Origin of the sequence: Mycobacterium kyogaense (assembly GCF_036946525.1) — a bacterium.
Lineage (GTDB): Bacteria > Actinomycetota > Actinomycetes > Mycobacteriales > Mycobacteriaceae > Mycobacterium > Mycobacterium kyogaense_A.
On sequence record NZ_JAQIIY010000003.1, the window covers coordinates 115,344 to 173,014 of the forward strand.

The 57,671-nt window shown below is 65.9% G+C and carries 49 protein-coding genes, 1 tRNA gene, 3 rRNA genes and 1 pseudogene (2 of these 54 cut by a window edge); 33 read left to right on the forward strand and 21 right to left on the reverse strand.

The features are described 5' to 3' along the window. From PGN37_RS00785 to PGN37_RS00835, 11 genes are all read left to right on the forward strand, one after another. Positions 1-1,165, forward strand: partial view of a glycosyltransferase family 4 protein gene (locus PGN37_RS00785; RefSeq protein ID WP_335329113.1) — the 3' portion only. It extends 41 nt beyond the left edge of the window; only the last 1,165 of its 1,206 coding nucleotides appear in the window; the start codon falls outside the window, past its left edge; it ends in the stop codon at positions 1,163-1,165. Between the two features lie 262 nt (positions 1,166-1,427). Beyond that, a complete protein-coding gene (locus PGN37_RS00790) occupies positions 1,428-1,889 on the forward strand; it encodes an ATP synthase subunit I (protein ID WP_335329114.1) in 462 nt (153 codons plus the stop codon). 19 nt (positions 1,890-1,908) lie between these two features. Further along, positions 1,909-2,721 (forward strand): F0F1 ATP synthase subunit A, encoded by an 813-nt coding sequence (atpB, locus tag PGN37_RS00795; protein WP_335329115.1) that lies wholly within the window; start codon positions 1,909-1,911, stop codon positions 2,719-2,721. A gap of 70 nt (positions 2,722-2,791) precedes the next feature. Beyond that, positions 2,792-3,040: a F0F1 ATP synthase subunit C gene (locus PGN37_RS00800; RefSeq protein WP_046361386.1), complete on the forward strand. Its 249-nt coding sequence runs from the start codon at positions 2,792-2,794 to the stop codon at positions 3,038-3,040. 9 nt (positions 3,041-3,049) lie between these two features. Continuing rightward, complete coding sequence (locus tag PGN37_RS00805; protein WP_335329116.1) at positions 3,050-3,559, forward strand: F0F1 ATP synthase subunit B; 510 nt, start codon at positions 3,050-3,052, stop codon at positions 3,557-3,559. After that, entirely contained in the window at positions 3,559-4,896 is a 1,338-nt protein-coding gene (locus PGN37_RS00810) for a F0F1 ATP synthase subunit B/delta (protein ID WP_335329117.1), read from the forward strand. The genes PGN37_RS00805 and PGN37_RS00810 overlap by 1 nt, the downstream gene beginning before the upstream one ends. Before the next feature lie 49 nt (positions 4,897-4,945). After that, positions 4,946-6,586: a F0F1 ATP synthase subunit alpha gene (gene atpA, locus PGN37_RS00815; protein ID WP_335329118.1), complete on the forward strand. Its 1,641-nt coding sequence runs from the start codon at positions 4,946-4,948 to the stop codon at positions 6,584-6,586. A gap of 41 nt (positions 6,587-6,627) precedes the next feature. Beyond that, on the forward strand, positions 6,628-7,557 hold the full coding sequence (locus tag PGN37_RS00820) for a F0F1 ATP synthase subunit gamma (RefSeq protein WP_335329119.1): 930 nt from the start codon (positions 6,628-6,630) through the stop codon (positions 7,555-7,557). A 33-nt stretch (positions 7,558-7,590) separates the two neighbouring features. Beyond that, positions 7,591-9,042, forward strand: a complete 1,452-nt coding sequence (gene atpD / locus PGN37_RS00825) for a F0F1 ATP synthase subunit beta (RefSeq protein WP_048422046.1) — start codon at positions 7,591-7,593, stop codon at positions 9,040-9,042. 36 nt (positions 9,043-9,078) lie between these two features. Continuing rightward, positions 9,079-9,444, forward strand: coding sequence for a F0F1 ATP synthase subunit epsilon (locus tag PGN37_RS00830; protein ID WP_335329120.1), 366 nt, complete (start codon positions 9,079-9,081; stop codon positions 9,442-9,444). Positions 9,445-9,450: 6 nt separating this feature from the next. After that, positions 9,451-9,897: a DUF2550 domain-containing protein gene (locus tag PGN37_RS00835; protein ID WP_335329121.1), complete on the forward strand. Its 447-nt coding sequence runs from the start codon at positions 9,451-9,453 to the stop codon at positions 9,895-9,897. Here PGN37_RS00835 and PGN37_RS00840 read toward each other — a convergent pair. Beyond that, positions 9,891-10,466, reverse strand: a complete 576-nt coding sequence (locus PGN37_RS00840) for a cob(I)yrinic acid a,c-diamide adenosyltransferase (protein WP_335329122.1) — start codon at positions 10,464-10,466, stop codon at positions 9,891-9,893. The genes PGN37_RS00835 and PGN37_RS00840 overlap by 7 nt on opposite strands. 76 nt (positions 10,467-10,542) lie before the next feature. Between PGN37_RS00840 and murA the strand changes: the two genes are divergently transcribed. The 4 genes from murA (at position 10,543) to rrf (ending at position 17,438) form a co-directional block, all read left to right on the forward strand. After that, entirely contained in the window at positions 10,543-11,796 is a 1,254-nt protein-coding gene (gene murA, locus PGN37_RS00845; RefSeq protein ID WP_335329123.1) for a UDP-N-acetylglucosamine 1-carboxyvinyltransferase, read from the forward strand. 340 nt (positions 11,797-12,136) lie between these two features. Beyond that, a 16S ribosomal RNA gene (locus PGN37_RS00850) occupies positions 12,137-13,654 on the forward strand. Positions 13,655-14,077: 423 nt separating this feature from the next. Next, positions 14,078-17,203, forward strand: a 23S ribosomal RNA gene (locus PGN37_RS00855). Between the two features lie 122 nt (positions 17,204-17,325). Further along, a 5S ribosomal RNA gene (rrf, locus tag PGN37_RS00860) occupies positions 17,326-17,438 on the forward strand. Together the 16S, 23S and 5S rRNA genes form the textbook arrangement of a ribosomal RNA operon. A gap of 60 nt (positions 17,439-17,498) precedes the next feature. Here the strand turns inward: rrf and PGN37_RS00865 are convergent. The 7 genes from PGN37_RS00865 to PGN37_RS00895 form a co-directional block, all read right to left on the reverse strand. Further along, on the reverse strand, positions 17,499-18,002 hold the full coding sequence (locus PGN37_RS00865; protein ID WP_335329124.1) for a methylated-DNA--[protein]-cysteine S-methyltransferase: 504 nt from the start codon (positions 18,000-18,002) through the stop codon (positions 17,499-17,501). Continuing rightward, on the reverse strand, positions 18,002-19,486 hold the full coding sequence (locus tag PGN37_RS00870) for a DNA-3-methyladenine glycosylase 2 family protein (RefSeq protein ID WP_335329125.1): 1,485 nt from the start codon (positions 19,484-19,486) through the stop codon (positions 18,002-18,004). The genes PGN37_RS00865 and PGN37_RS00870 overlap by 1 nt, the downstream gene beginning before the upstream one ends. Positions 19,487-19,542: 56 nt before the next feature. Then, entirely contained in the window at positions 19,543-20,475 is a 933-nt protein-coding gene (locus PGN37_RS00875) for a LysR family transcriptional regulator (protein WP_335329126.1), read from the reverse strand. 55 nt (positions 20,476-20,530) lie between these two features. Further along, entirely contained in the window at positions 20,531-22,876 is a 2,346-nt protein-coding gene (locus PGN37_RS00880; RefSeq protein WP_335329127.1) for a CaiB/BaiF CoA-transferase family protein, read from the reverse strand. 5 nt (positions 22,877-22,881) lie between these two features. Beyond that, complete coding sequence (locus PGN37_RS00885) at positions 22,882-24,075, reverse strand: acyl-CoA dehydrogenase family protein (RefSeq protein ID WP_335329128.1); 1,194 nt, start codon at positions 24,073-24,075, stop codon at positions 22,882-22,884. A gap of 1 nt (position 24,076) precedes the next feature. Further along, positions 24,077-25,183, reverse strand: a complete 1,107-nt coding sequence (locus PGN37_RS00890; protein WP_335329129.1) for an acyl-CoA dehydrogenase family protein — start codon at positions 25,181-25,183, stop codon at positions 24,077-24,079. Between the two features lie 108 nt (positions 25,184-25,291). Then, positions 25,292-26,902 carry an adenylate/guanylate cyclase domain-containing protein gene (locus PGN37_RS00895; protein ID WP_335329130.1) on the reverse strand — a complete coding sequence of 537 codons (1,611 nt, stop codon included), beginning with the start codon at positions 26,900-26,902 and terminating at the stop codon, positions 25,292-25,294. Between the two features lie 45 nt (positions 26,903-26,947). On the opposite strand from PGN37_RS00895, the gene nucS reads away from it, so the two are divergent. Together nucS and PGN37_RS00905 are read left to right on the forward strand one after the other, a co-directional pair. Next, the gene (gene nucS / locus PGN37_RS00900; protein ID WP_335329131.1) at positions 26,948-27,619 is read left to right on the forward strand and encodes an endonuclease NucS; all 672 of its coding nucleotides are present in this window, start codon (positions 26,948-26,950) and stop codon (positions 27,617-27,619) included. Between the two features lie 16 nt (positions 27,620-27,635). Further along, positions 27,636-27,926: a hypothetical protein gene (locus PGN37_RS00905; protein ID WP_335329132.1), complete on the forward strand. Its 291-nt coding sequence runs from the start codon at positions 27,636-27,638 to the stop codon at positions 27,924-27,926. A gap of 14 nt (positions 27,927-27,940) precedes the next feature. Here the strand turns inward: PGN37_RS00905 and mce are convergent, their stop codons facing one another. After that, the gene (mce, locus tag PGN37_RS00910) at positions 27,941-28,414 is read right to left on the reverse strand and encodes a methylmalonyl-CoA epimerase (protein ID WP_335329133.1); all 474 of its coding nucleotides are present in this window, start codon (positions 28,412-28,414) and stop codon (positions 27,941-27,943) included. 93 nt (positions 28,415-28,507) lie between these two features. Here mce and PGN37_RS00915 point away from each other — a divergent pair, with 93 nt between their 5' ends. The 3 genes from PGN37_RS00915 to PGN37_RS00925 all read left to right on the forward strand — a co-directional run bounded on the left by PGN37_RS00915 (position 28,508) and on the right by PGN37_RS00925 (position 31,071). After that, positions 28,508-29,689 (forward strand): acetyl-CoA C-acetyltransferase, encoded by a 1,182-nt coding sequence (locus PGN37_RS00915; protein WP_335329134.1) that lies wholly within the window; start codon positions 28,508-28,510, stop codon positions 29,687-29,689. Positions 29,690-29,753: 64 nt separating this feature from the next. Further along, positions 29,754-30,140 (forward strand): DUF3817 domain-containing protein, encoded by a 387-nt coding sequence (locus PGN37_RS00920; protein ID WP_335329135.1) that lies wholly within the window; start codon positions 29,754-29,756, stop codon positions 30,138-30,140. A 25-nt stretch (positions 30,141-30,165) separates the two neighbouring features. Further along, positions 30,166-31,071, forward strand: a complete 906-nt coding sequence (locus PGN37_RS00925; protein ID WP_335329136.1) for a tetratricopeptide repeat protein — start codon at positions 30,166-30,168, stop codon at positions 31,069-31,071. Here PGN37_RS00925 and glgB read toward each other — a convergent pair. Both glgB and PGN37_RS00935 read right to left on the reverse strand, forming a co-directional pair. Beyond that, complete coding sequence (glgB, locus tag PGN37_RS00930; RefSeq protein WP_335329137.1) at positions 31,068-33,290, reverse strand: 1,4-alpha-glucan branching protein GlgB; 2,223 nt, start codon at positions 33,288-33,290, stop codon at positions 31,068-31,070. The two genes, PGN37_RS00925 and glgB, sit on opposite strands and share 4 nt — an antisense overlap. Before the next feature lie 4 nt (positions 33,291-33,294). Further along, positions 33,295-35,388, reverse strand: coding sequence for an alpha-1,4-glucan--maltose-1-phosphate maltosyltransferase (locus tag PGN37_RS00935; RefSeq protein WP_335329138.1), 2,094 nt, complete (start codon positions 35,386-35,388; stop codon positions 33,295-33,297). Between the two features lie 156 nt (positions 35,389-35,544). Here PGN37_RS00935 and PGN37_RS00940 point away from each other — a divergent pair, with 156 nt between their 5' ends. Beyond that, the gene (locus PGN37_RS00940) at positions 35,545-38,175 is read left to right on the forward strand and encodes a glycosyltransferase family 1 protein (RefSeq protein WP_335329139.1); all 2,631 of its coding nucleotides are present in this window, start codon (positions 35,545-35,547) and stop codon (positions 38,173-38,175) included. A 29-nt stretch (positions 38,176-38,204) separates the two neighbouring features. On the opposite strand, the gene PGN37_RS00945 is transcribed toward PGN37_RS00940, so the two are convergent. The 3 genes from PGN37_RS00945 to PGN37_RS00955 all read right to left on the reverse strand — a co-directional run bounded on the left by PGN37_RS00945 (position 38,205) and on the right by PGN37_RS00955 (position 43,074). Then, positions 38,205-39,641: a neutral zinc metallopeptidase gene (locus PGN37_RS00945; RefSeq protein WP_335329140.1), complete on the reverse strand. Its 1,437-nt coding sequence runs from the start codon at positions 39,639-39,641 to the stop codon at positions 38,205-38,207. Positions 39,642-39,723: 82 nt separating this feature from the next. After that, entirely contained in the window at positions 39,724-41,715 is a 1,992-nt protein-coding gene (locus PGN37_RS00950; RefSeq protein WP_335329141.1) for an ATP-dependent DNA helicase, read from the reverse strand. Positions 41,716-41,718: 3 nt separating this feature from the next. Then, positions 41,719-43,074, reverse strand: a complete 1,356-nt coding sequence (locus tag PGN37_RS00955) for a nicotinate phosphoribosyltransferase (RefSeq protein WP_335329142.1) — start codon at positions 43,072-43,074, stop codon at positions 41,719-41,721. Between the two features lie 53 nt (positions 43,075-43,127). Between PGN37_RS00955 and clpS the strand changes: the two genes are divergently transcribed. The 11 genes from clpS to rdgB all read left to right on the forward strand — a co-directional run bounded on the left by clpS (position 43,128) and on the right by rdgB (position 50,566). Continuing rightward, on the forward strand, positions 43,128-43,430 hold the full coding sequence (clpS, locus tag PGN37_RS00960; protein ID WP_335329143.1) for an ATP-dependent Clp protease adapter ClpS: 303 nt from the start codon (positions 43,128-43,130) through the stop codon (positions 43,428-43,430). Between the two features lie 7 nt (positions 43,431-43,437). Further along, entirely contained in the window at positions 43,438-44,022 is a 585-nt protein-coding gene (gene aosR / locus PGN37_RS00965) for an oxidative stress transcriptional regulator AosR (protein ID WP_335329144.1), read from the forward strand. Then, positions 44,022-45,044 (forward strand): P1 family peptidase, encoded by a 1,023-nt coding sequence (locus PGN37_RS00970; RefSeq protein ID WP_335329145.1) that lies wholly within the window; start codon positions 44,022-44,024, stop codon positions 45,042-45,044. The genes aosR and PGN37_RS00970 overlap by 1 nt, the downstream gene beginning before the upstream one ends. Before the next feature lie 10 nt (positions 45,045-45,054). Further along, a complete protein-coding gene (locus PGN37_RS00975; RefSeq protein ID WP_335329146.1) occupies positions 45,055-45,468 on the forward strand; it encodes a M67 family metallopeptidase in 414 nt (137 codons plus the stop codon). Positions 45,469-45,507: 39 nt separating this feature from the next. Continuing rightward, positions 45,508-45,780: a MoaD/ThiS family protein gene (locus PGN37_RS00980; protein WP_335329147.1), complete on the forward strand. Its 273-nt coding sequence runs from the start codon at positions 45,508-45,510 to the stop codon at positions 45,778-45,780. Continuing rightward, positions 45,777-46,739 (forward strand): PLP-dependent cysteine synthase family protein, encoded by a 963-nt coding sequence (locus PGN37_RS00985; RefSeq protein WP_335329219.1) that lies wholly within the window; start codon positions 45,777-45,779, stop codon positions 46,737-46,739. The genes PGN37_RS00980 and PGN37_RS00985 overlap by 4 nt, the downstream gene beginning before the upstream one ends. Further along, complete coding sequence (locus PGN37_RS00990) at positions 46,730-47,416, forward strand: rhomboid family intramembrane serine protease (RefSeq protein WP_335329148.1); 687 nt, start codon at positions 46,730-46,732, stop codon at positions 47,414-47,416. Before PGN37_RS00985 ends, PGN37_RS00990 begins: the two co-directional genes overlap by 10 nt. After that, complete coding sequence (gene murI, locus PGN37_RS00995) at positions 47,413-48,243, forward strand: glutamate racemase (protein WP_335329149.1); 831 nt, start codon at positions 47,413-47,415, stop codon at positions 48,241-48,243. Before PGN37_RS00990 ends, murI begins: the two co-directional genes overlap by 4 nt. A gap of 69 nt (positions 48,244-48,312) precedes the next feature. After that, positions 48,313-49,077, forward strand: a complete 765-nt coding sequence (locus PGN37_RS01000; RefSeq protein ID WP_335329150.1) for a cyclic nucleotide-degrading phosphodiesterase — start codon at positions 48,313-48,315, stop codon at positions 49,075-49,077. 101 nt (positions 49,078-49,178) lie between these two features. Then, positions 49,179-49,961 carry a ribonuclease PH gene (rph, locus tag PGN37_RS01005; protein ID WP_335329151.1) on the forward strand — a complete coding sequence of 261 codons (783 nt, stop codon included), beginning with the start codon at positions 49,179-49,181 and terminating at the stop codon, positions 49,959-49,961. After that, positions 49,958-50,566: an RdgB/HAM1 family non-canonical purine NTP pyrophosphatase gene (gene rdgB / locus PGN37_RS01010; RefSeq protein WP_335329220.1), complete on the forward strand. Its 609-nt coding sequence runs from the start codon at positions 49,958-49,960 to the stop codon at positions 50,564-50,566. Before rph ends, rdgB begins: the two co-directional genes overlap by 4 nt. Positions 50,567-50,570: 4 nt before the next feature. On the opposite strand, the gene PGN37_RS01015 is transcribed toward rdgB, so the two are convergent. From PGN37_RS01015 to PGN37_RS01025, 3 genes are read right to left on the reverse strand one after another with little or no spacing between them, the layout of a single operon-like run. Continuing rightward, positions 50,571-50,918, reverse strand: a complete 348-nt coding sequence (locus PGN37_RS01015) for a DUF3817 domain-containing protein (RefSeq protein WP_335329152.1) — start codon at positions 50,916-50,918, stop codon at positions 50,571-50,573. Continuing rightward, positions 50,915-51,295, reverse strand: coding sequence for a hypothetical protein (locus PGN37_RS01020; RefSeq protein WP_335329153.1), 381 nt, complete (start codon positions 51,293-51,295; stop codon positions 50,915-50,917). The genes PGN37_RS01015 and PGN37_RS01020 overlap by 4 nt, the downstream gene beginning before the upstream one ends. Beyond that, positions 51,276-51,833, reverse strand: coding sequence for a hypothetical protein (locus PGN37_RS01025; protein ID WP_335329221.1), 558 nt, complete (start codon positions 51,831-51,833; stop codon positions 51,276-51,278). The genes PGN37_RS01020 and PGN37_RS01025 overlap by 20 nt, the downstream gene beginning before the upstream one ends. A 301-nt stretch (positions 51,834-52,134) precedes the next feature. On the opposite strand from PGN37_RS01025, the gene PGN37_RS01035 reads away from it, so the two are divergent. Beyond that, a tRNA-Leu gene (locus tag PGN37_RS01035) sits at positions 52,135-52,220 on the forward strand. Positions 52,221-53,136: 916 nt separating this feature from the next. Here PGN37_RS01035 and PGN37_RS27240 read toward each other — a convergent pair. The 4 genes and pseudogenes from PGN37_RS27240 to PGN37_RS01055 form a co-directional block, all read right to left on the reverse strand. Beyond that, positions 53,137-54,033 (reverse strand): annotated as a pseudogene (locus tag PGN37_RS27240) (recombinase family protein); the annotation flags it as partial. Positions 54,034-54,190: 157 nt separating this feature from the next. After that, entirely contained in the window at positions 54,191-54,859 is a 669-nt protein-coding gene (locus PGN37_RS01045; protein WP_335329155.1) for a hypothetical protein, read from the reverse strand. A gap of 20 nt (positions 54,860-54,879) precedes the next feature. Beyond that, positions 54,880-55,725, reverse strand: a complete 846-nt coding sequence (locus PGN37_RS01050) for a replication-relaxation family protein (RefSeq protein WP_335329156.1) — start codon at positions 55,723-55,725, stop codon at positions 54,880-54,882. Between the two features lie 175 nt (positions 55,726-55,900). Then, on the reverse strand, positions 55,901-57,671 hold the 3' portion of the coding sequence (locus tag PGN37_RS01055) for a type IV secretory system conjugative DNA transfer family protein (RefSeq protein WP_335329157.1). 353 nt of this gene lie beyond the right edge of the window; only the last 1,771 of its 2,124 coding nucleotides appear in the window; the start codon falls outside the window, past its right edge; it ends in the stop codon at positions 55,901-55,903.

A 57,671-nucleotide genomic window follows, 5' to 3' on the forward strand; every position in this document is an offset into this window, starting at 1 on the left:
AGTGCCGCTGCGCGAGCTGGCACTGGTCGGCCTGACCGCGGCGATCATCACCTACCTCGCCACCGGGTGGGTGCGGGTGCTCGCCACCCGCTGGGGAGCGGTCGCCTACCCCCGCGAACGCGACGTGCACGTGCAGCCCGTACCGCGCATGGGCGGTCTGGCCATGTACGTCGGAGTGGTCTTCGCCGTCCTGCTCGCCTCCCAGCTGCCGGCGTTGACCCGCGGCTTCGTGTACTCCTCGGGCTTGCCTGCCGTCGTCGTCGCGGGCGGTCTGATCATGGTCGTCGGGCTGATCGACGACCGGTGGGGACTCGACGCGCTGACCAAGTTCGCGGGCCAGATCACCGCGGCGAGCGTGATGGTGACGATGGGCGTGGCGTGGAGCGTGCTCTACATCCCGATCGGCGGGGTCGGCACCATCGTGCTCGACCAGGTCGCCTCGATCCTTCTCACGCTCGCGCTGACCGTCGCGATCGTCAACGCGATGAACTTCGTCGACGGCCTCGACGGGCTGGCCGCCGGACTCGGGTTGATCACCGCGTCGGCGATCTGCATCTTCTCCGTCGGGCTGCTGCACGACCACGGCGGCGACGTGCTGTTCTATCCGCCCGCCGTGATCTCGGTGGTGCTGGCCGGGGCGTGCCTGGGCTTCCTGCCACACAACTTCCACAAGGCCCGGATCTTCATGGGGGATTCCGGCTCGATGCTCATCGGGTTGATGCTCGCGGCCGCCTCCACCACCGCGGCAGGACCCATCTCGCAGACGGCCTACGGCGCGCGCGACGTGTTCGCTCTGCTGTCGCCGTTCCTGCTCGTGGTCGCGGTGATGTTCGTGCCCGCGCTGGACATGCTGCTCGCGATCATCCGCAGGACCCGCGCGGGCCTGAGTCCGTTCAGCCCGGACAAGATGCACCTGCACCATCGCCTGCTCGAGATCGGGCACTCGCACCGACGGGTGGTCCTGCTCATCTACGTGTGGGTCGGCATCGTCGCCCTCGGCGCGGCGAGCACGATCTTCTTCGACCCGCGGTACACCGCCGCGGTCATGGCGGGTGCCATCGTGGTGGCCGGCGTGGTGACGCTGATTCCGTTGCTCAGACGGCGCGACACCGACGGTCAGGATGCCGTGGACACCCCGGCGCACGAGGTATACGACAAAAAGTAGTAGGCCTCCTTTTGTGGCTCTCACCATGTGTTAGGGTTCAGTTAGAACCCGAAAAAACCTCGCGGGTTGCCGGCCTCCGAACCATCGATTCCCAGATTTCTGGGTGTCGATCGGGGCGGACACACGACCGACAGATCGACCGATTCAGGAGCTACCTCTTGGGTGATTCCCGCGCGCCCGTCGCCCTCCGATACGCTACGGACGCTCACAGGATCAACGAGACGACGCTCACACGATATGACCGTGGGATTGAGGTGACACAGTGACGACGCCAGCGCAGGACGCGCCGTTGGTGTTCCCGTCCGTGGCTTTCCGGCCGATCCGGCTGTTCGTGATCTGCGCGGTCGTCTCCGGCCTCATCACGGTCGCCGCGGCACTGGTCGGATATCCCCTTTTCGGTGCCTTCTTCGCGATCGGCATGGCGCTGGGGCTGACCAACGCCCTGCTGGTCCGTCGCGCGGTCGAGTCGATCACCGCCGACGACCATCCGCTGAAGAAGAAGATGGCGCTCAATTCGGCATCGCGGCTGCTCGCGATCACCGCCGTCGGGCTGACCATCGCGTTCGTCTTTCGACCGATGGGCCTCGGCGTGCTGTTCGGTCTGGCACTGTTCCAGGTGGTTCTCGTGATGAGCACCTCCCTGCCCGTTCTCAAGAAGCTGCGCGCCGGTGATGCCGATGCCGCGGCGCCCGCTGCTGACACCTCGACGCCCACCGACGGATAGCTCAAGGACTGATTCGTAGATGACTCAAAGCGTTCTCGCCCTCGAGGTCGGTCACCACATCGAACAGAAGTGGTTCGGCCTGACGGTCAACGTCGACACCGTCTTGTCGACCGCAATTGCCGGCATCATCGTCATCGCGCTCGCGTTCTTCCTGCGCGCCAAGGTGACGTCGACCGGCGTGCCCGGCGGTGTCCAGTTGTTCTTCGAGGCGATCACCATCCAGATGCGCAACCAGGTGGAGAGCGCGATCGGGATGCGGATCGCGCCGTTCGTGCTCCCGCTGGCGGTGGCGCTGTTCTGCTTCATCCTGTTCGCCAACTGGTTGTCGGTGCTGCCGGTGCAGTACACCGACGCCGAGGGCGTCACCACCGAGCTGATCAAGCCGCCTGCCTCGGACATCAACTTCGTGCTCGCGCTGGCTCTGTTCGTCTTCCTCTGCTACCACGCCGCGGGCGTGTGGCGCCGGGGTGTCATCGGCCACCCCATCAAGGTCGCGAAGGGTCACGTCGCGTTCCTCGCGCCGATCAACATCGTGGAAGAGATCGCCAAGCCGATCTCGCTGTCGCTGCGACTCTTCGGCAACATCTTCGCCGGCGGCATCATGGTCGGCCTGATCGCGCTGTTCCCCGCCTGGATTCTGTGGCTGCCGAACGCCATCTGGAAGTCGTTCGACCTCTTCATCGGCCTCATCCAGGCATTCATCTTCGCCCTGTTGACGATCCTGTACTTCGGACAGTCGATGGAGCTCGATCACGGCGACCACGACGCCAAGCACGACGAGAACGACGACTCCGACCACGCCAAGAAAGGCGCGGCGGCCACCGCTCACTGAGACCGCAGTACCCGTAAGACCCAACAGAATCTGGCGACAACCGACAGCCAGTTATCAAGGAGGATAAGCAATGGATCCCACTATCGCTGCAGGTGCGCTCATCGGCGGTGGTCTGATCATGGCCGGCGGCGCGATCGGCGCAGGCATCGGTGACGGCATCGCCGGTAACGCCCTGATCTCGGGCATCGCCCGGCAGCCGGAGGCGCAGGGTCGGCTGTTCACCCCGTTCTTCATCACCGTTGGTCTGGTCGAGGCGGCCTACTTCATCAACCTGGCCTTCATGGCGCTGTTCGTGTTCGCCACCCCGGTCGGCGGCTAACTCGTCGTCATGGGTGAAACCACCGCACGGGTCTTGGCAGCCGAAGAAGGAGGCGGGGGGACCAGTAACTTCCTGATCCCCAACGGCACCTTCTTCTTCGTCCTGCTCATCTTCCTGATCGTGCTCGGCGTGATCTGGAAATGGGTGGTGCCTCCGGTGAGCAAGGTGTTGGCCGAGCGCGAGGCGATGCTCGCCAAGACCGCTGCCGACAACCGGAAGGCCGCTGAGCTGACGGCGGCTGCCCAGGCGGATTACGAAGAGACCATGGCCAAGGCGCGCAGTGAGGCCGCGTCGATCCGCGACGAGGCCCGCGCAGAGGGTCGCCAAGCGGTCGACGAGGCCAGGGCCGAGGCAGGTAACGAGGTGTCGGAGAAGCTGCAGTCGGCCAACGCCGAGCTGGAGCGCAACGCTGAGTCGACCAACGAGGAGTTGCAGTCGTCGGTCGACGGTCTGTCGACCACCCTCGCCAGCCGGATCCTCGGCGTCGACGTCAACGGCACCGCAAGCGAGAGGCGCTGATGTCCACCTTCATCGGACAGCTGGTCGGATTCGTGATCATCGTGGCGATCATCGTCAAATGGGTGGTCCCGCCGGTCCGCAAGCTGATGAACACCCAGCAGGAAGCGGTGCGTGCCGCGCTCATGGAGAGCAAGGCCGCCGCCGACAAGCTGGAGAACGCCGACGCGGAGCACGCCAAGGCTGTCGAAGAGGCCAAGAGCCGCGGTGAGAAGCTGACCGAGGAGGCTCGTGCCGATTCGTCGCGGATCACCGAACAGCTGCGCGAGCAGGCCGGCACCGAAGCCGAGCGCATCAAAGCGCAAGGCGACCAACAGGTTTCGCTGCTCCGTCAGCAGACCATCCGTGGCCTGCGTCAGCAGCTGGGGTTGGAGTCGGTGGACAAGGCGGAGCAGATCATTCGCGATCAGCTTGCCGACGACGATGCGCAGGCCGCTTCGGTGGACCGGTTTCTCGACCAACTCGACGACATGGCACCGTCCCCGGCCGTTCTCGAGGCTGGCGCCCCGCTCAATCTGCGTGCCGCCAGCCGGGAAGCTCTCGCCGAGGTCGTCAAGAAGTTCGAGTCGGTCACCGATGGTGCCGACGCGGACGGCCTGACGACGTTGGCCGACGAGCTCACCTCGGTCGCCACACTGTTGACCAAGGAGCACGCGCTCAACACCCATCTCGCCGAGCCCGCCGACGATCCGGCCGCCAAGGAGCGCTTGGTCGAGCGCCTGTTCGCCGACAAGCTCGCCGAGGCGTCTGTCGATCTGCTCAAAACCGCTGTGGCACAGCGCTGGTCGACCGACGGGAACCTCGTCGACGCCCTCGAGCACGTCGCCCGGCTGGCACTGCTGGTCCGCGCGGAGCGCAACGAACAGAGCGAAGAGGTCGAAGAGCAGCTGTTCCGTGTGGGCCGAGTGCTCGACGCGGAATCGCGGCTTAACCGCTTGCTGTCCGATCCGACGGTGTCCGCCGACAAGCGGATCGAGCTGCTGAACAAGGTCGTCGAGGGCGGCGGGGGAGTCAACGACACCACCGCGGCGCTGCTGGCTCAGACCGTCCGGCTGCTGCGCGGTGGGCTCGCCGATGCAGCCGTCGCCGATCTCGCCGAGCTGGCGGTGTCCCGCCGCGGCGAAGCGGTTGCGGAGGTCACTGCCGCGACCGAGATCAGCGACTCGCAGCGGACGCGTCTGACCGAAGTCCTCAGCCGCATCTACGGCACCGACGTGTCGGTGCAGCTCGACGTCGATCCCGCCATCCTCGGCGGACTCCTCATCACCGTCGGCGAAGAGGTCATCGACGGCTCCATCTCCTCCCGGTTGGCAGCGGCCCGCACGGGCCTGCCGGACTGACCGGCCCAGAACTCCCAGCAACGAAACACGAAGGTAGGAAGACGAACCCATGGCAGAGTTGACAATCTCGGCTTCTGACATCGAGGGCGCGATCGAGGACTACGTCTCCTCCTTCGCCGCCGACTCCGACCGTGAAGAGATCGGCACGGTCGTCGACGCGGGCGACGGTATCGCTCACGTCGAAGGCCTGCCCTCGGTCATGACCCAGGAACTGCTCGAGTTCCCCGGTGGCGTGCTCGGTGTCGCGCTGAACCTCGACGAGCACACCGTCGGCGCCGTGATCCTCGGTGAGTTCGAGAAGATCGAAGAGGGCCAGCAGGTCAAGCGCACGGGCGAGGTGCTCTCGGTGCCCGTCGGCGACAAGTTCCTCGGTCGCGTCATCAACCCGCTGGGTCAGCCGATCGACGGCCAGGGCGACATCGAGGCCGACGCCCGTCGTGCGCTCGAGCTGCAGGCGCCCTCGGTGGTGCAGCGTCAGGGCGTGTCAGAGCCGCTGCAGACCGGCATCAAGGCCATCGACAGCCAGACCCCGATCGGCCGTGGCCAGCGCCAGCTCATCATCGGTGACCGCAAGACCGGTAAGACAGCGGTCGCGGTCGACACGATCCTCAACCAGCGCGAAGCCTGGGAGACCGGCGACCCGAGCAAGCAGGTGCGCTGCGTGTACGTCGCGATCGGCCAGAAGGGCACCACGATCGCCTCGGTGAAGCGGGCCCTCGAAGAGGGTGGCGCGATGGAGTACACCACCATCGTCGCGGCCCCCGCCTCCGACGCCGCTGGCTTCAAATGGCTTGCGCCGTACACCGGTTCGGCCATCGGCCAGCACTGGATGTACGACGGCAAGCACGTGCTGATCGTGTTCGACGATCTGTCGAAGCAGGCCGACGCCTACCGCGCGATCTCGCTGCTGCTGCGCCGTCCGCCGGGTCGCGAAGCGTTCCCCGGTGACGTCTTCTACCTGCACTCGCGGCTGCTGGAGCGCTGCGCGAAGTTGTCCGACGAGCTCGGCGGCGGCTCGATGACCGGTCTGCCGATCATCGAGACCAAGGCCAACGACATCTCGGCGTTCATCCCCACCAACGTCATCTCGATCACCGACGGCCAGTGCTTCCTGGAGTCCGACCTGTTCAACCAGGGTGTGCGCCCGGCCATCAACGTCGGTGTGTCGGTGTCGCGCGTCGGCGGCGCCGCTCAGATCAAGGCGATGAAAGAGGTGGCGGGCTCGCTGCGTCTGGAGCTCTCGCAGTACCGCGAGCTCGAGTCGTTCGCCGCGTTCGCCTCGGATCTGGACGCCGCTTCGAAGGCCCAGCTTGACCGCGGTGCTCGCCTGGTCGAGCTGCTCAAGCAGCCGCAGTACACGCCGTACTCGGTCGAGGATCAGGTCATCGCGATTTTCCTCGGCACCGGTGGCCACCTCGACTCGGTTCCCGTCGAAGACGTCGCTCGCTTCGAATCCGAACTGCTGGAGCACATCAAGGGCTCTCACAGCGGAATCCTCGACAGCATCCGGGAGAGCAAGAAGTTCCCGGAAGAGGAGCAGGACAAGGTCAGCGACATCATCAACGAGTTCAAGAAGGGCTTCTCCGCCACGGACGGAAGCTCGGTCGCGGTCGACGACAAGACCGAGGCGATGGACGAAGAGGACGTCGAGAAAGAGTCCGTCAAGGTTCGCAAGCCGGCCAAGAAGTAAGACCGACAACGACGTTGGACCGAAAGGGTCTGGAGAGCTAGATGGCTGCAACACTGCGCGAGCTTCGGGGGCGCATCCGTTCCGCCGGGTCGATCAAGAAGATCACCAAGGCACAGGAGCTGATCGCGACCTCGCGAATCTCGAAGGCGCAGGCCCGAGTCGAAGCGGCTCGGCCCTACAGCACCGAGATCACCAACATGCTGACCGAGCTGGCGAGTGCCAGCGCGCTGGATCACCCGCTGCTCGTCGAGCGGGAGAACCGTCGCCGGGCCGGTGTGCTGGTGGTGTCCTCGGACCGCGGTCTGTGCGGGGCGTACAACGCCAACGTGCTGCGGCAGTCCGAGGAGCTCTTCGCCCTGCTGCGTGACGAGGGCAAGGAGCCTGTGCTCTACGTCGTCGGGCGTAAGGCGCTGGGCTACTACAACTTCCGGCAACGCGAGGTCGTCGAGTCCTGGACCGGTTTTTCCGAGCGTCCCGAGTACGAGAACGCGAAGGAGATCGCCGAGACCCTGGTGTCGGCGTTCATGGCCGGTGCCGACGACGACGGTGAGGACGCCGGCGCCGACGGCGTGCTCGGCGTCGACGAACTCCACATCGTGTTCACCGAGTTCAAGTCGATGCTCTCCCAGAGCGCAGCGGCACGCCGGATCGCGCCGATGGTGGTGGAGTACGTCGAGGACGATCGTCCCGACGACGGCCCCCGCACCCTGTTCACGTTCGAGCCCAACGCGGAAACGCTGTTCGACGCGCTGCTGCCGCGCTACGTGGCCACCCGCGTCTACGCCGCGTTGCTCGAGGCGGCTGCCTCGGAGTCGGCCTCCCGCCGGCGCGCCATGAAGTCGGCCACCGACAACGCCGACGATCTGATCAAGTCCCTCACCCTGGCGGCCAACCGCGAGCGGCAGGCACAGATCACCCAGGAAATCAGCGAGATCGTCGGCGGCGCCAACGCGCTGGCCGACGCCAAATGACCTCCAGCAGCATCGGTTAGGAAGCGAAGAAAAATGAGCGCACCCGCAGAAGAGAAGTCCAAGGAAAGCACCAAGGAGACCACCGGTCGCGTGGTTCGTATCACCGGCCCGGTGGTGGACGTGGAGTTCCCCCGCGGTTCCGTGCCCGAGCTGTTCAACGCGCTGCACGCCGAGATCTCCTACAAGGAGCTGTCGAAGACGCTGACCCTCGAGGTCGCGCAGCACCTCGGTGACAACCTGGTGCGCACGATTTCGATGCAGCCCACCGACGGCCTTGTCCGCGGCGTCGAGGTGACCGACACCGGCAACTCGATCTCGGTGCCCGTCGGCGACGGCGTGAAGGGCCACGTGTTCAACGCCCTGGGCGACTGCCTCGACGAGCCCGGCTACGGCAAGGACTTCGAGCACTGGTCGATCCACCGCAAGCCGCCGGCCTTCTCCGAGCTCGAGCCTCGTACCGAGATGCTCGAGACGGGCCTCAAGGTCGTCGACCTGCTGACCCCGTACGTGCGCGGCGGAAAGATCGCCCTGTTCGGCGGTGCCGGCGTGGGCAAGACGGTGCTCATCCAGGAGATGATCAACCGCATCGCCCGCAACTTCGGTGGTACCTCGGTGTTCGCCGGCGTGGGTGAGCGCACCCGCGAGGGCAACGACCTGTGGGTCGAGCTCGAGGACGCCAACGTGCTCAAGGACACCGCGCTGGTGTTCGGTCAGATGGACGAGCCGCCGGGCACGCGTATGCGTGTCGCGCTGTCGGCGCTGACCATGGCGGAGTACTTCCGCGACGAGCAGGGCCAGGATGTGCTGCTGTTCATCGACAACATCTTCCGGTTCACCCAGGCCGGTTCCGAGGTGTCGACGCTGCTCGGACGTATGCCGTCCGCGGTGGGCTACCAGCCGACTCTGGCCGACGAGATGGGTGAGCTCCAGGAGCGCATCACCTCGACCCGCGGTAAGTCCATCACCTCGATGCAGGCCGTGTACGTGCCCGCCGACGACTACACCGACCCGGCGCCGGCGACCACCTTCGCGCACCTGGATGCGACCACCGAGCTCTCTCGTACGGTGTTCTCGAAGGGCATCTTCCCGGCCGTGGATCCGCTGGCATCGAGCTCGACGATCCTCGACCCGGCCGTCGTCGGTGACGAGCACTACCGCGTCGCGCAGGAAGTCATCCGAATCCTGCAGCGCTACAAGGACCTTCAGGACATCATCGCCATCCTCGGTATCGACGAACTCGCCGAAGAGGACAAGCAGCTGGTGAACCGGGCGCGTCGTATCGAGCGCTTCCTGAGCCAGAACATGATGGCGGCCGAGCAGTTCACCGGTCAGCCGGGCTCGACGGTGCCACTCAAGGAGACCATCGAGGCCTTCGACAAGCTCACCAAGGGCGACTTCGATCACCTGCCCGAGCAGGCGTTCTTCCTGATCGGTGGTCTCGATGACCTGGCGAAGAAGGCCGAAAGCCTCGGCGCAAAGCTGTGATGAGCGCTCTGACGGCAGTACGGAAGGTGGTGTGACATGGCGGAGATGAACGTCGAGATCGTCGCCGTGGAACGTGAACTCTGGAAGGGCGAGGCGTCCTTCCTGTTCACCCGCACCACCGCGGGTGAGATCGGCATCCTGCCCCGGCACATTCCGCTCGTAGCCCAGCTCGTCGACGATGCGATGGTGCGGGTCGAGCGGGACGGTGAGGACGATCTGCGGATCGCCGTCGACGGGGGTTTCCTGTCGGTGACGGAGGAGACCGTCCGCATCCTGGTCGAGAACGCACAGTTCGAAGACGAGATCAACGCCGACGACGCCAAGCAGGATTCCGAATCCGACGACGAGCGGACGGCGGCATGGGGCAGGGCGCGGCTGCGCGCCCTCGGCCAGCTGGACTGACCGGCGATGAGCGCGTCCATGCTGTTCATGGTCGCGCTGGTCAGCGTGCTTCTGCTGGCCGTCATCGCACTGAGCTACCGGTTGTGGAAGCTACGCCAGGTGGGCGGTACTGCAGCGATCCTGCGTGACGTGCCGGCCATCGGCGGCCACGGTTGGCGCCACGGTGTGATGCGGTATCGCGGTGGCGAGGCGCAGTTCTATCGAGTCTCCAGCCTCCGGTGGTGGCCCGATCGGACACTCAGCCGCCGGGGGTTGGAAGTCGTGTCGCGACGGCCTCCGCGCGGCGACGAGTTCGACATCATGACCGACGAGATCGTGGTCCTCGAGCTGCGTGACGTCGTGCCCGACCGTGGCCGGGGATACGAAATCGCCCTCGATCGTGGTGCGCTGACCGCATTCACCTCGTGGGTCGAATCGCGACCTTCACCCCGAGCGCGTCGACGCAGTTACTGAGCCGGACCACCCGGGCGCCACAGCACATCGCCATCGGGGTTGGCCACCCGCGACAGGATGAACAGCAGGTCGGACAATCTGTTCAGGTACTTCGCCGGGAGCACGCTGATCGAGTCGCCGTGAGCGTCGACCGCCAGCCACGCGGATCGTTCGGCGCGCCGCGCGACCGTGCGCGCGACATGCAGAAGTGCGGAGAGCCCTGTGCCGCCGGGCAACACGAACGAGTTGAGCGCTGGCAGGGGCTCGTTGAACTTGTCGCACCATGTCTCGAGACGGTCGATGTAGCTCTGCTGGATCCGCAGCGGCGGGTACTGCGGGTTGTCGACCACGGGCGTGGACAGGTCCGCGCCCGCGTCGAACAGGTCGTTCTGGATGCGGCGGAGTACCTCGAGAAGGCGTTCATCGGGGTGCCCCAGAGCGACCGCGACGCCGATCGCGGCGTTCGTCTCGTCACAGTCGGCGTACGCCACCAACCGCGGGTCGTTCTTGGACACCCGGCTGAAATCACTGAGGCCTGTGGTCCCGTCGTCGCCGGTCCGGGTGTAGATCCGCGTCAGATGCACAGCCATGCCCAAACCGTACGGGACGCGTCCGGGGTGGTTCGCGGAGACTGACATGGGTCAGCCCGCTGTTTACACTGACCGCGTGGGTGAGCGTTTCGTGGTGACCGGCGGCAGTCGGTTGGCAGGCGAAGTGGCTGTCGGAGGCGCCAAGAACAGCGTCTTGAAGTTGATGGCCGCGTCCTTGCTGGCCGAGGGCACCAGCACCATCACCAACTGTCCAGACATCCTCGACGTCCCGCTGATGGCCGAGGTGCTTCGTGGCCTCGGCGCGACCGTCGATCTGGACGGCGACGTCGTCCGCATCACGTCGCCAGACGAGCCCAAGTACGACGCCGACTTCGCCGCGGTCCGTCAGTTCCGCGCGTCGGTGTGCGTGCTCGGTCCGTTGGTCGGTAGATGCAAGCGGGCGAAAGTGGCGCTGCCGGGGGGAGACGCGATCGGGTCCCGCCCCCTGGACATGCATCAGGCGGGCCTGCGGCTACTCGGTGCGCGATGCACGATCGAGCACGGCTGTGTGGTGGCCGAGGCCGACCACCTGCATGGAGCCGAGATCCAGCTCGAGTTCCCGTCGGTCGGTGCCACCGAGAACATTCTCATGGCAGCGGTCCTCGCCGACGGCGTGACCACGATCCACAATGCGGCGCGCGAGCCGGACGTCGTGGACCTGTGCACGATGCTCAATCAGATGGGCGCCCAGGTGAGCGGCGCCGGGTCGTCGACCCTGACCATCACCGGTGTCGACCGGCTTCATCCCACGGAGCATCGGGTCATCGGCGACAGGATCGTCGCCGCGACGTGGGGGATCGCCGCGGCGATGACGCGTGGGGACATCTCGGTGACCGGGATCGACCCCGCGCACCTGCAGTTGGTGCTGCACAAACTGCACGACGCCGGCGCGACCGTGACGCAGTCCGACGACGGCTTCCGAGTGGTGCAGTACGAACGGCCGAAGGCGGTCAACGTCGCGACGTTGCCGTTCCCCGGTTTTCCGACCGACCTCCAGCCGATGGCCATCGGCCTGGCCGCGATCGCGGACGGCACATCGATGATCACGGAGAACGTGTTCGAAGCGCGGTTCCGTTTCGTCGAGGAGATGATCCGGCTGGGTGCGGATGCTCGCACCGACGGTCATCACGCGGTGGTGCGGGGCATCCCGCAGCTGTCGAGTGCACCCGTCTGGTCGTCGGACATCCGCGCGGGCGCCGGGTTGGTGCTCGCCGGCTTGGTCGCCGACGGTGACACCGAGGTGCACGACGTGTTTCACATCGACCGCGGGTATCCGAAGTTCGTGGAAAATCTTGTCAGTCTGGGCGCGGAGATCGAGCGCGTCAGCTAGGGTCCGCCGTTCGTTTTGGCCTCTTGCGCTGGGGATTTGGGCGTCTGGCCGACAGCACGTAGTATTTCCTTCACAAGCCGATGACCCCGGTCGAAAGACCTGAGGTTGGAGCTTGACCGCCCTGATCACATGCAGTACAGTGGCAGGGTTGCCTGAAAACGGCGGTGTTGTTTGAGAACTCAATAGTGTGTTTGGTGGTTTTTGTTTGTTGTTTTTTGTTGTGTCCGCATTTTCCCGTTTGGGGGCATGACGTTTTTTTGGATGCCAGTTTGTGGTGTCTGTTGTTTGTGATCGGATTTTTCTGATTCGAATTCTGCCCGGGGTTGTCCCTGGGGGTTTTTGTTTGGAGAGTTTGATCCTGGCTCAGGACGAACGCTGGCGGCGTGCTTAACACATGCAAGTCGAACGGAAAGGCCCTTCGGGGTACTCGAGTGGCGAACGGGTGAGTAACACGTGGGTGATCTGCCCTGCACTTTGGGATAAGCCTGGGAAACTGGGTCTAATACCGAATAGGACCACGGCATTCATGTGCTGTGGTGGAAAGCTTTTGCGGTGTGGGATGGGCCCGCGGCCTATCAGCTTGTTGGTGGGGTAATGGCCTACCAAGGCGACGACGGGTAGCCGGCCTGAGAGGGTGACCGGCCACACTGGGACTGAGATACGGCCCAGACTCCTACGGGAGGCAGCAGTGGGGAATATTGCACAATGGGCGCAAGCCTGATGCAGCGACGCCGCGTGAGGGATGACGGCCTTCGGGTTGTAAACCTCTTTCGCCAGGGACGAAGCGCAAGTGACGGTACCTGGAGAAGAAGGACCGGCCAACTACGTGCCAGCAGCCGCGGTAATACGTAGGGTCCGAGCGTTGTCCGGAATTACTGGGCGTAAAGAGCTCGTAGGTGGTTTGTCGCGTTGTTCGTGAAAACTCACAGCTTAACTGTGGGCGTGCGGGCGATACGGGCAGACTGGAGTACTGCAGGGGAGACTGGAATTCCTGGTGTAGCGGTGGAATGCGCAGATATCAGGAGGAATACCGGTGGCGAAGGCGGGTCTCTGGGCAGTAACTGACGCTGAGGAGCGAAAGCGTGGGGAGCGAACAGGATTAGATACCCTGGTAGTCCACGCCGTAAACGGTGGGTACTAGGTGTGGGTTTCCTTCCTTGGGATCCGTGCCGTAGCTAACGCATTAAGTACCCCGCCTGGGGAGTACGGCCGCAAGGCTAAAACTCAAAGGAATTGACGGGGGCCCGCACAAGCGGCGGAGCATGTGGATTAATTCGATGCAACGCGAAGAACCTTACCTGGGTTTGACATGCACAGGACGTGCCTAGAGATAGGTATTCCCTTGTGGTCTGTGTGCAGGTGGTGCATGGCTGTCGTCAGCTCGTGTCGTGAGATGTTGGGTTAAGTCCCGCAACGAGCGCAACCCTTGTCTCATGTTGCCAGCACGTTATGGTGGGGACTCGTGAGAGACTGCCGGGGTCAACTCGGAGGAAGGTGGGGATGACGTCAAGTCATCATGCCCCTTATGTCCAGGGCTTCACACATGCTACAATGGCCGGTACAAAGGGCTGCGATGCCGTGAGGTGGAGCGAATCCTTTCAAAGCCGGTCTCAGTTCGGATCGGGGTCTGCAACTCGACCCCGTGAAGTCGGAGTCGCTAGTAATCGCAGATCAGCAACGCTGCGGTGAATACGTTCCCGGGCCTTGTACACACCGCCCGTCACGTCATGAAAGTCGGTAACACCCGAAGCCGGTGGCCTAACCCTTGTGGAGGGAGCCGTCGAAGGTGGGATCGGCGATTGGGACGAAGTCGTAACAAGGTAGCCGTACCGGAAGGTGCGGCTGGATCACCTCCTTTCTAAGGAGCACCACGAGAGCTCGGCCCGCCCACATCGTGTGGGGGTTCGGTGACCGTAGCCGATTCGTGAAGATGGCCTGTCATCTGTAGTGGATGCAGGTCTGGTGCAATTCAACAAACGTTGAGTGCTGGAACGGGATTCACCCTTTTGGGGGTGGATCGCCGGCGCGAGATCATCGGACACACTATTGGGCTTTGAGACAACAGCCCGTTGGTTCTCTGGCCACTGTGTGTGGTGAGAGGTGCTGTTGTTGCCCTGCTTTGGTGGTGGGGTGTGGTGTTTGATTTGTGGATAGTGGTTGCGAGCATCTGATCGCAGACAACTCTTGTGTGGGTTGTGTGGGGTCAGCATGTAATGCAAATTTTTCTGATACCCGCACACATGCGTGTGTGTGGGTGATGACTCATTTTTTTGGTTTTGTGTTGTAAGTGTTTAAGGGCGCATGGTGGATGCCTTGGCACTGAGAGCCGATGAAGGACGTGGGAGGCTGCGATATGCCTCGGGGAGCTGCCAACCGAGCGTGGATCCGAGGATGTCCGAATGGGGAAACCCAGCACGAGTGATGTCGTGTTACCCAGCGCTGAATATATAGGCGTTGGGGGGGAACGCGGGGAAGTGAAACATCTCAGTACCCGTAGGAAGAGAAAACAACAGTGATTCCGTGAGTAGTGGCGAGCGAAAGCGGAGGATGGCTAAACCGTGTGCATGTGATACCCGGCGGGGGTTGTGTGTGCGGTGTTGTGGGGCGTTTCTTCTTCTCTCCGCCGAGAGGAGCGAAAGTGATCAACCGTTGTGTTAGGTGAAGTGGTCTGGGATGGCCTGCCGGAGAGGGTGAGAGCCCCGTACCTGAAAACGTGACGGCTTTCGTGAAATGTTTTCCCCGAGTAGCAGCGGGCCCGTGGAATCTGCTGTGAATCTGCCGGGACCACCCGGTAAGCCTGAATACTTCTCAGTGACCGATAGCGGATTAGTACCGTGAGGGAATGGTGAAAAGTACCCCGGGAGGGGAGTGAAAGAGTACCTGAAACCGTGCGCTTACAATCCGTCAGAGCCCTCGACTTGTCGTGGGGTGATGGCGTGCCTTTTGAAGAATGAGCCTGCGAGTCAGGGACATGTCGCGAGGTTAACCCGGGTGGGGTAGCCGTAGCGAAAGCGAGTCTGAATAGGGCGTATCCACACAACAGTGTGTGGTGTAGTGGTGTGTTCTGGACCCGAAGCGGAGTGATCTACCCATGGCCAGGGTGAAGCGCGGGTAAGACCGCGTGGAGGCCCGAACCCACTTAGGTTGAAGACTGAGGGGATGAGTTGTGGGTAGGGGTGAAAGGCCAATCAAACTCCGTGATAGCTGGTTCTCCCCGAAATGCATTTAGGTGCAGCGTCGCAGTGTTCGTGTCGGAGGTAGAGCTACTGGATGGCCGATGGGCCTCACAAGGTTACTGACGTCAGCCAAACTCCGAATGCCGACACGGTGTAATGCGGCAGTGAGACGGCGGGGGATAAGCTCCGTGCGTCGAGAGGGAAACAGCCCAGATCGCCGGCTAAGGCCCCTAAGCGTGTGCTAAGTGGAAAAGGATGTGCAGTCGCGAAGACAACCAGGAGGTTGGCTTAGAAGCAGCCACCCTTGAAAGAGTGCGTAATAGCTCACTGGTCAAGTGATTGTGCGCCGATAATGTAGCGGGGCTCAAGCACACCGCCGAAGCCGCGGCAGCATACCTTGTGTGTGCTGGGTAGGGGAGCGTCCTGCATCCGGTGAAGCCGCCGAGTGATCGAGTGGTGGAGGGTGTGGGAGTGAGAATGCAGGCATGAGTAGCGATAAGGCAAGTGAGAACCTTGCCCGCCGAAAGACCAAGGGTTCCTGGGCCAGGCCAGTCCGCCCAGGGTGAGTCGGGACCTAAGGCGAGGCCGACAGGCGTAGTCGATGGACAACGGGTTGATATTCCCGTACCCGTGTGTGAGCGTCCCTGATGAATCACCGGTACTAACCGCCCAAAACCAGCATCACTGATCCCTTCGGGGTGACGGATTCTGGGGCTGCGCGGGACCTTCGGTGGTAGTAGTCAAGCGATGGGGTGACGCAGGAAGGTAGCCGTACCAGTCAGTGGTAATACTGGGGCAAGCCTGTAGGGAGAACGATAGGCAAATCCGTCGTTCACATATCCTGAGAGGTGATGCATAGCCGAGTGAGGCGAATTCGGTGATCCTATGCTGTCGAGAAAAGCCTCTAGCGAGCGCACACACGGCCCGTACCCCAAACCAACACAGGTGGTCAGGTAGAGAATACCAAGGCGTACGAGTGAACTATGGTTAAGGAACTCGGCAAAATGCCCCCGTAACTTCGGGAGAAGGGGGACCCCCATACCGTCAACACCCTTGCGGTGGGCAGCGGGAGGGGGTGGCACAAACCAGTGAGAAGCGACTGTTTACTAAAAACACAGGTCCGTGCGAAGTCGCAAGACGATGTATACGGACTGACGCCTGCCCGGTGCTGGAAGGTTAAGAGGACCTGTTAACCCGTAAGGGTGAAGCGGAGAATTTAAGCCCCAGTAAACGGCGGTGGTAACTATAACCATCCTAAGGTAGCGAAATTCCTTGTCGGGTAAGTTCCGACCTGCACGAATGGCGTAACGACTTCTCAACTGTCTCAACCATAGACTCGGCGAAATTGCATTACGAGTAAAGATGCTCGTTACGCGCGGCAGGACGAAAAGACCCCGGGACCTTCACTACAACTTGGTATTGGTGCTCGATACGGTTTGTGTAGGATAGGTGGGAGACTGTGAAGCGGTCACGCCAGTGATTGTGGAGTCGTTGTTGAAATACCACTCTGATCGTATTGGGCCTCTAACCTCGAACCGTATATCCGGTTCAGGGACAGTGCCTGGTGGGTAGTTTAACTGGGGCGGTTGCCTCCTAAAAAGTAACGGAGGCGCCCAAAGGTTCCCTCAACCTGGACGGCAATCAGGTGTTGAGTGTAAGTGCACAAGGGAGCTTGACTGCGAGACATACATGTCGAGCAGGGACGAAAGTCGGGACTAGTGATCCGGCACCTCTGAGTGGAAGGGGTGTCGCTCAACGGATAAAAGGTACCCCGGGGATAACAGGCTGATCTTCCCCAAGAGTCCATATCGACGGGATGGTTTGGCACCTCGATGTCGGCTCGTCGCATCCTGGGGCTGGAGCAGGTCCCAAGGGTTGGGCTGTTCGCCCATTAAAGCGGCACGCGAGCTGGGTTTAGAACGTCGTGAGACAGTTCGGTCTCTATCCGCCGCGCGCGTCAGAAGCTTGAGGAAATCTGTCCCTAGTACGAGAGGACCGGGACGGACGAACCTCTGGTCCACCAGTTGTCCCACCAGGGGCACCGCTGGATAGCCACGTTCGGACAGGATAACCGCTGAAAGCATCTAAGCGGGAAACCCCCTCCAAGACCAGGCTTCTCACCCATTTCAGTGGGATAAGGCCCCCCGCAGACCACGGGATCGATAGACCAGACCTACACACCCAGCAATGGGTTCAGGGAACTGGCACTAACCGGCCGAAAACTTACAACAACAACAAAACCTCGCAACCACACCACACACGGTCAAACAACAACGACCACACCCCACCACCAAAAAACCAGGGGCTATAAACTTCCCCACACAAGGGGATCACGATAACAAGTGAATACAGTTACGGCGGCCATAGCGGCAGGGAAACGCCCGGACCCATCCCGAACCCGGAAGCTAAGCCTACCAGCGCCGATGATACTACCCACCCGGGTGGAAAAGTAGGACACCGCCGAACACACATTGACCTGTGCCCCCCAATTCTGTTGGGGGGCACAGGCATTTGTGCTGTGGTTCCTCAGTCGAAAAGAGTGGCGCCGGCAGGTGCGTACTGCTTCTCCATGCCGAGCAACGCTTTCTTGCGGTCGAGTCCGCCGCCGTATCCGGTGAGACTTCCGTTGGCTCCTATGACGCGATGGCACGGAACGATGATGCTGATCGGGTTGTGCCCGTTGGCCAGTCCTACCGCCCGGGATGCGCCTGGTGTCCCGATCTGTGCCGCGATCTCACCGTACGAGCGTGTCTCGCCATACGGAATCGTCTGCAGCGCAGCCCATACCGTGCGTTGGAACTCCGTCCCCACCAGCTCGAGCTCGACATCGAACTCCTGCCGGTCGCCGCGGAAGTACTCGCCGAGCTGCTGCACGACGTCGGTGAACGCGTCGTCGTCGGGTTCCCAACCAGCCCGGCTCGGCTCATAGGTCTGCTCGACCATCCGCACATGCTGCAAACGGCTGCCGATGCCGGCCAGGGTGAGGACCCCGATGGGGCTCTCGACGGTCCGGTACCTGATGCTCTCCATCATGTCTCCTTCGGTGGCCACTGATTGACCGAGTGTTCGAGTGTTGTCCAAAGATGTTGTGTCACATAGGAACGCCACGGTCTCCAGCGCTCACTGTGTGCGGCGAGCGATTTCGCGTCCTCGGCGAGTCCGAGGTGGCGCGCCGCGATGACGACGCCGAGATCCGTCGCGGGAAAGGCATCGGGATCGCCGAGGCCGCGCATCGCGATCATTTCTGCCGTCCACGGCCCGATGCCGGGGAGAGCCAGCAGCTGCTCGCGGCCGCGGTCCCACGAACTTCCCGAATCCAACACCAGCGCACCGCTTCCGAGTGCGTCGATCAACGTCGTCACCGTGCGCTGACGGGCCTTCGGCACCGCCAGGTGGCGCATGTCGATGTCGCTCAGATCATCGGTCGAGGGAAACGTGTGGGTCAGGCCCCCACCTGGATCACTGACCGCGTGTCCATAGGCTGCGGCCAATCGAGCGGCATGCGTTCGTGCGGCCGCGGTCGAGACCTGTTGTCCCAGAACGACACGCAATGCCAGTTCGTGCTCGTCGACAGTCCGCGGGATGCGTTGCCCCGGAGCTTTGGCGATCACCGCGGCCATCCGCTCGTCTGCGCTGAGGGCGTCGACGACAGCTTCCGGGTCGGCGTCGAGATCCAGCAGGCGACGACACCGGGCGATGGCGGCGGGGAGATCGCGGAAGTCCTCGAGTCTCAACACGCATCTGACGTGATCGGGCTGTGGAGTGAGCTCGACGATGCCGCCGCCATGGGGCAGTCGCAGTGTGCGCCGGTACGTCTCGTCGCGCGTCTCTTCTACGCCCGGTATCGCGGTCGCCGCCAGGTGGCCGAACACACCCTCGTAGGCAAATGGTGTTCGCACCGGCAACCGCAGTGACAGCACACCGCTGCTACCTGCATCGTCGTCGAACCGTTCGCGGGCGCGTTGGCGCAGCATCGTCGGCGTCAGATCGCAGACGGCACGCACCGTGTCGTTGAACTGTCTGATGCTGGCGAAGCCGGCCGCGAAAGCGACGTCGCTGAACGGCATCTCGGTGGTCTCGATCAGGACCCGCGCCATCTGTGTGCGTTGCGCTCGGGCCAGCGCCAGCGGCGTGGCTCCCACTTCGGCGTGCATCAGGCGTTCCAGCTGACGCACCGTGTAGCCGAGCCGCTCTGCCAATCCGGTGACGCCGTCGCGGTCCACGGTGCCGTCGGCGATCAATCGCATCGCCCGCGCCACGACATCACCGCGGACGTTCCATTCCGGCGAGCCGGGGGAGGCGTCGGGCCGGCACCGTTTGCAGGCGCGGAAGCCCGCGCGCTGTGCGGCTGCAGCGGTGGGGAAGAACTCGACGTTGCGGGCGAATGGCGGACGAGCCGGACAACTCGGCCGGCAGTAGATCTTCGTCGTGAGCACCGCGGTGACGAACCAGCCGTCGAACCTCCCGTCCTTGGCCTGGACGGCGCGGTAGCAGCGGTCGAAATCGGAGTGCATACATCGACAATGGCACGTGCCGCTCGCGAGGACTAGCGGAAAAGCGACATGGCAGTTCAGCCGCCGCGGCGCGCCGGCCCCAACCGCTCGCAGATCTGCTCGACCATTCGCTCGACGTCGCCCAACCGTTGCCCCAGCCGCTCCGGCACCCATGCCAACGCGATCTCGGCGGGCGCCCATGTGCTCTCCTCGACGGGTATCAGAGCGAATTCGGGCGGGGAGAAGATCTTGCCGATGAACGAGTCGGGGGCATAGCTCACCACGGCGACGAGGTGGCGATTGAACACCTGGGTGGCCATCTCGACTTCGCCTCCGCGCGTGTTGGTGGTGCGGACGATCCGATGGATACCCCGGCGATTGAGACGTCGGGTCAGCCCGGCCAACACGACAGGATTCGGCCGCGCGAAGTCGATCGCGACCTCGCGCTCGCGGAGTTCCTCGATCGCCACGGCGTCCCTGCTCGCCAGGGGGTCGTCGAAGCGCACGGCGATCCCACCCTGATAGGTGGCGACGACCCGCGAGCGCAGCCGTTTGTCGGTGGCAGGCAGGTGGATCAGTCCGAGCTCGGCCCGCCCGGCGATCAGCATCGCGGTCACCTCCGCGGCCGAACCGGGCATGCTGAACTCCAGCGGACCCGGAAGCCCGCCGATCACCGCTTCGAGCTGGCCGAGCAGGTCCGACGGGGCGTATGCCGTCGCGCTGACCCGCAGCGGTGCGAGTCCGCGGATCTCCTGCTGAGCCGCCGACCTGAAGTCTTCGACCTGACGCAGAATCTCCCGCGCGGGGCCGATCAGCCGCTGCCCCAGTGGGCTCAGTCGTACCTCGTGGTAGCCGCGCTCGAAAAGCTCACCGCCGAGTTCCTTTTCGAGCAGCTTGATCTGCTTGCTCAACGGGGGAGGGGTGATCAGCAGCTTCTCGGCGGCGCGCGCGAAGTGCAGTTCGTCGGCGACAGCGACGAAGTACCTGAGCCTGGTGAAGTCGATGTCCATCCCCTGCCCGTCCGCGACCTACGGGAATGCTACGAGACCGCGGCGCGCACCCCTGTCACAGTGGGGCAACGGCATCCATCTGGGGTGTCTCGAGCACACCGCGGTCGTGCAAGTCGGCGATCTGCGCCGGATCGAGGCCCAGGAGTTCGGCTGCGATCTCGGCGGTCTGCTCGCCCAGCAGAGGTGCCTGCCCCAACGGTGGGTCTGCCACATGGGAGCAGTGGATCTGGACGTTCTCCATCACGAACGGTGCGGACCCGAACGGGTGCAGCTCCTCGCGGAACATCCGGCGCTGCCGGTAGTAGCCGAAGCCGGGGACTTCGTGGGCGCGCAGCACCGCGCCGGCAGGGATGCCGGCGGCCTGGAGTTCGGTCATCGCTTCCGTCTTGGATCGGGCGACCGTCCACTCCCGCAGGGCATCGCCGAGCCCACCGCCCGTAGCGCCGGGAACGCCGACGACCCGGCCGAGAGCGGCCAGCTCGTCGCCGGATCGTGGTGTCACCGCGACCCACTCGTCGTCGCCGGCCGCGGCGAAGACGCCCGACGGTGTGTCGGGTTCCGGAGGGTCGGTGTCGAGGTGCCCGGACCGTCGCAGAGCGTCTGCGGCGATGTCGGCGGCAAGATGGGTGAGCATCACCTCGGCCTGTGAAACGCTCGCGGCCCCACCAGTTCCCGTGCGTTCCCGGCGGATCAGCAGGGCCAGTGCCGCCATCGAGCCGATGCGTGCAGCGACATGGTCGGGATACACGGTGACGGTGTCGCAGAACGTGTCTGGCTCGCCCGGATACACCCACAGGTTGGTGAAGCCGACCGCTGCACGCACCAACGGTCCGTAGCCGAGTCGTGCGGCCCACGGCCCGGTCGGGCCGAATGCCGAGCTGTCGACGACCACGATCTGCGGGTTGATCTGTCGCAGCGTCGCATGGTCCATGCCCAGCGCCGCCGCCACACCCGGTTTGAAGTTGGTGAGCACGACGTCACTGCACCGCACCAGGCGGTGCGCCAACGCCCGGCCTTCGTCGTCACGCAGGTCGATGCCGATCGAGCGTTTGTTGCGGTGCCCGGCCGCATAGGGTTCCGTCATCGCGGTCGGCTTGCCGAGGCGTAACCCGTCGGGATAGGCGGAGTGTTCGATCTTGACGACGTCGGCGCCGAGATCGCCGAAGAAGCGGCCGGTGTCGGCGCCGACGACGATCACGCCGAGGTCCAGCACACGCAGGCCTTCGAGCGGAAGGCCCCGACCCTGACGCTCTCGCGCCCCCAGGACCGGTGCCGACGCGAGGCGCTCGGACACGCGGTCCAGGGGCGCCGTGGCCCGATGGCCGTCGATCTCGCACACACCGGCGGGGATCGGCGCCACCACGCCCGGCGCCAATTCGACGTCACGGAAGAAGCCGCGGGCGGTGAAGTGGTCGGCGGCCAGCGCCTCGGACAACGTCAGCACCGCAGCGGTCGGCACACCGTGGGCCTGCCCCCGCTCCTCGAGTTCGGCTCGGGTCTTGTCGGCGCAGAACCGTGCGATGGCCTGCTGCAGATGCGGTGAGTGAAAACGCTTGCCGAGCTTGTCGTAGGCCGGATCGGCGAACTCCTGCGGGCTGCCCATCAACGCGAACATGCCGCGCCATTGCCGCTTGGACAGGATGCAGATGCGGACGTGACCGTCCCTGCAGGCGATGATCGGATAGCGCTGCCGTTCGGCCTCCCAGTCGCGCTGCTGGGCGCTGAGGGCGACACCGGCCGACGCACTGCCCGCGCTCCCGAACGGTGGGTCCAGGGTCTGCATCGCACCGTCGAGGACGGAGAAATCGATGAGATCGCCGTCGCCGGTGCGTAACCGATCCAGGAACACGCTCAGTGTCATCGCCGCGGCCTGGGCCGCCGCCACCTGGTAGGGCAGCTGTACCGGCGGGACCAGTGGGGCTCGACCGGGGATGCCGGAACGTGACAGCTCACTGCTGAGTGCGTGCAGTACCGGTGTCGTCGCCTGCCAGGACTGGAAGTCGTTGTCGCGCCCGAAGTCACTGATCGAGAGGATCACCAAGGCGGGATGACGGGCGCGAAGCGCACGCACCGACAGCGTCGCCTCGGCGGGAGATCCGGGGCGGGTGTTCTCGACGAGGATGTCCGTGTCAGTCAGGAGGGCGTCGAACTGCGTGCGGCCCGCAGCTGTTGACGCATCGATCTCGACGGTGGGCAGCCCGTGGCGGTCGATCGCGGTCTGCACGGGTACCGAGGCGACGTGGGGGCCGACGGGGTCGTCGACGGTGAGACCGGGCATTCGCAGCACCGTGACGTGGGCTCCCAGGTCGGCGTAGAGGCGGCCGACGGCCGTCATCGGACCGGTGGAGGCGTCGAGGACGCGCACGCCCGCCAGGGGCGGATCGTATGCGGGAGAACACATGTCGGTCAGCTCCGGCGGGCCTGGCGGAACGGGATGTCGCGATCGGTCTCGGGTTCTTTGGGCAACCCGAGGACGCGTTCCCCGATGATGGTGCGCTGGATCTGGTCGGTGCCGCCGCCGATCGAGGTGAAGAACGCGTTGAGGGTCAGGAAGTTCACGTCGTCGGCCTCCGGGTTCTCGGGGCCCGCCAGCAGGGCCTGGGCTCCGATGATCTGCGTCTTCAGCGCTGCCTCGGTGTGCAGGATTCGCGACATCGCAAGCTTGCCCAGCGACATGATGGAACTCGAGGTGCCCTGGGTCGCTGCAGCTTTGGCGCGGGCACTGTTGAGCCGGTTGAGTTCGCGCATCGCCAGCGCCGACGCCAACTGATGGCGCAGGGCCGGGTCGCCGAGGACCCCGTGCTCGCGGGCCAAGTCGATGAGGCTGTCGGCCGTGCGGTTTCGCGATCCGCGGTTGCCGTCGCCCATGATCGAACGCTCGTAGGCCAGCGCGGTCTGCAGCGCGCGCCACCCGTTGCCCTCACCGCCCAGGAGATAGTCGTCGGACACCGTGGCGTCGGTGATGAACACCTCGTTGAAATGGGTCTCGCCTGTGATCTGCACAAGCGGGCGCACGTCGATGCCGGCCTGCCTCATCGGCAGGATGAACAGGCTGAGTCCCTTGTGCTTCGGCACATCCCAGTCGGTGCGCGCCAGCAGCAGCGCATACTCGGCGGTCTGGGCGCCCGAGGTCCACACCTTCTGGCCGTTGACGATCCACTGGTCGCCTTCGCGCACCGCCGTGGTGCGTACTGCTGCGAGGTCCGAGCCGGCGCCCGGTTCGCTGTAGAGCAGGCAGGTGCGGGCGCGCTCGACGAGGAAGTCCCGCAGCAGTTCCTCGCGCAGTCTCGGGGTGCCCAGCGCCAGAACGGTGTTGGAAGCGATGTTGTATTTGTCCTGCCGGCACCCGGGTGCCTTGACCGCGGCGAACTCCTGCGCGATCACCGACGCCAGCCTGTTGGGATAGCCGCGGCCGAACCATTCGGTGGGATACGTCGGCACTGCGTATCCGGCGTCGAGTACCTTCTCCATCCACGCGATGCGTTCCGGTGAACTCGACCACGGGTCGCTGTGGGATGGCAGCGGAGACCAGTTGTCGTGCAACCATTCCCGAACCTCGATACGAAGCTCGTCGGCGTGGGGAAGCGTCTGCTCGGTCATCTCAAGCGCCTTTCGAGACGAGGTAGCGTTCGCGGTGCAGACGGGTGCCACCGAACAGGTGCAAACCCGTGCGGGCGCGCCGCAGGTACAGATGTGCGGGGTGCTCCCAGGTGAAGGCGATCCCGCCGTGCATCTGAATGGCGTCGAGAGCTACCGTGTGGAACGCCTCGGCGCAGGTGAAGCCAGCCAATGCGATGGCGCCCGAGGCGTTTTCGCCACTCTCGGCGTGTTCGGCCGCGGCGTGGCGGGCGGCGGAGGTGGCGTTCTCCACCTCGATCAGCAGATCTGCCGCCATGTGCTTGAGCGCTTGGAAGCTCCCGATCTGCCGACCGAACTGTATGCGGGTCTTGAGGTAGTCGACTGTCATGTCGAAGACGCGCCGCGCCCCGCCGACCTGTTCACCCGCCGAAGCGATGACCGCGAGGTCGAGGGCTGTGCTCACCGCGTCCCACCCCGCGGTGCCGAGCCGTCGGGCCGGCGTGCCCGCCAGCGTGATCGTCGACAACCGCACGGTCGGGTCGAAAACCGTTGCGGCGCGGCACTCGAAACCCGGCGCGGCGGTTTCCACCTCGAACACCCCGATCCCGTCGGCGGTCCGCGCGGCGACCAGGACGACGTCGGCGACGTGGCCCCACGTGACGTAGTGTGCGGAGCCGGTCAGGGTGCCGTCGGAATCCACTCCTGTGCTCACCCGTACGTCCACCCCGTCGGTCGTCCACGATCCGGCCGACCCCGTCACCGCGACCGTGGCGATCGTCGTACCGTCGGCCAGCGACGGCAGCAGCCGGGCCTTGTCCTCGTCGGTGCCTGCCGCGTTGACGAGCGCGACGGCCAGTACAGCGCTGGAGATGAACGGGGCGGGCAGCAGTGCCGCCCCGGTCTCCTCGGCGACCGCTTCGAGTTCGGCCGCGCCGAAGCCGAGTCCACCGTGCTCGGAGCCGACCAGCATGCCCAGGACACCTTGGTCGGCCAACCGTCCCCACAGGTGTCGATCGAATCCGTCCTCGGAGTCCATCGCACGGCGCACGTCGGCCTCGGTGCAGGCGTCGGCCAGCAGGTCGCCGACCGCGGTGGAGAGCTCGGCGAGCTCGGCCACATTGATTGTCATGACAACGCCTCCCTCGGGTCGTGCCCATCATCGTGCTGGGGCCGGCGCAGAAGTGTCCATCACCGATGTCGACACCGGCGCATGTCCCGTCAGGACATGCGTTACCGCTCAGGGCTGGTCGACGGGCGTGGCCAGACGGGTGGGTTCGGAATAGCCCCGCAGTGTCACGGACTCGCCGAGGACCCAGCGCTCGCGTTCGTCCTCGGTCGCCTTCGTCACCGCCTCCGACGATGCGACGAGGTGCCCGTCCACCTTCTTGGACAGTTCGCACAGCCGGGCCGCCTCGTTGACCGGCTCGCCGATCACCGTGTACTCGAACCGCTCCTTGGCTCCGACGTTGCCGGCGACGACCTGACCGGCCGCGACCCCGATGCCCGCGTCACACTCGGGCACCTCGGCGCGCAACCGGCGTGCCATCGCGCGCGCCGCCGACAGCGCCTCGGCTTCGGGATTGTCCAGCGGCACCGGCGCGCCGAACACCGCGAGCACGGCGTCGCCCTCGAACTTGTTCACGAGCCCGTGGTGCTTGTCGACCTCGTCGACGACGACGTCGAAGAAGCGGTTGAGCAGCTCGACCACCTCCACGGCGGGGCGGCTCGTGACGAGCTTCGTCGAGCCGATGATGTCGATGAATATGACCGCGGCATAGCGTTCCTCACCGCCCAGCTCGATCTGCTGCTTCTCGGCGGCCAGCGCCACCTCGCGGCCCACGTGGCGGCCGAACAGGTCACGCACCCTCTCCCGCTCCCGCAGACCGTGCACCATCGAGTTGAAGCCCCGCTGCAGCTGACCCAGTTCGGTGCCGTCGAACACGACGAGGTTGGTGTCGAGGTCACCCTGCTCGACCCGGTTGAGAGCCTCGCGCACCACCCGCACCGGGGTGACCGTCAGCCACGCGAGGATGAACATCAGGATGGCGCCGAACACGAGCGCGAACAACGCGAGGATCATCACCGCGACGGTGAATTGCGTCGGCGTCAGGTTGCGCTGCATCAGCGTGATCCCCGCGGCCAGGAAGATGCCGACCACTGGCACCCCGGAGCCGAGCACCCACACCACCATCGTGCGGCCCATCAACCCGTCGGCCACTCGCTGCGGTGGCGTACCGGCCTCGAGCGCCTGCGCGGCCACCGGCCGCAGCGCGAACTCGGTGAACAGATAGCAGCTCGCCGACACGACGATTCCCGGAAAGCTGACGCCCAGCAGCCACTTGGGGATGAAGTCGGCGTCGTACAGTCCGTAGAGCGCGGTCAGCACCACCGTCCCCAGGCCCCACAGCACCAGCAGCACGCGGGTCAGCCGCCACGGCGCCAGGAAGGTGTTGCGCTGGTCGTCGCGGGTCGGTGGGCGTTCCTCGATGGCCCACCGCACGTTGTTCATCACCCGGCGGGTCGCCCAGAACACCCCGATGACGAGTGCCGCCACCAGATACGCAGGGACCACGATGAACGTGATCCAGGCGACCGAGGAGTCGAACACGTTCGGAATGGGGAACGCGACGGTCACCACGAGCGTCGCGACGCCGATGCCGATCAGGTTCGCGACCACCACGAACGTGGTGAGGATGATCTGGATGCGCACGCGGCGACGGCGCTGGCTCTCCGAGACCCGTCCGAGAATCCAGGAGCCGTAGTCGGGGGTGTCCAACCGGCCGCTCTGTTGGGTGACCCGCTCCAGCACTCGGCCCAACCGCTGCGGCACGCTCGTCGAGGGCTTCATCGTTGCCTCAGCCTAGTGAGTGCGGGCGGCATCTATGGTGGTTCGGTGCGTCTCGTGATCGCCCACTGCACCGTCGACTACGTCGGCCGCCTCACCGCGCATCTCCCGTCGGCGAAGCGATTGTTGTTGTTCAAGTCCGACGGGTCGGTGAGCGTGCACGCCGACGACCGTGCCTACAAACCGCTGAACTGGATGTCGCCGCCCTGCTGGGTCTCCGAGCAGGCCGACGGCGAGACGCCGGTGTGGGTCGTGGAGAACAAGGCGGGGGAGCAGCTGCGCATCACCGTGCAATCGATCGAGCACGACTCCAGCCACGAGCTCGGGATCGATCCCGGGCTGGTCAAGGACGGCGTCGAGGCGCACCTGCAGGCCCTGCTCGCCGAGCACGTCGAGCTGCTCGGCGCGGGATACACCTTGGTCAGGCGGGAGTACATGACGCCGATCGGCCCGGTCGACCTGCTGTGTCGCGACGAGCAGGGACGCTCGGTGGCCGTGGAGATCAAGCGCCGCGGCGAGATCGACGGCGTCGAACAGCTCACCCGTTACCTCGAGCTGATGAACCGGGACTCGCTGCTGGCGCCGGTGGCCGGGGTGTTCGCCGCCCAGCAGATCAAGCCGCAGGCCCGCACACTCGCGACCGATCGCGGAATCCGTTGTCTAACCCTCGATTACGACAAGATGCGCGGGATGGACAACGACGAGTTCCGACTGTTCTGATGGTTTGGCTTCCCTGATGGCCCGGCGCCCGGCGCGCAAGCCGCGGCAGCACTCGCCGTTGCCCGCCCCTCGACGAATCGACGTCGGACCCGACGGCTTCGACTACGAGGTCCGATCGGTGCCGGGAGCCCGCGCGGTCAAGGTGTACCGGTGCCCGGGCTGCGACCAGGAGATCCGGCCGGGCACCGCCCATGTCGTCGCGTGGCCTGCTGACGCAGGAGATGCGAGTGTGGAGGATCGTCGTCACTGGCACACGCCGTGCTGGACCCACCGCGCGACCCGGGGGCCGACGCGTCGTTGGTCGTGACGGTCGGTGAGCCGCTAGTGAGTGGTCTCGGCCGGTTCGACGAGCTCGATCAGCACGCCGCCGCCGTCCTTGGGATGGATGAAGTTGATCCGCGAATTCGAGGTGCCGCGACGGGCCGTGTCGTAGATCAACCGCACACCCTGCTCGCGCAGCCGGTCGGTGAGCGCGTCGAGATCGCTGACCCGGTAGGCGAACTGCTGCAAGCCCGGTCCGCGCTTGTCGAGGAACTTCGCGATGGTCGACTCGTCGTTGATGGGAGCCATCAGTTGGATCTGGGTGCTGCCGACCGGCGCGCCACGCACCGACAGCATCGCCTCGCGGATTCCCTGCTCCTCGTTGACCTCTTCGTGCAAGACGATCATGCCGAGATGGTCGTGGTACCACCTGATCGCCGCATCGAGATCGGGCACTGCGATGCCCACGTGATCGATGGCGGTGACCAGCGCGGTGGCCAGCACAGGACGGGCGTCAGTCTGCTCGGCGGTCATAACAGCGAAGTTACCTAACAAGATCGGTTTCGAATAGATCGGTGGCTACGGATAGCCTCTTGGCAGCCGCTCGAAACTCACGTGGAGGTAGTCATGACGACGTCGGTGATCGTTGCTGGAGCCCGCACTCCGGTGGGCAAGTTGATGGGTTCGCTGAAGGATTTCTCGGGCAGCGATCTCGGTGCCGTCGCGATCCGCGGTGCGCTCGAGAAGGCCGGCGTACCGGCGTCTGCCGTCGAGTACGTGATCATGGGCCAGGTACTCACCGCCGGCGCGGGCCAGATGCCGGCGCGTCAGTCCGCCGTCGCCGCCGGCATCGGCTGGGACGTCGCCGCGCTGACCATCAACAAGATGTGCCTGTCCGGTATCGATGCGATCGCCCTGGCCGACCAGCTGATCCGGGCCGGCGAGTTCGACGTCGTGGTGGCCGGCGGCCAGGAATCCATGACCCGGGCTCCGCACCTGCTCATGAACAGCCGGTCGGGCTACAAGTACGGCGACGTGACCGCGATCGACCACATGGCCTACGACGGGCTGCACGACGTGTTCACCGACCAGCCGATGGGCGCGCTGACCGAACAGCGCAACGACGTCGACAAGTTCACCCGCGCCGAACAGGACGAGTTCGCGGCGAACTCCCACCAGAAAGCCGCCCGGGCCTGGAAGGACGGGGTCTTCGCCGACGAGGTCGTCCCGGTGGCGATCCCGCAGCGCAAGGGCGATCCGATCGAGTTCACCAGTGACGAGGGCATCCGTGCCGACACCAGCGCCGAGTCCCTGGCCGGTCTGCGCCCGGCGTTCCGCAAGGACGGCACCATCACCGCGGGTTCCGCCTCGCAGATCTCCGACGGCGCCTGCGCAGTGGTCGTGATGAGCAAGGAGAAGGCGCAGGAGATGGGCCTGTCCTGGCTGTGTGAGATCGGCGCGCACGGCGTGGTCGCAGGCCCGGATTCGACGCTGCAGAGCCAGCCCGCCAACGCCATCAAGAAGGCGGTCGCCAAGGAGGGCATCTCGGTCGAGCAGCTGGACGTGATCGAGATCAACGAGGCATTCGCCGCGGTCGCGCTGGCCTCGACCAAGGAACTCGGCGTCGACCCAGAGAAGGTCAACCGCAGCGGTGGCGCGATCGCGATCGGTCACCCGATCGGCATGTCCGGGGCCCGGATCACGCTCCACGCAGCACTGGAACTCGCCCGTCGGGGCAGCGGATACGCCGTCGCCGCGCTGTGCGGGGCGGGCGGACAGGGCGACGCGCTGATCCTGCGCCGGCCCTGACCCACCCCGGCACCCTCAACGACACTCTGTAGTAGCTGGCGCCGAGTTGCGGCACAATGGCGCCATGACACGTGCATTCGACGTCCGCGATGCCGCGGCGTGGTTCCGGCTGATCGCGTTCGCGGAAGCGCTCAGCTGGATCGGTCTGCTGGTCGGCATGTACTTCAAGTACGCGGGCACACCCCGGACCGAGGTCGGCGTCAAGGTGTTCGGTCCGATCCACGGGGGCGTGTTCATCGCCTTCGTGGTCGCGGCCGTCTTCACCGGTATGGCGCTGAGGTGGAAGCTCGGCACGTGGTTGCTGGCGTTGCTGGGCAGCATCGTGCCACTGGGCAGTGTGATCTTCCTCATATGGGCTGATAGGACGGGTCGGATGAGCCGTCCGGCAGGGTCGGATTCGGTCAGTGTGAACGCCGGAGCGGCCCGACGGACGGCACCCGAAACCACCTGAGAAGAGTCGTGACAGACTTGCTTTCGTGACACGACCTGGACCCCGCATCTCGCCCGCACTGGCGGGCGCCGTCGATCTGTCCGCCCTCAAACAGCGGCCGGCCGCCGCTTCCGATGACCGCCCCGCGCCGTCGGGAGGCGCGCCGGGCGCGGTGGAAGTGACCGAGGTCAACTTCGAGGCCGAGGTTCTCGTCCGGTCCAACGAGGTGCCCGTCGTCGTGCTGCTGTGGTCACCGCGCAGCGACTCCAGCATCCAACTGGCCGACATCCTGGCTGAGCTGGCCCGTACCGACCGCGGCACGTGGTCGCTGGCCACCGTGAACGTCGACACCACGCCCCGGGTGGCGCAGATGTTCGGTGTGCAGGCCGTCCCGACCGTGGTGGCGCTGGCCGCCGGGCAGCCGCTGTCGAGTTTCCAGGGCGCGCAACCACCGGACCAGCTGCGGCGCTGGGTCGACTCGCTGCTCGAGGCGACTGCGGGCAAGCTCAGCGGCGGCCCGGTGCCCGAGGACGGCGAGCAATCCGATCCGGTGCTGGACAACGCGCGAGCCCTGCTCGACCAGGGCGACTTCGACGCAGCCCGCAGCGCATATCAGGCGATTCTGGACTCCGATCCGCAGCACGCCGAAGCCAAGGGCGCGGTGCGCCAGATCGATTTCCTGCAACGTGCCACGACACACCCTCAGGACGCGGTGGCGCGGGCCGCCGCGGCACCGGCGGACGTCGACGCGGCGCTGGCCGCCGCCGACATCGAGATCCTGAGTCAGGATGTGACGGCCGCCTTCGACCGGCTCATCGGGCTGATCAAGCGCACGGCGGGCGACGAGCGCGGCCGCGTGCGCACCCGGCTGATCGAGTTGTTCGAGCTGTTCGATCCCGCCGACCCCGACGTCATCGCCGGTCGCCGAAACCTGGCCAACGCGCTCTACTAGGCCGGCGGCTCCGGCTCGAACCACAGGGCTGCGAGCGGCGGAAGCACCATGACCGCCGACGCGGGGCGTCCGTGCCACGGCTCATCGGTCGCCTCGACCGCGCCGTAGTTGCCGATCCCCGAGCCGTGATAGGTGTCGCTGTCGGTGTTGAGGACCTCGCGCCACGTCCCGGCGTGCGGCAGCCCCAGCCGGTAGCTGCTGTGCTCCGAACCCGAGAAGTTGAACACGCACGCCATCATCGAGCCGTCGTCACCGAAGCGCAGGAAGCTCAGCACGTTGTTCGCCGAGTCGTTGGCGTCGATCCAGGAGTAACCCTCGGGCCTGGTGTCACGCGACCAGAGCGCGCGCCGGCTGCGATAGATGCCGTTCGCATCGGTCATCATCCGCAGGATGCCGTCGGAGAAGCCCTGCTCGTCGAGCTGCCACCAGTCGACCCCGCGCTCCTCCGACCACTCGGCGCGCTGGCCGAATTCCTGCCCCATGAACAGCAACTGCTTGCCCGGGTGCGCCCACTGGTACGCCAGCAGCCCGCGGATGCCGGCCGCCTTCATGTGGTCGTCGCCCGGCATGCGACCCCACAGCGTGCCCTTGCCGTGGACCACTTCGTCATGGCTGATCGGCAGCACGAAGTTCTCGCTGAACGCGTAGATCATCGAGAACGTGATCTCACCGTGGTGGAAACTGCGATGGATCGGGTCGCGCTTGATGAACTCCAGCGTGTCGTTCATCCAGCCCATGTTCCACTTCATAGAAAAGCCAAGGCCGCCAAGGTTCGTCGGCCGAGTGACCCCGGGCCACGACGTCGACTCCTCGGCGATCGTCACGATGCCCGGATTGATCTTGTGGACCGTCGCGTTCATCTCCTGCAGGAACTGGACGGCCTCCAGGTTCTCCCTGCCGCCGTAGATGTTCGGTGTCCAGCCGCCTTCGGGTCGGGAGTAGTCCAGGTACAACATCGAGGCGACCGCGTCCACACGCAGCCCGTCAACGTGGTACTCCTGAAGCCAGTACAGCGCATTCGCCACGAGGAAGTTGCGCACCTCAGCCCGGCCGAAGTCGAAAACGTATGTGCCCCAGTCCAACTGTTCGCCGCGACGGGGATCGCCGTGTTCGTAGAGGGCGGTGCCGTCGAACCGGCCCAGCGCCCACGCGTCCTTCGGGAAGTGGGCAGGCACCCAGTCCACGATCACGCCGATGCCGGCGCGGTGCAGCGTGTCGACGAGGTGGCGGAACTCGTCGGGCGTGCCGAACCGTGAGGACGGCGCGTAGTACGACGTGACCTGGTAACCCCACGAACCGCCGAAGGGGTGCTCGGCGACGGGCAGCATCTCGACGTGGGTGAACCCGTGCTCCACCAGGTACGCGGTGAGCTGCTCGGCGAGTTCGAGATAGCTCAGCCCCGGCCGCCACGAGCCCAGATGGACCTCGTAGGTGCTCATCGGCTCGAACACCGGATTGCGCAGCGCCCGGTCGCCCATCCACTGGTCGTCGGTCCAGGTGTAGTCGCTGGCGAACACCTTCGACGCCGTCTGCGGCGGCACCTCGGTGGCGAACGCCATCGGGTCGGCCCGCTCGGTGACCGCACCGTCCGCGCCGTGTACGCGGAACTTGTACAGGCCGTCCTCGGGGAAACCCGGCCAGAACAACTCCCACACGCCCGTGGAGCCCAGCACCCGCATCTGTGCCTCGTTGCCCCAGTGGTTGAAATCGCCGATCACGCCGACGCCCTTGGCATTCGGCGCCCAGACGGCGAAGGACACGCCGCTGACCACGCCGTCGGGAGTCTCGAAGGTGCGCCGATGGGCGCCTAGGATCTCCCAGAGCCGTTCATGGCGGCCTTCGGCGAACAGGTGCAAATCGACCTCGCCCAGTGTCGGCAGAAAGCGATACGGGTCGGCGACGGTGTGCACGAACCCGGACTCCTCGCCCGAGTAGTCCACCTCGAGGCGGTAGTCGATCAACCCGGTGAACGGCACCGCGACCGCGAACACCCCGGACTCGATGTGCTGCAACGGATATCGGACACCGCCGATGAGGGCGGCCACCGTCACCGCATGCGGGCGGTAGACCCGGATGACGGTGTGATCGTCGTACTCGTGGGCGCCCAGCACCGAGTGCGGGTCGTGATGTTCGCCGCTGAGCAGTCGATTCAGATCCGCGGTGTGCGGCCGCAGGTGCGGGCTGTCGATCTGGTTGGTCAGGTTGGACGCTTTGGCCATCTCGTCACTCCCTACGCAGCAGGTTCATTCGTTGGTCGGCTGGAATCTGAGGCATGTTCAGAATGTGCGCCACCGCGCGGGCGGGTTCGAGACGCACGTAGTTGCTCTGGCCCCACTGGTATTCCTCTCCGGTGATCTCGTCGCGCACCCAGAAACGTTCCTGCGGATCCATTCCCACTGCAGCCATGTCCAACCACACGGTGCCTTCTTCGGAGCCGAATGGATTGAGCGTCACCACGACGAGCACCTGATCACCCGTCACCGGATCGAACTTGCTGTACGCCATCAGCGCGTCGTTGTCGACGTGGTGGAACCGGATGGTGCGCAGCTGATGCAGGGCCGGATGCAGACGTCGAATCTCGTTGAGCCGAGTCAGGAACGGCTCCAGCGACTCGCCATCGGCGAGCGCGGCCTCGAAGTCGCGCGGCCGCAGCTCGTACTTCTCCGAGTCGAGATACTCCTCGCTGCCCTCGCGGACGGCGCGGTGTTCGAACAACTCGTAGCCGGAGTACACGCCCCACGTCGGACTCATCGTGGCGGCCAGGGCAGCTCGGATGGCGAACATCCCCGGCCCGCCGTGCTGCAGGCTCTCGTGAAGGATGTCCGGGGTGTTGGTCCACAGGCTCTGCCGTGCGTAATCGGCGTGCTCGGCGATCGACTGGCCGAACTCGGTCAGCTCCCACTTGGCCGTGCGCCAGGTGAAGTACGTGTAGGACTGCGTGTAACCCAGTTTGGCCAAACCGAACAACCGCGCCGGCCGGGTGAAGGCTTCGGCCAGGAACAGCACGTCGGGATCGGTGTTCTTGACCTCACCGATGAGCCAGGCCCAGAAGTTCGGCGGCTTGGTGTGCGGATTGTCGACACGGAACACCTTGACGCCGTGGGAGACCCAGAACTTGACGACACGCAGGACCTCTTCGTAGAGGCCGGCCGGGTCGTTGTCGAAGTTCAGCGGGTAGATGTCCTGGTACTTCTTCGGCGGGTTCTCCGCATACGCGATCGTGCCGTCGGGCAGCACGGTGAACCACTCCGGATGCTCTGCGGCCCACGGATGATCGGGCGCGCACTGCAGCGCAAGGTCGAGCGCGACCTCCAGACCTTCGGCGCGCGCGGCGGCGACGAAGTCGTCGAAGTCGTCGATCGTGCCCAGGTCGGGGTGGACGGCGTCGTGGCCGCCCTCGTCGCTGCCGATGGCCCAGGGTGAGCCGACGTCGTTGGGGCCCGCGGTCACGCTGTTGTTGCGGCCCTTGCGGTGCACCTTGCCGATCGGGTGGATCGGCGGCAGGTAGGCGATGTCGAACCCCATGCGCGCAACCCGCGGCAACGCGGTCTTCGCCGTCGCGAACGTGCCGTGCACCGGGTTGCCGGAGTCGTCCCAGCCGCCCGTCGAGCGCGGGAAGAACTCGTACCAGGAACTGAACCGGGCAAGCGAACGATCGACCCAGATGCCGTAAGCGGCGCCGCGAGTGATGAGTTCGCGCAGCGGATACTGGTCGACCAGCTCGGTGACCTCGGGGGAGAGTGCCGCACCGGCGCGGTGGTACGGGTCTCCGGGTTCACGCAGCCGTTCGGCGGCCTCCATCAGCGGGTAACGCATCTGACGCGGTACACCCGTGGATGCGCGCTCGAGGAGCTTGGCGCCCACGAGCAGATCGTTGGACAGTTCGCCCTCGCTCTGCCCGGCCTCGAGCTTGGCGATGACATGGTGGCGCCACGTCGCGATGGGATCGCCCCACCCGTCGACGCGGAACGTCCAGAGCCCGGCAGCATCGGGGGTGAACTGGCCGTGGAAGACGTCAGGCGTGCGGCCCGCGGCCATCGGCAGTGCGGCCGGCCGGATACGCGCCGACGAGGGGGTCACCACCTCCTCGATCGGAACCGCCTGGGTCGTCTTGGTCCTGCCCGGCGGCTCGTCGGCCAAGGGCGGATAGCTGGTGCCGTGGTAGCGGACGACCAGCGTGGCCGCGACCGCGTCGTGGCCCTCACGCCACACCGTCGCGGTCACCGGAACCACCTCGCCGACCACCGCCTTGGCGGGGAATCTCCCGCCGGACACCACAGGTGCGACGTCATCGATTTCGATCCGACCGGCGGTCACTCAAGCACTCCCTAACACGTTGGATGGTTGGTTCACAGCTCGTCGTGCACCTTCGTCGCGCCTATACCCACCGTAGTGTCAGCCTCAACCCAGCGGGAGAGTGGAAGTGCAGCACGTCACCCACGGGCGGGTGTTGCGGCAGTAACGTGAGCACGCGTGAAAGCTCTCCGTCGGTTCACTGTCCGCGCCCACCTCCCGCAACCGCTGGCCGCACTCGAACGGCTCTCGATCAATTTGCGGTGGTCATGGGATAAACCGACCCAGGATCTGTTCCAGACGATCGACCCCGAACTGTGGAAACTCGTCGGCGAGGACCCGGTGGCGATGCTCGGGCACGTCAGCCCGGAACGTCTCGAAACGCTCGCCGGCGACGAGCACTTCATCACGCGGCTGGGCGCTCTCGCCGCTGATCTGGACGATTATCTGAGCCGGCCGCTGTGGTACCAGCAGCTCGGCGAAGCTCGGGGCGACGGCGCGGTGCTGCCCAACGGCATCGCCTACTTCTCGATGGAGTTCGGTGTGGCCGAGGTGCTGCCCAACTACTCCGGCGGTCTCGGAATCCTCGCGGGCGATCATCTGAAATCGGCGTCGGACCTCGGGCTGCCGTTGATCGCGGTCGGCCTGTACTACCGGTCCGGTTACTTCCGGCAGTCGCTGACCGCCGACGGCTGGCAACACGAGAACTATCCGCTGCTCGACCCGCAGGGTCTGCCGTTGCGTTTGCTCACGGACGCCGCGGGAGAGACCGTCCTGATCAGCCTGGCCCTGCCCGACTCGGCCCAACTGTTCGCCCGCATCTGGATCGCCCAGGTGGGCCGAATCCCGCTGCTGCTGCTCGATTCGGACATCCCCGAAAACGACCACCAACTGCGTTCGGTGACGGACCGACTTTACGGCGGCGACCAGGAGCACCGCATCCGTCAGGAGCTGCTGGCCGGCATCGGCGGCGTGCGCGCGATCCGGGCTTTCACCCAGATCGAGGGCCTCGCCGCGCCCGAGGTGTTCCACATGAACGAGGGCCACGCCGGTTTCCTCGGGGCCGAACGCATCCGGGAGCTGATCGAGGCGGGACTGGATTTCGACACCGCGCTCACCGTCGTGCGCTCCTCGACAGTGTTCACCACCCACACCCCGGTGCCGGCAGGTATCGACCGGTTCCCGGTCGACATGGTGTCGCGGTACTTCGGCGCGGAGCCGGGGGCCGCCAGCTCGCGGTTACTGCCCGGAGTTCCGGTGGAACGCATTCTCGCGTTCGGCTCCGAGGACGATCCGACGAAGTTCAACATGGCCCACATGGGGTTGCGGCTGGCCCAGCGCGCCAACGGGGTGTCGCTGCTGCACGGCCGCGTCAGTCGGGAGATGTTCAACAACCTGTGGCCGGGCTTCGACCCGGCCGAGGTGCCGATCGGATCGATCACCAACGGCGTGCACGGCCCGACGTGGGCTGCGCCGCAGTGGTTGGAACTCGGGCGGGAGTTGCTCGGCAGCCAGGATCTGAGCTCGCTGCAGGAGCCCGAGACCTGGGAGCGTCTGCACGAGGTGGACCCGGGCCATCTGTGGTGGATCCGTTCGCAACTGCGCGAGGCCCTGGTGTACGACGTCCGGGACAGAGTGCGCCGCTCGTGGTTGGAGCGTGGTGCTGCTGATGCTGAACTGGGTTGGATTGCAACAGCTTTCGATCCGAATGTGTTGACCATCGGTTTCGCGCGCCGAGTGCCCACCTACAAGCGCCTCACCCTGATGCTGCGCGACCCCGAGCGGCTGCGACGGCTCCTGCTCGATCCCGAGCGCCCCGTGCAGCTGATCGTGGCCGGCAAGTCGCACCCGGCGGACGAAGGCGGCAAGGCGCTGATCCAGCAGGTCGTGCGGTTCGCCGACCAGGCCGACGTCCGGCACCGCATCGCCTTCCTTCCCGACTACGACATGTCGATGGCGCGCACGCTCTACCACGGCTGCGACGTCTGGCTGAACAATCCGCTGCGCCCCCTGGAGGCCTGCGGTACCTCGGGAATGAAGAGCGCGCTCAACGGCGGACTGAACCTGTCGATCCGCGACGGCTGGTGGGACGAGTGGTACGACGGCGAAAACGGTTGGGAGATACCGACAGCCGACGGGCTCGCCGACGAGAACCGGCGCGACGATCTGGAGGCGGCCGCGCTGTACGACCTGCTCGAACGCGCAGTGGCGCCGAAGTTCTACGACCGTGACGAGCGCGGCGTCCCGACCCGCTGGGTCGAGATGGTCAGGCACACACTGCAGGTCCTCGGACCGAAGGTGCTGGCCTCCCGGATGGTGCAGGACTACACCCAGCGCTACTACCTTCCTGCGGCCCGCGCGCTGCGGCAGTCCATCGAGCCGGGAGATGCGGCCGCAGGCGATTACGGCATGCCCTTCGGCGCGGCGCGCGAACTCGCGCACTACAGGGAGAAAGTGCAGAAGGCATGGCCGAGCGTCCACATCGTGGAGGTCGACAGCTACGGCTTGCCCGACACCCCGCTGCTCGGCTCGGAGCTGACGCTGACCGCGCGGGTCTGCCTGGAGGGGCTGTCGCCCGCCGAGGTGACGGTCCAGGCGGTGCTCGGGCGCGTGGACGCCGGTGACGCGCTGGTGGATCCGGTGACGGTCCCGATGACGCACTCGGGGGTCTCCGACGGCGGCGAGGACATCTTCACGGCCAGCACGCCGCTACCGGTCACCGGTCCGGTCGGATACACCGTGCGCGTGCTGCCCCACCACCGCCTGCTTGCCGGTGACAACGAGCTGGGCCTGGTGACGCTGGCGGGGTGATCTTCGGGGGGCGTAGCTGGGCGGGGTGATTACTGGAAGCGCGCGAAGCAGCGGTTTGCATCACCGAGCACGCCCACGCGGAACGCGTCGATGCGGGAGAACCCCGACGGCACGGATTCGCCGTTGACGTCGCTGGCGGCCAACCCGTTGGTGAGCAGACCCGACACCGCCTCGTCGACGTCACCGGCCGTGAGTGCGATCGTCGCACCGTCGGGCGTGGTGACCTGCTTGGACATCTTCACCGTCGCGACGCCGGTGAGGCATGCGGTGCGCAGTGCAGCCTCGGCGTTGTCGAGTGCCACCCCGCCGCGCTCCTGCTGGATCGCCTGCATGTACCGCGATACCAGCACCGAGTAGGCCACGTTGTCGCCGGAGGCCAGCCCGCCTTCGGCGTCCTGAGCGCCCAGTTGGGTCAGTGCCGGCAGATCCACGACGATGGTGTTGGTGGCCGGGCAGTACGACGCGGGTGGGCTGGGGCGCGCATCGGCGCACGAGCCGGCCGCCGTCGCGTCGAAACTGAGCGCGGGAGGCGCTTTGGGAGAGAACAGGATTCCCATCGCGTCGACGATGGAACGCACCGAACCCTCGTCGATCGCCAATTCACCGGACTCGTCCTCGGGTAGCAGGACCGGGAGATCGCCGCGCCGCTGGCCGATCTCGCGCATGTCGATTCCGGCGCACGCGCTCGGACCGTCGGTGAAGCCGAACTGGAATGCCGAGATGCGTTCGAAGGCCGAGCCGTGCTCGTCCATGCCAACCTCTGGATCGCCCTCTTTGAGCAGGGGGTCGCGGAACGAGATGACACCGGCCAGGACGTTGTTCAGCCCGTCGCCGGTACTCAGCGAGAAGCGGGGCGAGTTGTCTTCGGCGACCCAGCGCATGTAGGAACCGGCCAGGCAGTCGGCTTGCTGCTCGGCGACCAGCGTCGGGGTGTCGCTGGTGGTCATCTTGGCGGCGCGGCTGACGGCGTGGCCGTACTCGTGAGCCAGCACCATCGCCACGCCGATGTCCCCGTGAGCGCGACGCAGATCCGGCAGCAGTTGGCCACGGTCCCAGCCGATCGTCCTGTCGGGGTAGCAGTAGGCGGCGTTGATCAGGCCGAACGTGTCATCGCCACAGAACGTCCCGTCGAAACTCCCGGCATCCCAGGAGATCAACTCCTTGACGGGGGTGAAGCCGTCGTCGAAGGTCTCGGGATAGGCGCTCTCCCAATACTGTTCGACGTCACTGACCGCGCTGGCGGCCAGATTGTCGATGTCGCCGCCGTCGGTGCCCTCGACCTCGCGGCTGGGTCCCTCCGCGTTGGGGCGCAGGCCGGTGGGCCCGTCGGTGGCGGGCATCCCGGCCACGGAGAACGGGTCGTTGAACACCGATACGGCGTTGCCCTGCACGGTCGTCGAGCAGGCGGCGCACAGCACCGCGCCGACTCCGACCAGAACTCCCAACACTGCGCGTGGTCGCCCCATGACGCCGCCTTTCGGGTCGTTCCAGCGAGGTCGACAATAACGACCGCGCTCGTCCGCCGCCGGACAGTCGACCAACCCCGGCTCAGTCGGCGCCGTGCAGCCGCCGCAGGGCAGCGCGCACGGCGTTCCCATCGGTGGTGGTCCAGAACGGCGGCAGCGACGACCTCAGATAGCCGCTGTAGCGCGCGGTCGCCATCCGGGAGTCGAGGACGGCCACCACGCCGCGGTCGTCGACACGGCGCAGCAGCCTGCCCGCGCCCTGGGCGAGCAGCAGCGCCGCATGGCTGGCCGCCACGGCCATGAACCCGTTGCCGCCGCGCGCGGCGACCGCGCGCTGACGCGCGGTGAGCAGCGGGTCGTCGGGCCGGGGAAAAGGAATCCGGTCGATCAGCACCAGGGACAGCGACGGACCGGGCACGTCGACGCCCTGCCACAGCGACAGAGTGCCGAACAGCGACGTCTGCTCGTCGGCGGCGAAGCGTGCGACCAGCGCCGCGGTGCTGTCCTCGCCCTGACACAGCACCGGGGTGTCGAGGCGGTCACGCATGATCTCGGCAGTGGCACGCGCGGCGCGCATCGAGGAGAACAGGCCCAGCGTGCGCCCGTCCGCCGCCTCGATCAGGCCGGCGATCTCGTCGAGCTGCTCCGCTGCGCCGACGCCGTCGCGCCCCGGCGGCGGTAGATGCGCGGCGACATAGAGGATCGCCGACCGGGCGTGGTCGAACGGTGAGCCGACATCGAGTCCACGCCAGCTGGTCTCGGACTCAGATGCGCCGGTGAGCCCCCACGCCGCGGCCATCGCGTCGAAATCCCCGCCCACGGTCAGCGTCGCCGACGTCAGTACCGCGGTGGTGGGACCGAACAGGCGTGCGCGCAGCAGCCCGGCCACCGACAGTGGAGCGACACGCAGAAGCGTGCGGTTGCCCGAGCGGGTGTCCTCGATGTGTTCGACCCAGACCACGTCCGTGCGGTCGGGGATGGCCGGTACGAAAGAGGCGAGAATCCGCGCGGCCGTGTCGGCGACGTCGCCCAGCGCGGTCGCGGCCTCGGCCCGTGCGGTGGTGGTCTTCGGATCGTTCGGAGCGGTCTCGACCGCGGTGCGGGCGCGGCTCGCGCTGTCGCGCAACACGCTCAGATAGCTCTCGAGCTCCTCGTCGAGCACGTCGATGCGCCCCGGCCGGGCATCGAAGAGGGCTGACGACAACGTCGCCGAGGCCGCTTCGAAGCGTTCGATGAGCTCAGCATCGAGCACGCGAGCCGCCCGGCGTTGCGCCACCCCCAGCGCTGTCGCCGACAGTTCGGCCGTCGCCACACCCGTCACCCGGTCCACCAGTTCGTGGGCTTCGTCGACGATCAACAGGTCGTGTTCGGGCAGCACGTTGGCGTCCCCGATCGCGTCGATGGCCAGCAGCGCGTGATTGGTCACCACCACGTCGGCGTCGGCGGCGCGGTCGCGGGCCCTCTCGGCGAAGCAGTCGGTGCCGAAAGGGCACCGCGACACCCCGATGCATTCCCGTGCGGACACGCTGACCTGCGCCCAGGCGCGGTCCGGCACGCCGGGTACCACGTCGTCGCGGTCGCCGGTCTTCGTCGTGGTCGACCATTCGGTGAGTCGGGCGACGTCGCGGCCCAGCGCGGTCGACGCGACCGGATTGAAGAGCTGGTCCTGCGGCTGGTCGTCGGCGGGTTCGCTTGCTCCGTTATGAATCTTGTTGAGACACAGATAGTTTCCTCGTCCCTTGAGGAGGGCGAACTCGGGCCGCCGGGGGAGGTGGGGTGCCAGCGAGTCGGCGAGGCGCGGCAGGTCGCGGTCGACGAGCTGGCGTTGCAGCGCGATGGTGGCGGTGGACACGACGACGGGCCGCTCGTCGGAGAGCGCATGGGCGATCGCGGGCACGAGATAGGCCAAGGATTTCCCGGTTCCCGTGCCGGCCTGGACGGCCAGATGCTCACCGCTGGTGAACGACTGCGCAACCGCCTCGGCCATCGCGACCTGCCCGTCGCGATGCGCGCCGCCCAGTGCGGTGACTGCGGCGGCGAGGAGTTCGGCGACCTCGCCGGGCTTGGTACCCACGCCCTAGCGCCCGCGCGGGGCGATCATCCGAGTCGGGATCGCGGGTTCGCCCTTGGACAGCTTCAACCCGTCCCAGGGCAGGCTGAGCAGACCCTGCTGCACGCGCTCGCGCGCCGCGGCGAGGGAGGGATCGGCGACCGCCTGCCCGTCGCGAACCAACGCCGTCGTCACCGTCCGGGCCACGAGGTCGGGTGGGGCGTCGAACGAGTCCCCCGCCTCATCGTGAACGGGGTACACGACCTCCTCGACGATCGTGCCCGACTCCTTGGCGAGCCGCACGGCCTGCTTGCGGCCGCCGTGGGACTCCTTGTGGCTGCTGCGTTTGGCCACCGGCAGGCCGTCGACCTCGACCAGCTTGTAGACCATGCTCGCCGTCGGCGCACCCGATCCGGTGACCACCGACGTGCCCACGCCGTAGATGTCGACCGGTTCGGCCCGCAGCGCAGCGATCGCGAACTCGTCGAGGTCGCCGGAGACCACGATCTTGGTCCCGGTGGCGCCGAGCCCGTCGAGCTGGGCGCGCACCTGGCGGGCCAGCACGCCGAGGTCGCCTGAGTCGATCCGCACGGCGCCCAACTCCGGGCCGGCGGCGTCGATCGCATTCGCGACACCGGCGGTGATGTCGTAGGTGTCGACCAGCAGCGTGGTGCCGACACCCAGCGCGTCGACCTGCGCACGGAACGCCGCTCTCTCCCCGTCGGAGGCGGACTGGCCGGCCTGCGAGTGCAGCAGCGTGAACGCATGCGCGCTGGTGCCGAGCGCCGGCACACCGTAGGTGCGTTCGGCCTCCAGGTTCGACGATCCGGTGAAGCCGGCTATGTACGCGGCACGCGAGGCCGCGACCGCGGCGGCCTCGTGCGTGCGGCGCGACCCCATCTCGATCATCGGACGGCCCTGCGCGGCGCTGGCCATCCGCGCCGCCGCCGATGCGATCGCCGTGTCGTGGTTGAAGATCGACAACGCCAGCGTCTCGAGCAGCACACATTCGGCGAACGTGCCGTGCACCGAGAGCACCGGCGAGCCCGGAAAATACAGCTCGCCCTCGGGGTAACCGTCGATGTCCCCGCTGAAGCTGTAGTCGGCGAGATAGGCGAGGGTGTCGGCATCGCAGAACGGCTCGAGGGTGGCGAGCTCGGACTCACCGAACCTGAAGTGCGGCAACGCTTCCAGGAACCGTCCCGTCCCGCCGGTGACGCCGTAGCGCCGGCCGTCGGGCAACCGCCGCGCGAACACCTCGAACGAGGTGCGGCGGTGAGCAGTGCCGTCCTTGAGCGCGGCCGCGAGCATGGTCAGCTCGTACTTGTCGGTCAGCAGGGCCGGTGAGGGGCGCGCAGACGGGTTCTCCGGCGACGAGGTCACCGCCCAACCGTATCGGTTCGGAGCCGGGGGAGGACCCCGGTATTCTGGCACCCATGGTGACGCCGGCGAAGGCACGACCGGATACCTCCGTAGAGCGTGAGGTGAGTTCCGATGCCGCGGCAGACACCCCGTGGGTCACGATCGTCTGGGACGACCCGGTGAACCTGATGACCTACGTGACCTACGTGTTCCAGAAGCTGTTCGGCTACAGCGAGTCGCAGGCGACCAAGCTGATGATGCAGGTGCACAACGAGGGCAAAGCCGTGGTCTCCGCCGGCACCCGGGAGTCCATGGAGGTCGACGTGTCCAAGCTCCACGCCGCCGGGCTGTGGGCGACACTGCAACAGGACCGCTGACCCCGCTGTGCGTAAGTGGAAGAGGGTCGACGGCGGTGACGGCCCACGGTTCCGGTCGGCGCTGGCCGCCCACGAGGCCGACCTGCTGTCCAGTCTGGTGACGTCGCTTCTCGGCATGCTCGACGAGCGTGCCGCATCGGCGCCGGTCGACGAGCTCGCCGAGATCACCGGCATTCGCACCGGCAATTCGACTGCGCCGCAAGACGATACGATGAAGCGGCTGCTTCCCGACTTCTACAAGCCGGCGACCGATCATCCCGCCGGATCCGGTCCGGCCGAGAGTCTCAACAGCGCGCTGCGCAGTCTGCACGAGCCCGAGATCATCGATGCCAAACGCGCGGCGGCAGACCGACTGCTGGCGACGCTTCCTGTCGGCGGCGGCAAATTCGAGCTGTCCGAGTCCGACGCGCAGGCATGGGTCTCGGCGGTCAACGACGTCCGCCTGGCACTGGGCACCATGCTCGAGATCGGCCCCGACGGACCCGACCGACTGCCGGGCGACCATCCGATGGCCGGACATCTCGACGTGTACCAGTGGCTGACGGTGCTGCAGGACTACCTGGTCGTGAGTCTGATGGGGACAGAGCGCTGATGCCGGGCGCGATCACCGATGTCGGCGGCATCCGCGTCGGGCACCACCACGCGATCGACCCGGACGCCACGCTGGGCTCGGGCTGGGCGTCCGGAACCACCGTCGTGCTCACCCCGCCGGGCACAGTCGGCGCGGTCGACGGCCGCGGTGGCGCACCGGGAACCCGCGAGACCGATCTGCTGGATCCCGGTAACTCGGTGCGACACGTCGACGCGGTGGTGCTGACCGGCGGCAGTGCCTTCGGGCTCGCCGCTGCCGACGGCGTGATGACGTGGTTGGAAGAGCAGCAGCGCGGCGTCGCGATGACGGGGGGCGTGGTGCCGATCGTGCCCGCCGCGGTGATCTTCGATCTGCCCGTGGGCGGCTGGCAATGCCGGCCGACCGCCGACTTCGGCTACCGCGCGGCCGCCGCCGCGGCCTCCGACACCGCCGTCGGCACCGTCGGCGCGGGAGTCGGCGCGCGGTCGGGAGTTCTCAAGGGCGGCGTCGGCACGGCGTCGGTGACGCTCGACATCGGCGTCACCGTCGGCGCGCTGGTCGTCGTCAACTCCGCCGGCGACGTCGTCGACCCGGCCACCGGTCTGCCCTGGCAGGCCGACCACATCGAAGAGTTCGGCCTCGTGGCGCCGCCCGCCGACCAGATCGCCGCCTACGCCGACCGGCACGGCGAACTCAGTCCGCTCAACACAACGATCGCGGTCGTGGCCACCGATGCGGCGCTGAGCAAGGCAGCCTGCCGTCGCGTCGCCGTGGCCGCCCAGGACGGGCTGGCCCGCACAATCCGGCCGTGCCACACGCCACTGGACGGCGACACCGTGTTCGCGCTGGCCACCGGCGCAGTCGAGGTCGAACCCGATCCGACGATCCCGGCGTCGATGTCTCCCGAGGTGCCGCTGATGACGGCCGTCGGCGCGGCCGCGGCCGACGTGCTGGCCAGTGCGGTTCTGGCCGGGGTGCTGGCCGCCGAGGGCCTCGCCGGAATACCGACCTACCGTGGGCTGTTGCCCGGAGCGTTCGAGTGAAGGAGAGCGGGTGCTGACGATTCGTGCTGACCTCGTGGCGGCGATGGTCGATCATGCGCGCGCCGACCACCCCGACGAGGCGTGCGGGGTCATCGCCGGACCTGAGGGGTCCGACCGGCCCGAGCGCTTCATCGCGATGGTCAACGCCGAGCGGTCGCCGACCTTCTACCGGTTCGACTCCTTGGAGCAGCTCAAGGTCTGGCGGGCCATGGAGGACGCCGATGAGGCGCCCATCGTGATCTATCACTCGCACACCGGCACCGAGGCGTACCCGAGCCGCACCGACGTCTCGATCGCCGCCGAGCCCGATGCGCACTACGTGCTGGTGTCGACGCGCGACCCCGACGAGCACGAGCTGCGCAGCTATCGCATCGTGGACGGCGTGGTCACCGAAGAACCCGTCACCGTCGTCGAGCAGTACTGACGCCCGACACACCCAGTCCGAGAACCAAGGAGTCCTGCCATGTCCGTCACCGTGTCCATCCCGACGATCCTGCGCACCCACACCGGCGGGGAGAAGCGGGTGTCCGCCACCGGTGCGACCCTGCAGGCGGTGATCGACGATCTGGAAGCCAACTACTCGGGAATCACCGAGCGCCTCGTCGATAACGGAAAGCTGCACAAATTCGTCAACATCTACGTCAACGACGAGGACGTGCGGTTCTCCGGCGGCCTGAACACCGAGATCTCCGACGGGGATTCGGTGACGATCCTGCCGGCCGTGGCGGGAGGCTGATGAGGTACGACTCCCTGCTCCAAGCGCTCGGCGGTACGCCTCTGGTCGGGCTGCCCAGGCTCTCGCCGGCGTGGGATGGCGATCCGCACGTCCGGCTGTGGGCCAAACTCGAAGACCGCAACCCGACGGGCTCCATCAAGGACCGCCCGGCGCTGCGCATGATCGAAGAGGCCGAGCGCGAGGGCCGTCTCCAACCGGGTGCGACGATCCTGGAACCGACGAGCGGCAACACCGGTATCTCGCTGGCGATGGCGGCCCTGCTCAAGGGCTACAACATGATCTGCGTGATGCCGGAGAACACCTCCATCGAGCGTCGTCAGCTGCTCGAGCTCTACGGCGCGCGGATCATCTACTCGCCGGCCGAAGGTGGCTCCAACACCGCGGTGGCGCACGCCAAAGAGCTTGCCGCGCAGAATCCTTCGTGGGTGATGCTCTACCAGTACGGCAATCCGGCCAACGCGATGGCGCATTACGAAGGCACCGGCCCGGAACTGCTGGCGGACCTCCCCGAGATCACGCACTTCGTCGCGGGCCTTGGCACCACCGGAACCCTGATGGGCACGGGTCGCTTCCTTCGCGAGAACGTCCCCGGGGTGCAGATCGTCGCGGCCGAACCACGGTACGGGGAGGGCGTGTACGCGCTGCGCAACATCGACGAGGGCTTCATCCCCGAGCTGTACGACCCCGACGTTCTGACCACTCGGTTCGCGGTCGGGTCCTTCGACGCGGTGCGCCGCACCCGCGAGCTCATCCAGGTGGAGGGCATCTTCGCGGGCATCTCCACCGGCGCGATCCTGCACGCAGCACTGGGCATGGCGGCCAAGGCCGTCAAGGCGGGGGAGCGCGCCGACATCGCGTTCACCGTGTGTGATGCCGGGTGGAAGTATCTGTCCACCGGTGCTTACGCCGGTAGCCTGGACGACGCAGAAGATGCGCTGGAAGGGCAACTATGGGCATGACGGGCACCGGCGGAGGCCCCGGCCCGACCGCGGGGCGGCAGCGCCCCGGCTGGCTCGTCGGCGGTATCACCATCGTGTCGTTCGTCGTCATGCTCTGGATCATCGAAGCTTTCGACGCCGTCAGTGGACATCGGTTGGACAGCAACGGGATTCGGCCGTTGGAAACCGACGGGCTGGCAGGCATCCTGTTCGCCCCACTGCTGCACTCGAACTGGGAACACCTGATGGCCAACACCGTTCCGGCGTTGGTGCTCGGGTTCCTGGTGACGTTGGCCGGGCTGTCTCGCTTCGTGTTCGCCACCGCGATCATCTGGCTGGTCGGCGGTCTGGGCACCTGGCTGATCGGCAACGTCGGCGCCCAGTGCCCCTACGTCGGGGTGCGCTGCGAGACCAACCACATCGGCGCGTCGGGCCTCATCTTCGGGTGGCTCACCTTCTTGATCGTCTTCGGCTTCTTCACCCGCAAGGTGTGGCAGATCGTCGTCGGCATCGTCGTGCTGTTCTTCTACGGCAGCGTGCTGCTCGGCGTCCTGCCCGGCACGCTCGGCGTCTCCTGGCAGGGCCACCTGTGCGGTGCGGTGGCCGGGGTGCTCGCGGCCTACCTCCTGTCCGGCCCGGAACGGCGCACACGCGCTGTCGGCAAGGGCGCCCCCGCTCCGCCCTACCTGTCCCGATGAGCGCGGATCTGCCCATCGGGATCTTCGATTCCGGAGTCGGCGGCCTGACCGTGGCCCGCGCGATCATCGACCAGCTGCCCGACGAAGAGATCGTCTACGTCGGCGACACGGCCAACGGACCCTACGGCCCTCTCACAGTGCCGCAGATCCGTGAGCACGCACTCGCCATCGGTGACGACCTCGCCGAGCGGGGCATCAAGGCGTTGGTGATCGCGTGCAACACCGCGTCGTCGGCCTGCCTGCGCGACGCGCGCGAGCGGTACGCGCCGATCCCCGTCGTCGAGGTCATCCTGCCGGCCGTCCGGCGAGCGGTCAGCACCACGCGCACGGGCCGGGTGGGCGTCATCGGCACGGCAGCGACCATCGCGTCGGGCGCCTATCAGGACGCCTTCGCTGCCGCCCGTGACCTCGAGGTGTTCTCGGTGGCCTGCCCGCGCTTCGTCGACTTCGTCGAACGCGGAGTCACGAGCGGGCGGCAGGTGCTCGGCCTTGCCGAGGGATACCTCGAACCACTGCAGCGGGCACAGGTCGACACCCTGGTCCTGGGCTGCACGCACTACCCGATGCTGTCGGGTCTCATCCAGCTGGCGATGGGCCAGGACGTGACGTTGGTGTCGAGCGCCGAGGAAACAGCAAAGGATCTGCTACGGGTGCTCACCGAGCGTGATCTGCTGCGGCCGCACCCGGGTGAGGGCGCACCGCCGCCGCGGCGAGTGTTCGAGGCGACCGGTGATCCGGAGGCGTTCACGCGGTTGGCGGCGCGTTTCCTTGGGCCCACCCTCGACGGTGTGCGCCATGTGCAGGGTCACGCGGGAACCAGGACATGATCCCGGTCTCCCAAAGTATCGAGAAAGCGGCGATGTTTTCCGCATAGCGCTGGTGGGCATGGCAAGCTAGTGGGCGTGCGAGTCACCGTACTGGGGTGTTCCGGCAGTGTGGTCGGACCTGATTCGCCCGCGTCCGGTTATCTGGTGACTGCACCTGACACTCCGCCGCTGGTCCTCGACTTCGGTGGCGGCGTTCTCGGTGCTCTTCAGCGCCACGCGGATCCGAACTCCGTTCACGTCCTGCTGTCGCATCTGCATGCCGATCACTGCCTGGATCTGCCGGGGTTGTTCGTCTGGCGGCGCTATCACCCGAGCCCCGCCACTGAACGCGGCGTGGTCTACGGGCCGGCCAACACGTGGGCGCGTCTCGGTTCGGCGTCCTCGCCCGAAGGTGGCGAGATCGATGACTTCACCGACATCTTCGACATCCGGCACTGGGTGGACAACCAGGCCGTCGAGATCGGCTCGCTGACGATCGTGCCGCGGCTGGTCTGCCACCCGACGGAGTCCTACGGCATGCGCATCTCCGACCCGTCGGGTGCCACGCTCGTCTACAGCGGGGACACCGGCTACTGCGATGCGCTCATCGATCTGGCCCGCGGCGCTGACGTGTTCCTGTGCGAGGCGTCGTGGACGCACGATCCGAGCCGTCCGCCGCGCTTGCATCTTTCGGGCACCGAGGCCGGACGCGCGGCGGCCCACGCAGGGGTCGGGGAGCTGCTGCTCACCCACATCCCGCCGTGGACGTCGCGTGAGGACGTCATCAGCGAGGCGAAGGCCGAGTTCGACGGCCCCGTGCACGCCGTCGTGGCCAACGAGTCCTTCGACATCTGACCCCTCTCCCGCCCACACCGACGTGTGGGCGGGTTCGTGCGAGAAGCGCCCGCCATTACGTCGATCTCGGCGCTGACATGGCGACCGGTTAGGGTTGGCCCGTGTCCAGACGAGAAGACGGCCGGCTCGACGACGAGCTTCGCCCCGTCACCCTGACCCGCGGCTTCACCACGCATCCGGCGGGATCGGTGCTGGTCGAGTTCGGGCAGACGCGGGTCATGTGCACCGCGAGTGTGACCGAGGGCGTTCCGCGGTGGCGCAAGGGCTCCGGTCAGGGTTGGCTCACCGCGGAGTACGCAATGCTGCCCGCGGCCACCCATGACCGGTCCGACCGCGAGTCGGTGAAGGGCCGGGTGGGCGGACGCACCCAGGAGATCAGCCGTCTGGTCGGGCGCTCGCTGCGCGCCTGCATCGACCTGGCTGCCTTGGGGGAGAACACGATCGCCATCGACTGCGATGTGCTGCAGGCCGACGGCGGCACCCGCACCGCCGCCATCACCGGCGCGTACGTCGCGCTGTCGGATGCGGTCACCTATCTGGCCGCAGCCGGCAAACTCAAGGACCCGCGGCCGCTGTCGTGCGCGATCGCGGCGGTCAGCGTCGGCGTGGTCGACGGGCGCATCCGCGTCGACCTGCCCTACACCGAAGACTCTCGCGCCGAGGTCGACATGAACGTCGTCGCGACCGACACCGGCACGCTGGTCGAGATCCAGGGCACCGGCGAGGGTGCGACGTTCCCCCGCTCGACCCTGGACAAGATGCTCGACGCCGCGATGGCCGCCTGTGATCAGCTGTTCGTCATCCAGCAGGAAGCGCTGGAGTTGCCATACCCGGGAGCGCTGCCCGAGTCGGGCGAGCCGTCCAAGAAGGTGTTCGGAAGCTGACCCGGCTCCTGGTTGCCACCCGCAACCTCAAGAAGCTGACCGAACTCCAGCGGGTGCTCGACGCCGCCGGGGTGGTGGAACTGTCGCTGGTGTCGCTGGCCGACGTCGCCGCGTTCGACGAGGCGCCCGAGACCGGCGCGACGTTCGAGGAGAATGCACTGGCCAAGGCGCGCGACGCCTACGTCGCGACGGGCCTGCCTGCGGTGGCCGACGATTCCGGCATCGAAGTCGACGCGCTGAACGGCATGCCGGGGGTGCTGAGTGCGCGGTGGTCGGGCAGGCACGGTGACGACGCCGCCAACACCGCACTGCTGCTCGGTCAGCTGGCCGATGTTCCCGACGAGCGTCGCGGGGCGGCGTTCGTCTCCGCCTGTGCGCTGGTCCACGGACCCGGTGACGACGACGCCGTGGTGGTGCGAGGCGAGTGGCGCGGCACCGTGGTGCGCGACCCGCGCGGCGTCGGGGGTTTCGGGTACGACCCGGTGTTCCTGCCGGCCGATTCAGATCGGACGGCCGCCGAGCTGACCCCGGAAGAAAAAGACGCGGCGTCGCACCGCGGGCGGGCGCTGGCGAAGCTGCTGCCATCGCTGCGCGCGCTGGTCTGAGCCGTCAGCTCAGCCCGAACTGGTCCTTGATGTTCTGCGTTTGGAAATGCTCGACGATGATGCCGACAAGCGGGATGGTGCCTGCCAGCAGAATGCCGACGGTCTTGGCGATCGGCCAGCGGACCTTCACCGCGAGGTTGGCCGTGAAGAGCAGGTAGACGAAGTACACCCAGCCGTGGACGACGGCGATCCAGCCCAGCGAATCGTCGCCGAAGCCGTACTTCATCACCATCTCGTAGCACAGCGCGATCAGCCAGACACCCGTCGCCCACGCCATGACCCGATAGCCGGTCAGGGCTTTGCGGACGGTGTCGACGGAAGCGATCGGCGAGGGCGATTCGGGTGCGGTCACGTACCGGTTCCTGTCATCTTGTCGTCGCCATCTTTTCTGGCGAGTTGAGCTAGATAGGCGTTGTACTCACGCAGCGTCACATCGGCTTCGGTGGTCGCTGCCTTCGGGCGCTCCGGAAGCAGGCCCGCAGGGATCTCGGTGGGGGTGTCCGTCTTCTGCGGGGTGGGCGGCGCCTCCTCGTACCGGACGAACTTGAAGTAGGCGTAGACGCAGAAGCCCGCGAAGGCTGGCCACTGCAGGGCGTAGCCCAAGTTCTGGAAGTCGCCGGAGGTCGATTCAAAGCGTGTCCACTGCCACCATGCCAATGCGAGGCAGCCCGAGGCAGCGGCGATCACCAACAGGATGAGCGCCGGCCTCCTACGCCGCGTAGTGGACACTGCTCAACGGTACCGCGCTGTCCTTGGGCCCGACGAACTCATCGAGGCGTTCGGTGGCCGCCTTGCGATAGATGGACACCGTGTACTTGTCGGATCGCCGCCATGCGATTTCGAGCACATCGAGCGCTGCGGTAAACAAGCCGATGATGTCCTCGGACCGATTGCTGAAGTGATATCTCACGCTGAAGACACCGCGATCGTTCGCGACGACACGGCACCCGTCGCTGTGCAGAAGGCCGAGGACGAACTCCTCGGCCTCGTTGTCGACGATCGTCTGCTGCCACGGTTCCAGCACGATGCGCCGATTGTGCTTACGACCTGGCCCGTGCTGCGGCAGCAGGCACGGCCAGTGATTGGACGACAGGTAGACGTCTGCACAGCCGATAGGCCGCCAGTACACGCCTGAGTGTTGCGCGGGAAACAACGCGTCTATTGCGGCGCGGCACCTGTCGATGATGGCTGGGTACCGCTTGTCGCAGGTAGTGCGCAGGATGTAGGTGCGCGCTTGACGTGAAACGCACCCGTCACCCAGATACATGCCGAGCACATAGGCGTAAGGACCCTCGGGGATGGCGTCGACGTCATGGTCGCTCGGGTGCGAACACGAGCCTCGGGTTCGAGCCCCCGGTTGACGACGCCACTGCCACACAGTTTTTCGTGGGATGCCCGTCTGCCGTGAGATCTCGCAGTCATTAAAGCCCTCACGGATCAGCCTTTGGACAGCGTCGAACTCTTTTCTGGATCTCATGACGCCCCCTCCCACATCACTGCTGACGTCAGGATAGGACGGAGGTACGACAGCTCCGATCGACTTGCGGCACGCTAGTATCAGCGGGCTTGCGCGAGTGTCGGAACTGGCAGACGAGATGGATTTAGGTTCCATTGCCCGATGGGCGTGGGGGTTCGAGTCCCCCCTCGCGCACCACAGATTGCTTACTGCAATCACCACGAGAATTGACAGCTTTTAGTAGATCGTCGACCAGCGCGATCGAGCCGCCGGACTGATGTTCGGCGGTTTTGTGTTGGTCGAGGGCTCCGAGCGCTGCGCTGCGAGCAACGGATGGGTCGTTGGTCTCTCGGTGCACGCGCCAACCGGTGTCAGCCGCCAGTAGCTCGGCGAGCGGTGAGTTGATCTCGTAGTTAGTGACTCGCTCGTTGTGGACGAAAAGATATTTGAAGATGGCCTGGTTGAGACGGCGGCGGGTTTGGTCGCTGGCCGCCAGATACAGCCGATGCGGGTCCTCGAGCAGCCGCAGGCAGGCATCGAGGTAGTCCTCGGCAGCGGGCAGGTGGTCAACCGCGGATTGCATTTGCGCCCGGAGATCACGGCGGCGGAGTTCAATGTCCCGCAGGCGCTGCTGGATCTTGTCCTTGGCAAGATCGCCGGCGGCAGCCATGTCGAGCAAGTTGTCTTCCTTGACGTCGAGCTGCTTGAGCTGTTTTGCGAGGTCTCGATGGAGGAGACGGTTTGCGCTTTGGCTATCGGCGAGCGCCTGGCGCATCGCCTTGCTGAGCGCCGCAATGAATCCGGGAGTGAAGCGGATCGTCTTGTAATGCTCCTCGACGGCAGCCTCGACAAGGTCCACATTGCTATACGGGGCATCACACACGTGGGATTGGACCCCGCGGCAGAAGTAGTAGCGGTACTCGCCACCGTGACGGCCGGTGGCGCGCTGAATGATCATGCGCCTGATCTCGCCGCCATCATCAAAACAATTTCCGCAGAACAGACTTCCTTTCAAATAGTGATGATTCCGGCGTCGGCGCTCGCCCGCGTAGCCACGAGATTCCAGCAAGTCCTGCACGCGATCGAAGGTCTCCTGGTCGATGAGTGGTGGATGACGCCCGTCGTAAGTCTGCCCTTTGTACTTGACCAGGCCGAGGTAGTAGGGGTCTTTCAGCATGGCTGCAACCTTGGACTTCGAAATGGGCCCGGCTGGGCGCGCTCGAGTCGCGCGGGTGGTGAGGCCGCGCTCATTGAGTTCATCCACGATGGTCTCGATGGTCGCGTCCCCGTCGGCGTACAGTTCGAAGGCCCGACGTACAAATGGTGCCCGTTCAGAATCGATTGCAATGGAGCGGATCTCACGGCCGTCCTGGCGGTCGATGGTGTTGAGATAGCCAATAGGCGCGATGCCGAGGGTGCCGCCCTTCTTCGCCTTCTCTCCCATTTTGTAGGCGATGTCGGCGCCGTCCTTGGCCGAGCGGTACTCGTTGAAGGCCGCCAGGATGCCGTGCATAAGCTGGCCGACGGGGGTGTCGTCGACGCTCTCAGTGGCCGAGATGAGTGTGACTCCACGCTTTCTGAGGTCGGCCATGACGATGGCGTCGTCGATACGGTTACGCGCCAGGCGCGACAGTTCGTAGACGATGACGTAGTCGACATCCTTATCGCGTCGGATGCGTTCCAGTAGCTGCTGGAAGGCAATGCGTTTGGTCATCTCGGTACCGGAGCGGCCGGGCTCGACGTACTCGCCGACGATGTCCAGTTCGAGCTGGCCCGCCTTCCGCTCGCAAGAGACGCGCTGGGCGGGGATGGAAATGCCTTCGGGGTCGTAGTCGGTGTTGACCTGACCGGTCGAGGAGACGCGAAGGTAGAGCACGGCGCGGTTACCTGCTTGGGGTTGCGGCGTCTTGGACCGCGGTGCCAAGGGTGCCGAGTCCGCCGGCCGCACGGCGGTCGCCGTGTCGAGGTAGGCACTCGGCGCCCGCACGGTACGCTCTTCATCAAAATCCATTGTCAGCCCTCCCTTCTCTTCTTGGTTCGCGCACGAGATACTTCGCACGATCTGCTCGGGTTATGTCTGAGATTAACTCGTTCGGCGGCTGATGCCGATAGGAGAAGTGACGCGGAAATTACATCTCCTGCAGATGATTTCAGTCAGTAGGCGCGCGTCAGCGAAAGAACACGTGCAGCTGACCGCGGCCGGGAACGATATCCCAGCCTTCCCGCATTCGCCGTTCGATCGCCTCGCGGTCAAGAAAGATAAAATCTTCGCAGCCAATACTGCGGGCCAGTGCGCGAATCTTTCTCTCCCACTCCAGTACATCGGTCACGCCGTTGAGAACGGCCTCAATGCCGGCGTAGCTGCCGCAGTAGGCGTGGCCAAATTCCTCAAGTGTTGTCTCCCGCTGGCAATCAACATCGGGAAGTCTTAAATAAGCTTCCAGGGCATCGCCATTCGACGAGATCTGGAAGCCGCCAGAGTTGGGCGGTAGCGCATACGCCACGTAGGTCGTGAGCCAGGCGGTCCATCTTTTCAGGCCGGGTTCGAGATCTTGACTCGCAAAAGCTGACAGGCATTCGGCGCGAAGTTGCTCAACATGTAGGGAGCCGGTATCTGCGAACTGCCTTATCGCGCTGTGCAAGCCGGCTCCGAGACGGTCGCTGAGGCAGAGAGCGATGATTCGCGCGTCTTGGTTGCTGATGATCGACTCGGTATCGACGGCATTGTCGAGACGTTTACCGAGCGCTTCGGCGGCGGGCAGGCTGATCGGTAGATTCCAGCCGTGGGGATCTGGTTCGCGCGGTGCTCGGGTCTCAGGTGGTTGCTCGTGGTTCATAGGGTTCCTCCTTTCGTTGGTTACGTAGTGGGCTCGATCTCGGTCAGGATGCCGGGAAGCGGAACTTCCTCTGGCCCTTCGGGTGTGGTCATGGTGTCGATGAAGCCATCAAGGGTGCGAAATCGGAAGACCTGCCGAGGCAGATTGGCGCTTGCTACGATGGAGTCAAGTTCACGGATGCGCTTGAAGTCAGGAACGACCCACAGCACTGTGGGGAAGAGTTCGTGCTCAGCTTGGTAGCGACCGCTGCGCATGTAGCGGATGTAGGTTTGACATTTCCTGAGCAACTGTGGCCCATGCTCGCGGCCTCGGTCCGCTTCGATGAACCAGTGCTCCTCGAAGTCGTCGTCGGCAGCGATCAGGTGGAGGTCGGGCCGCAGCCACTCAGAGCGGCCGTGGGGGCCGCTGAACGCGCGCCAGGCGCGCTGTTCAGCTGCCAGGTGGGTAATGCTCCAATCTGGCTGTGTGCGGCCTAATTCGCGGAGCAGGACCGCCAATTCGGACACGAGCACGGTGTGCTGAGTGAACGCCGTGCCTGGTTCGCTGTAGCGGCGGCGCTTGGGGTCACCGCGGGCCGCGCGTAGGTAGCGTTCACCCGTCGCGGCCAGTTGCCACGTCAGGCCGGCGCTGCCCTGCCTTACCCCGCCGATGCGCCTGCTCAGTGTGTCAACGAGGCCGTGGCCCTTGAGCCGCCCCATGACACGGGTGCAGGCCCGGGTGGCGGCGCTGATCGTGGCGTGGCCATCGGCGAAATGGAGCCGCTGAATCTGGCGGGTGGTGAGCAGCCGGAACTCTTCGAGGTCATGCAGAATGCGTAGATCGCGGTCGCTTAGCGCATCGGCAAGCTGGGACAAGAGCCGCATCATGGCGTCTGCCTCCGGCGTCCGCTCAACAGGTCCGCGGCGCCTGCGGCTGGGCTTTCGGGACCGCTGAAGCAGCGGTCAGTCCCCTCCCAAGTGGATAGACATGTACGGAATGTGCTGCATGAACGAGAAAAACTGAACAACGTGACTGGACGAGCGATGGGAATAGCAGGAGTTGTCACTGGATCGACTCCTCTTCTGCATCAGAATCTCTGGTGTCCAGTCGTTTTCGCTTCTTCCTTCCGACCGGGATCTCAGAATCTTGATCGGCGCCAGGTGAAGGAGAATGAGAGTGGATATCAACTCGCGGCGGTGTGTCGCCGTAGAGCTCTCGGCTGCGATTTCGGATAGCATCGGCCAGCCCGGTAGGTGGTGGAGGCGGATTGGTGACGATGGTGCTCCAGCCGGAGGACTCACCGTCCACGACGACGCGGGCGTAGGCGTGGTGCTTCGGTAGCAGCTGGAAGTCCTCGGCGTCGAGCCCTGGGGCGAGCTTTGCCATGGCCGCCGCGTCGCTGGCGCTCTCCAGCCTGAAAATCAGCTTGTTGCGGGCGTTGCTGTCGATCGCCTCCACCAAATCCTTTGGCAGCTGGCTTCGTTGCTGATGTGCGAGCACCCAGGAGACGCCGTATGACCTCGACTGACTGAGCGCATCACCTAAGGACGTGGGCAGGTGGATGAACTTCTGACACTCGTCGACCACGACCGTGCCCGGCCTATCCATTGGCTGGTGTTCGCCACCTCGTTCCTGAGTTGCCTGCCACGCTTCGGCCACGATCAGGCTGCCCAGCAGTTCTGCAGTGAGTGGCCCTACCAAGGCCTCGTTGAGGGGGACCAGCACGATCTTGTTGTCGCGAAAGATGTCCCGTAGCCGAAAGCGAGGCGTGGGCTGGCCGAGAATGTTGCGAGCGGCCGGACGCAGCAGGTAACGCCGGAGCTTGTTCATCGGGGCGGCGATCATGGCGGACTGTGCGGCTGGGGTCATTTCGTCGAAAGCGGCCCAGAAGCCGGCCAATATGTCGTCGGGCTGAGCTTCCGCGAGCACCTGTTGGCGGAAGCGAGAGTCCGTCAGCAGCTGGGGAATATCCACCAGCGTGTACGGCTGGGCACGGCGTTGCCCGGCTCGGGCGAGGGTTAACAGACTGGAGAGGAAGATGTCCTCGGTCCGCGGGCCCCAGCCATCGGCGAACACCGCTTTGAGGACGGCCAGCAGGCTGTCCACAAGCACATCGACATTGCGGTCACCCGCGTCGAGCGGGTTGTATCCCGGAGGCGTGGGTGACGTCGGGTCGAAAAGGACAACGTCGTCAATGCGATTGTCGGCGATGCAGGTAGCGATGATGTCGGCGATGAGCTGCCACTTGGGGTCGACGACCAGCACCGCTCTCCCCGCGGCCACGTCGGCTTTGATCAGCTGCAGCAGCGCTGTTGACTTCCCCGATCCGGTGGGGCCCATGACAATCGTGTGGAGCAGACCGTCACGTGGGCTGACCCCGAACATCTGCTCCGTCCCGGGGAGCGCAGTCTTGCCGAAGGTGCGCTCTGATTCTCGTGGTGGGTTTTTCGGCAGCAGCAGGCGCGGATGGAGGGGCGCAACGCCCGGTAGCTCGCCGTCGCCGATTGGCCAGGCAAGCAGGCCTGTCAGCTCGTGGGCTGCCATGCGTTGCGGCCAGCGCCGGGGTGGCACGGCGGCGTCCAGATGAGCCGCCTTGCCGCGGCGTGCGGTCAGCCGCACGCCGGTGGCACGAGCGGTGCCGAGTGCACCTGCCAGGCTGGCGAGCCGTTGGCGCCGGGTGGTGAGATTGTCTGCCGCAACGCCGATCCGAACCGCTACGACAAACCCATGGTGCGCGACACGGTCTTCGACTTGGCCGCGGCTGGCGCCGGTGAGCGGCCGGTTGCCGCGGGTCAACTGGCTCCAGGCGGACTGGTACGGATCGGTGGCATCG

What these genes read in the sequence shown, in the direction of transcription:
- atpB (WP_335329115.1), top strand. Translation starts at nt 1,909, where the DNA reads ATGACTCAAAGCGTTCTCGCCCTCGAGGTCGGTCACCACATCGAACAG.
- PGN37_RS00800 (WP_046361386.1), top strand. Translation starts at nt 2,792, where the DNA reads ATGGATCCCACTATCGCTGCAGGTGCGCTCATCGGCGGTGGTCTGATC.
- PGN37_RS00805 (WP_335329116.1), top strand. Translation starts at nt 3,050, where the DNA reads ATGGGTGAAACCACCGCACGGGTCTTGGCAGCCGAAGAAGGAGGCGGG.
- PGN37_RS00810 (WP_335329117.1), top strand. Translation starts at nt 3,559, where the DNA reads ATGTCCACCTTCATCGGACAGCTGGTCGGATTCGTGATCATCGTGGCG.
- atpA (WP_335329118.1), top strand. Translation starts at nt 4,946, where the DNA reads ATGGCAGAGTTGACAATCTCGGCTTCTGACATCGAGGGCGCGATCGAG.
- PGN37_RS00820 (WP_335329119.1), top strand. Translation starts at nt 6,628, where the DNA reads ATGGCTGCAACACTGCGCGAGCTTCGGGGGCGCATCCGTTCCGCCGGG.
- atpD (WP_048422046.1), top strand. Translation starts at nt 7,591, where the DNA reads ATGAGCGCACCCGCAGAAGAGAAGTCCAAGGAAAGCACCAAGGAGACC.
- PGN37_RS00830 (WP_335329120.1), top strand. Translation starts at nt 9,079, where the DNA reads ATGGCGGAGATGAACGTCGAGATCGTCGCCGTGGAACGTGAACTCTGG.
- PGN37_RS00835 (WP_335329121.1), top strand. Translation starts at nt 9,451, where the DNA reads ATGAGCGCGTCCATGCTGTTCATGGTCGCGCTGGTCAGCGTGCTTCTG.
- PGN37_RS00840 (WP_335329122.1), bottom strand. Translation starts at nt 10,466, where the DNA reads ATGGCTGTGCATCTGACGCGGATCTACACCCGGACCGGCGACGACGGG.
- PGN37_RS00865 (WP_335329124.1), bottom strand. Translation starts at nt 18,002, where the DNA reads ATGGAGAGCATCAGGTACCGGACCGTCGAGAGCCCCATCGGGGTCCTC.
- PGN37_RS00870 (WP_335329125.1), bottom strand. Translation starts at nt 19,486, where the DNA reads ATGCACTCCGATTTCGACCGCTGCTACCGCGCCGTCCAGGCCAAGGAC.
- PGN37_RS00875 (WP_335329126.1), bottom strand. Translation starts at nt 20,475, where the DNA reads ATGGACATCGACTTCACCAGGCTCAGGTACTTCGTCGCTGTCGCCGAC.
- PGN37_RS00880 (WP_335329127.1), bottom strand. Translation starts at nt 22,876, where the DNA reads ATGTGTTCTCCCGCATACGATCCGCCCCTGGCGGGCGTGCGCGTCCTC.
- PGN37_RS00885 (WP_335329128.1), bottom strand. Translation starts at nt 24,075, where the DNA reads ATGACCGAGCAGACGCTTCCCCACGCCGACGAGCTTCGTATCGAGGTT.
- PGN37_RS00890 (WP_335329129.1), bottom strand. Translation starts at nt 25,183, where the DNA reads ATGACAATCAATGTGGCCGAGCTCGCCGAGCTCTCCACCGCGGTCGGC.
- PGN37_RS00895 (WP_335329130.1), bottom strand. Translation starts at nt 26,902, where the DNA reads ATGAAGCCCTCGACGAGCGTGCCGCAGCGGTTGGGCCGAGTGCTGGAG.
- PGN37_RS00905 (WP_335329132.1), top strand. Translation starts at nt 27,636, where the DNA reads ATGGCCCGGCGCCCGGCGCGCAAGCCGCGGCAGCACTCGCCGTTGCCC.
- mce (WP_335329133.1), bottom strand. Translation starts at nt 28,414, where the DNA reads ATGACCGCCGAGCAGACTGACGCCCGTCCTGTGCTGGCCACCGCGCTG.
- PGN37_RS00915 (WP_335329134.1), top strand. Translation starts at nt 28,508, where the DNA reads ATGACGACGTCGGTGATCGTTGCTGGAGCCCGCACTCCGGTGGGCAAG.
- PGN37_RS00920 (WP_335329135.1), top strand. Translation starts at nt 29,754, where the DNA reads ATGACACGTGCATTCGACGTCCGCGATGCCGCGGCGTGGTTCCGGCTG.
- glgB (WP_335329137.1), bottom strand. Translation starts at nt 33,290, where the DNA reads ATGGCCAAAGCGTCCAACCTGACCAACCAGATCGACAGCCCGCACCTG.
- PGN37_RS00945 (WP_335329140.1), bottom strand. Translation starts at nt 39,641, where the DNA reads ATGGGGCGACCACGCGCAGTGTTGGGAGTTCTGGTCGGAGTCGGCGCG.
- clpS (WP_335329143.1), top strand. Translation starts at nt 43,128, where the DNA reads ATGGTGACGCCGGCGAAGGCACGACCGGATACCTCCGTAGAGCGTGAG.
- PGN37_RS00970 (WP_335329145.1), top strand. Translation starts at nt 44,022, where the DNA reads ATGCCGGGCGCGATCACCGATGTCGGCGGCATCCGCGTCGGGCACCAC.
- PGN37_RS00980 (WP_335329147.1), top strand. Translation starts at nt 45,508, where the DNA reads ATGTCCGTCACCGTGTCCATCCCGACGATCCTGCGCACCCACACCGGC.
- PGN37_RS00990 (WP_335329148.1), top strand. Translation starts at nt 46,730, where the DNA reads ATGGGCATGACGGGCACCGGCGGAGGCCCCGGCCCGACCGCGGGGCGG.
- murI (WP_335329149.1), top strand. Translation starts at nt 47,413, where the DNA reads ATGAGCGCGGATCTGCCCATCGGGATCTTCGATTCCGGAGTCGGCGGC.
- PGN37_RS01025 (WP_335329221.1), bottom strand. Translation starts at nt 51,833, where the DNA reads ATGTATCTGGGTGACGGGTGCGTTTCACGTCAAGCGCGCACCTACATC.
- PGN37_RS01045 (WP_335329155.1), bottom strand. Translation starts at nt 54,859, where the DNA reads ATGAACCACGAGCAACCACCTGAGACCCGAGCACCGCGCGAACCAGAT.
- PGN37_RS01050 (WP_335329156.1), bottom strand. Translation starts at nt 55,725, where the DNA reads ATGATGCGGCTCTTGTCCCAGCTTGCCGATGCGCTAAGCGACCGCGAT.